This is a genomic window from Rhodoferax sp. ZS1R25, from assembly GCF_056521335.1.
In genome coordinates, this window is record NZ_JBWMAZ010000002.1 from 962991 (window position 1) to 1019787 (window position 56797).

Genomic DNA, 56797 nt, shown 5'->3' on the forward strand with positions numbered 1-56797 from the left:
CCGGCTGCGACCATGCGTTTGTGGATGTGCAAACCGGGGTGGGCAAGTACGTGCAGTGGCTGGCCAACCGCAGGGCCTGATTGCTATGTCCCGCGCACGCGCCCCGACCTTGCTGACCGCCGGCCTGCTGTTCAGCCTCTGTGGCTGGGCGCTGGACGTGAATGACGCCACCGAGGCGCAACTGGACGGCGTGCGGGGCCTGGGCCCCAGCCAGACCGCACGCATCCTGCAGGCACGCGAGGTCGGCCCCTTCAAGAGCTGGGCCGACTTCATGGCGCGCGTCAAAGGCATCAAGGCTCCAACGGCCACCAAGCTCTCCGCACAGGGGCTGACGGTGGGCGGCGCCCCCTATGCTGGAGCCACCCCCTAATGCTGGCCGTCTTCGCCATTTGTGTGGGTGCCTGCGCCGGCGCCTTGGCGCGCTGGCAGTTGGGCCTGTGGTTCAACCCGGTCGCTGATGCTGCAGGCACCACGCTGCCGCTGGGCACGCTGGCCGCCAACCTGATTGGTGGTTACCTGATTGGCGTGTGCGTGGCCGTGTTCCAGGCCCTGCCCCAGCTGGACCCCGCCTGGCGCCTCGCGCTGGTCACCGGCTTTCTGGGGGCGCTCACCACGTTCTCCAGCTTCTCCGCCGAAGTGGTGGGCATGCTGGGCCAGCAGCGCTATGCGCTGGCCCTGGGTACCTCGGCCGTGCACCTGCTGGGCTCGCTGCTGCTCACCGTGGCGGGCATTCGGTCCGCTACATATTTCATAGCTGCTCACGCATAGTTCATGAGGGCTAGCGGCCTATTTGGCAGAAAACCAGGGCCATCATCGAGCTGAAACACCTGCACCGCGGTGCGCAGGTGCTGGGTTTCCTGGGCCAGGCTCAGGGCGCCGGCAGCCGACTCCTCCACCATCGCCGCGTTTTGCTGGGTCGCTTGGTCAATCTGGTCCAGTGTGATGCGCAGTTGGCCAATTCCGGTGTGCTGCACCTGGGCGGCGCTGCGGATCGTTTCTATGGCCTGCGAGACCTGGCCCACGCTGCGCACAATGTCGTGCATAGTCCGCCCGGCACTGGCCACCAGCACCGTGCCTTGCTCCACCGCTTCCACGGATCGGCCAATGATGGCCTTGATCTCGCGTGCGGCTTCGGCCGAGCGGCCTGCCAGCCCCCGCACTTCGCTGGCCACGACGGCAAAGCCACGGCCCTGATCGCCGGCCCGCGCCGCCTCTACTGCGGCGTTCAGCGCCAGGATGTTCGTTTGAAAGGCAATACCGTCAATGACCTGGACGATGTCGGCAATCTTGCGCGAGGCGCCGTTGATGTCCTGCATGGTTTGCACCACCTGGGCCACCACCGCGCCGCCACGTTCGGCCACCTGGTGGGCCGCCACGGCCGAGTGCACCGCCTGCTGGGCCGATTCGGCCGTGTGCCGCACGGCGTCTGACAACTGGCCCACGGCCACCGTAGTGCGCTGCAGCGACACAGCGGCCTTCTCGGTGCGCTCCGACAGGTCGGTATTGGCCATGGCAATTTCATCGGTGTTGCTACTCACCACTTCCACGCCTGCGCGCACCTGCGTCACCAGGCCGGCCAACGCGGTGTGCATGCGGCCCAGGTCACGCTGCACGGCGGCCAGTTCGTCGTGGCCGTGCACCTGCAGCGGGGCGCGCAAATCACCCTGGCCCCAGGCATCCGCCGTGGTTTGCAGCTGGGCGATGGGTCGCAGGATGGACCGCACGATGGCCAACACCAGCACAGTGGCCAGTGCAGCCACCAGCAGCGTGGCCACGCCGACCAACCAAGGTGCCTGCGCCCCCGTGACCTCCAGCGCATCGCGCCGTTGTACGGCCCGGGCCGAGATGGAGGCCGTCAGCGTCTGCAACGCGGCCTCGGCCTGCTGGATCTGCGCCTTGTGCGGTGCCATGGCCCGGTTGCCCGCCCAGGGGTCGTTGAGCTCGCCACGGGCCATTTGCCCGAGGATGGATTTGAAGCCCGCCGCATAGCGGTCCAGCGCCCGCAGCATGTCCGCCAGCGCCACGGCATCCGCGGGCTGGGCCAGCGCCTGCGTGCGCGCAATGGCCTCGCGCGTGCGGGCTACTTCGGCCGACCACTGGGCGGTGAACTGCTCGGTCTCCTGCTCGTCGCCCATGGTCAGGAAAATGTCTTTCTCAAACCGGCGGGCGCTGCCCAGCGCGGTGCGCACATCGCCCAGGGTTTGCACGGCCTCAAACTCGGCGTCGATGAAGTCGGTGGCGCGCTGCGCCTCGCGGGTGATGGTGAAGGCAGCAAACGCCCCCACCAGTGTCAGAGCCCCTACAGAAAATGCCAACAGCAACAACAACCGCGAACGAATTCGCCAACGCACCAACCACGCCATGAGAACCTCCTTATGAGGCGCCATCGTCACCCGACGCCATGACGTCGTGATGACACCGCCTTACACTCCCCCGACCCGAGAAAGACCTGCATGCTGACTGCGCTGATTTGCATCTTCGTTCTGGCCTATGTCGCCATTGCCCTGGAGCATCCGCTAGGGGTCAACAAGTCGGCATCCGCGCTGCTGGGCGCGGGCCTGCTGTGGACGCTGTACGCACTGGGCCACAACGATGCCGCCCTGGTCAACACCCAGCTTGGCGAGTCGCTCCTGGGGACCGCGCAGATCGTGTTCTTCCTGATGGGTGCCATGGCGATTGTGGAAGTGGTAGACGCGCACAACGGCTTCGAGGTGATCACCTCGCGCATCAAGACCACGCGGCTGTCCACGCTGATGTGGCTGGTTGGTCTGGTGGCGTTCTTCCTGAGTTCGATTCTGGACAACCTGACCACCACCATCGTCATGGTCTCGCTGATGAAAAAACTGCTGCGAGAGCGCGATGACCGCCTGTTCTTCGCCGGCATCATCGTCATCGCGGCCAATGCCGGTGGTGCGTGGACACCGATTGGCGATGTCACCACCACCATGCTGTGGATCGGTGGCCAGATCACCGCGCTGGAGATCATGAAGGGGCTGCTTCTGCCCTCGCTGGTCAACCTGCTGGTGCCGCTGGCCGTGATCAGCCGGATGCTGGGTGCGCGGCCCGTACGCGCGCCTCAGCGCGATGCCGACGATGCTGGCCTGGAGACCAGCCCGTTTGAGCGCAACCTGATGTTCTTTCTGGGTCTGGCCATTCTGGTGCTGGTGCCGGTGTTCAAGACGCTGACGCACCTGCCTCCGTTCATGGGCATCCTGCTGGGCCTGGGCGTGCTCTGGCTGGTGGGCGATCTGGTGCACCGCCAGGAAGAAGACCTGCGCAAGCAGCGCCTGACACTGGCACGCGCGCTGACCCGCATCGACATGGGGTCTCTGGTGTTCTTCATCGGCATCCTGCTCAGCGTGGCGGTGCTGGAGCACACCCACGTGCTGTCTTCCATCGCCCAGTGGCTGGACCAGACCGTGGGGCGCCAAGACGCCATCGTGATGATCATTGGCCTGGTCAGCGCCGTGGTGGACAACGTACCCCTGGTGGCCGCCAGCATGGGCATGTACAGCCTGGCGCAGTACCCTGCCGACAGCTTTCTGTGGGAGTTCATGGCCTATTGCGCAGGTACCGGAGGCTCCATCCTCATCATCGGCTCGGCCGCCGGAGTGGCCGCCATGGGCCTGGAGAAGATCGATTTCCTCTGGTACGCCCGCAAAATCGGTGGGCTGGCGCTACTAGGTTACCTGGCCGGCGCGGTGGTGTACATCGGGCTGGAGCGCTGGCTGCACTAGCACCACAGGGCGCTTTACGAGGCTTGGCTTAAGGGTAAACACCAAGCGCATGCGTCAGGCTTTCTACAGGGGATTTAAGGCACTATCCAAGACTTGAAAGCACGGCCTGCGCCTGCGCGTGCCCCCGAACAAGACTACTGGAGACTCCCCTGTGATTGCACTACTGAAATTTGCTTTTGGCATTGACTGGGTCAGCGAAAAGCTGGGCACTTTCGCGTCGTGGACGGTGTTGCTGGCCGCCCTGATCAGCGCGGGCAATGCCTTTATCCGCTACGGCTTCGACCTGACCTCCAATGGTTGGATCGAGATCCAGTGGTACCTGTTTGCCTACACCGTCATGGTGGGGGCGCCCATCGTGCTCAAGCTCAACGAGCATGTGCGTGTGGACCTGATCTACGGCAAGCTCAAGGGCAACAAGCCGGTGTATGTCGACCTGTTCGGGCTGCTGTTTTTCCTGCTGCCCGTGATCACCCTGCTCACCTACCTGTCGGCCCATTATTTCTGGGGCATTTACGTGTCGCGCGAAATGTCGCAAAACGCCGGCGGCCTGATTCGCTGGCCCGCGGTGCTGGCCATGCCCGTAGGCTTTGCCATGGTGTGGCTGCAAGGGATAGCTGAAATCATCAAGCGTGTGGCGTATTTGCAAGGCAAATACCAGATGGACACCCATTACGAAAAACCCCTGCAGTAAGCACGGCCGCCCTCATACCTACAACGACAAGATACTCAGGAACCTCCTATGCAACTGGAACATTTCCCCCCGCTGATGTTCGCGGGCTTGGTCTTCATCATGCTGATCGGTTTTCCGGTCGCGTTCTCCCTGGCCGCGCTGGGCTTGGCCAGCGGCTTTTACGCCATCCAGATGGGCTGGTTTCCCGCCGCCTTCATGGGCAACCTGCCCATCTCGCTGTTCTCCATCCTGAACAATGAGCTGCTGTTGGCGATTCCCTTCTTCACCTTCATGGGCACCATCCTGGAGAAGTGCGGCCTGGCCGAAGACATGCTGGACTCCATGGGCCAGCTGTTTGGTCCGGTGCGCGGTGGTGTGGGCTACTCGGTCATCATCGTGGGCTTCATCCTGGGGGCCATCACCGGCACCGTGGCTGGCCAGGTGATCGCCATGGCGCTGATCTCGCTGCCCGTGATGATGAAGTACAACTACAACATGCGCTACGCCACCGGCGTGCTGGCGGCCTCGGGCACCATCACGCAGTTGGTGCCACCGTCGCTGGTGCTGGTGGTGTTGGCTGACCAGTTGGGCCAACCCGTGGGCGATATGTACAAGGGCGCCTGGGGCCCCTCCATCCTGCAAGTGCTGATGTTCGCGGCCTACACCTTTGCGCTCTCGCGCTTCAAGCCCGAGTACCTGCCCGGCATCCCGAAGAGCGAACGCACGCTGGACGGCTGGGCCCTGTGGTCCAAGTGCCTGCGCGGCATCATCCCCTCGGCCGTGCTGATTTTTGCGGTGCTGGGCTCCATGGGTGGCCTGCCCTTCCAGAACACGGCCATTGCCACACCAACCGAAGCCGGCGCCATGGGCGTGGTGGGCGCGTTGATCCTGGCCGCCATGTCCAAACGCCTGACACCAGCCCTGATCTGGGAAGCCATGAGCGGCACCATGCGCCTGACGGCCATGGTGGTGTTCATCCTGATCGGTTCGCGCGTGTTCAGCCAGGTGTTCCAGGGCGTGGACGGTGCCAAGTGGGTCGAGCACCTGCTGACCGGCCTGCCCGGCGGCCAAGTGGGCTTCCTGGTGGTGGTGAACGTGTTTGTGTTCTTCCTGGCCTTCTTTCTGGACTTCTTTGAGATCGCCTTCATCATCGTGCCCATGCTGGCCCCTGTGGCCGACAAGATGGGCATCGACCTGATCTGGTTCGGCGTGCTGTTGTGCGTGAACCTGCAAACCAGCTTTATGCACCCCCCGTTCGGCTTCGCGCTGTTCTACCTGCGCGGCATTGCCGACACGCTGTTCAAGGACAAGCGCATTCCCCGTCCCGTGCTGTCCAACGACATTTACCTCGGCGCCATCCCCTGGGTGCTGATGCAGATCATCCTGGTGGTGGTGGTGATTTTCCTGCCCCAGTCGGTCACCATGTTCCTGGACGAGAAGATCGTGGTGGACATCGACAAGGTGACCATTGAAATGCCCGCCGAAGAAGGCGCCCCCGCCACCATGGAACTCAAGCCCGGTGAAGTGGCACCCCCTGTGGACGCTGCGGCAGTCGACAAGGCCGCAGAAAAAGCAGCCGAGGACGAGCAAAAGAAAATCGACGAGCTGTTCAAAAAATAAGGCACCCGCCCCGGCCCCGCTGGGGCCTTGCCTGCCACGGCCCCGCCTCTACAGGGTGGGGCCTTTTTACTTTCAGGAACCCGCATGTCCCAAGACACCTCCGCCCCCCTGGCGCCCCCACCTCCCGCCGTGCTGAACTTCGCCCCCGAGGCTGGTGAGGTCACCTCGGCCGCCTATGGCACCGTGTTCAAGGGCATTGCCCTGGTGCTGCTGGTGCTGGCCGGCGCCTGGGCCTGGCAGATGCACCAATGGAACCTGCAGCAGTCCGCACCCCAACCCGGTTTCTGGCTGTGGGCACCCTGGGGGCTCATGGCCTATACCGTGTGGTTTGTGCTGACCGGCACCACGCGGCTCAACGGCCAGCTTCTGGAGCAATCGTGGATGTGGCGCAAGCGCGTGGAGCTGAACAACCTGGCCTATGCCAAGGTCATCCGCATTGGTGGGCTGGACTGGCTGATTGCCCCGCGGCTCTACACCAAGAGCTTTGGCGGCAAGCTGATCATCTTTTATGCAGCCGATGCGGCCATGCTGGCCGAATTCAAACGCCTGGAACTGGCCCTGACCGAGTTGCGTAACAACCCCTGAGCCGCGGCACAAGCGCCCATAAAAAAACCGCGCCGTAGCGCGGTTTTTTGTTGCCACTGACGTGGTGGTTTACAGCTTCTGCGATTGCATGAAGGTGTCGAACTTGGCTTCAGTGAAACGGAACCAGAGGTTGGATTCAGCGCGGAACTTGGAGTAGTCTGCGTAAATCTTCTTCCAGTCTTCGTTCTTGTCGTTCAGCTCGGCGTACAGGGCTTCAGCCGCCTTGAACGCAGCAGCCATCACGTCGTTGGGGAACGGACGCAGCTTGGTGCCACTGCCGACCAGCTGCTTGAGCGCAGCAGGGTTGCGGGCATCGTACTTGGCTTGCATGTCGGTGTGGGCGTAGGCCGCAGCGCACTCGACAATGGCCTTGTTTTCGGCCGACAGTGCGTCGTAGGCCTTCTGGTTGATGTACAGGTCCAGCTGAGGGCCGCCTTCCCACCATCCGGGGTAGTAGTAGTACGGTGCCACCTTGTTGAAGCCCAGCTTCTGGTCATCGTAAGGACCGACCCACTCCGCCGCATCGATCGTGCCTTTTTCCAGTGCGGTGTAGATTTCGCCGCCAGGAATGTTCTGGGGCACCACACCGATGCGTTCCATCACCTTGCCGGGGAAGCCACCGGTACGGAACTTCAGACCTTGCAGGTCCTTCACCGACTTGATTTCCTTGCGGTACCAGCCACCCATCTGGGCGCCTGTGTTGCCCATGGGGAAGCTGATCATGTTGTACTTGCTGTAGAACTCGCGCATCAGCTTCAGGCCGTTGCCTTCGTACATCCAGGCGGTCATCTGGCGGCTGTTCAGGCCGAAGGGAATCGCGCAGCCCAGGGCAAACGCCTCGTTCTTGCCGAAGAAGTAGTAAGGCGCTGTGTGTGCGCATTCCACCGCACCGTCTTTCACGGCATCGACCACACCGAACGGAGGCGTGATTTCGCCACCCGCGTGGGTGGAGATTTCAAACTTGCCGCCCGACATTTCTTTCACTTTGCGGGCGAACACTTCGGCAGCACCGAAGATGGTGTCCAGCGCCTTGGGGAAGCTGGAGGCCAGGCGCCAGCGCACTGCGGCTTGCGCATGCACAGCAGGTGCTGCACCTGCGGCCAAAACGCCGGCAATGCCTGCGTTTTTGATGATTGAACGACGATCCATTCGGTGTACTCCGGTAATTGTGTTGTAACCATCTCACGGCGAAGTGCTCCCTTGCCGCAAGGACTGTAGTAGTCAAGCGCGATTGTAGGAACGCGGTGCCCCCCTTTCGTGGGGGTTTTCCCTCGACACGGGCACGCTGGCGCACCGCATTCAGGATTCTGCAAGCCAGCGTATTGCGCGCTGGCTTTTTAACTGACTGGTGGCTTACGCAGCGCGCGCGGCAGGCGCCAACAATGCACCAAAACGCTGCGCAATCGCGGCCTGCATGCCCTTGGCATCCAGCCCCTGCAATTGCAGCAAATACGCGGGGTCCCCATGCTCGATGAACTCGTCGCTCAGGCCCAGTTGCAGCACCGGCAACTCGAGCCCCGCGGCCTGCAAGGCTTCGAGTACCGCACTGCCCGCACCGCCCATGGTGGCGCCTTCTTCCACCGTCACCAGCGCCTGGTGGCTGTTCGCCACTTGCAGTAGCAGCTCGGTGTCCAACGGCTTGGCCCAGCGCATGTTCACTACGGTGGCGCCCAGTGCTTCGGCGGCTACCAGCGCAGGCTGCAACAGCGTGCCAAAGGCGAGGATGGCGATCCCCTTGCCTTGGCGGCGGATCTCGCCCTTGCCAAAGGGCAAGCCTTCCAGGCTGCTCTGCACCGCCACACCGGCGCCGCTGCCACGCGGGTAGCGCACCGCCACCGGGTGGTTTTGCGCAAACGCAGTGCTCAGCAACTGGCGGCATTCGTTCTCGTCGGCCGGGCAGGCAATGCTCACATTGGGGATGCAGCGCAGAAACGGGATGTCGTAGGCACCGGCATGCGTGGCACCATCCGCGCCCACCAGGCCGGCGCGGTCCAGCGCAAACACCACGGGCAGGTTTTGCAACGCCACGTCGTGGATCAGCTGGTCATACGCGCGCTGCAGAAAGGTGGAATAAATCGCCACCACAGGCTTGAGCCCTTCGCAGGCCAAGCCACCGGCAAAGGTCACTGCGTGTTGCTCGGCAATGCCCACGTCAAAGTAGCGCGCCGGAAAGCGTTTTTCAAACTCCACCATGCCCGAGCCTTCGCGCATGGCCGGCGTGATGCCCACCAGGCGGGGGTCGGCGGCGGCCATGTCGCACAGCCACTGGCCAAACACCTGGGTGAAGGTGGGCTTGGCCACGGCGGTGGACTTGACCAGGCCCACGGCGGGGTCGAACTTGCCGGGGCCGTGGTAGGCCACGGGGTCGGCCTCGGCGAGCTTGTAGCCCTGGCCTTTTTTGGTCACCACATGCAAGAACTGCGGGCCCTTCAGGTGCTTGATGTTTTCCAGCGTGGGAATCAGCGAATCGAGGTCATGCCCGTCGATGGGGCCAATGTAGTTGAAGCCAAATTTCTCGAACAGCGTGGCGGGCACCACCATGCCCTTGGCCTGCTCTTCGATGCGCTTGGCCAGGGCAAACAGGGGCGGCGCGCCCTTCAGCACGGTCTTGCCGACGTTTTTGGCGGCGGCATAAAACTGGCCGCTCATCAGCTGGGCCAGGTAGCGGTTCAGCGCGCCCACGGGCGGGCTGATGCTCATGTCGTTGTCGTTCAGGATGACCAGCAGCTTGCAGTCTTCCACACCGGCGTTGTTGAGCGCCTCAAAGGCCATGCCGGCGGTCAGCGCGCCGTCACCAATCACCGCCACCGAGTAGCGGTCTTCGCCCTTGATGCGGGCGGCCAGCGCCATGCCCAGCGCGGCCGAGATGGAGGTGCTGGAGTGCGCGGTGCCAAAGGTGTCGTATTCGCTCTCATCGCGGCGGGGAAAGCCAGACAGGCCGCCAAACTGGCGCAGGCTGTGCATGCGGTCGCGCCGGCCGGTCAGAATTTTGTGGGGGTAGGTCTGGTGGCCCACATCCCAGACCACGCGGTCTTCGGGGGTGTTGAACACATAGTGCAGCGCCACGGTCAGCTCCACCGTGCCCAGGTTGGAGCTCAGGTGCCCGCCGGTCTTGGCCACGCTGTTGAGCAGGTAGGTGCGCAGCTCGTCGGCCAGGGTGCGCAGCTGCGCACGCGGGAGCTGGCGCAGGGCCGCGGGGTCCCCGATGGTGGAGAGCAAGGGCAATGGAATGATGTCGTTAGAGGGCATTTGCTATCTTTTTAGTAGCTGCTTGCGCATATTATTCGGGGGCTAGAGGCCTGTTTCTCTCTCAACACCTAGCTTGCGCGGTGCACCACCATGCCGGCCAGGGCCTGCAGGGCGCGGGTCTCGGCCAGGCCACTGGCCTGCAGCGCATCCAGCGCCTGCTGCAGCAGCTGGGCCGCATAGGCCTGGCTGGCGGCCAGCCCCATGAGCGACACATAGGTGGGCTTGTCATTGTCGGCGTCTTTGCCAGCGGTCTTGCCCAGCGTGGCCGAGTCGGCGGTCACATCCAGAATATCGTCCACCACCTGGAAGGCCAGGCCAATGGCCGCACCGTAGGCCTCCAGGCCCTTAAGCGCCTGGGCCGAGGGGGCGGCGCAGTGCGCGCCCATCACCACGCTGCCCTGCAGCAGGGCGCCGGTCTTGAGCTGGTGCATCTCGCGCAGCTGGCTTTCGGTCAGCGGCAGGCCCACGCTGGCCAGGTCAATCGCCTGGCCACCGGCCATACCGGCACTGCCCGCGGCGCGCGCCAGCAGGCCACACAGGCGCGCTTGCACGGTGCAGGGCACCGAATCGTCCTGGGGTGTCAAAAACTCAAACGCCAGGGCCTGCAGCGCGTCACCGGCCAGCAAGGCGCTGGCCTCGCCAAACTGCACGTGCACCGTGGGCTTGCCCCGGCGCAACACGTCGTTGTCCATGCAGGGCATGTCGTCGTGCACCAGCGAATACGCATGGATCAGCTCCACCGCACAGGCCGCGCGCAGGGCGGCGGCTGGGCAGCCATGGCCATCGGCTGCCACGGCTTCGTGCGCGGCCAGCACCAGCAGCGGGCGCAGGCGCTTGCCGCCGTCCAGCACGGAATAGCGCATGGCCTCCACCAGTGCGGCGGGGGCGCCATGGTCCACGCCCTGGGGCGCGTCAGCGGTGATCCAGGCTTCGAGGGCGCGTTCCACCTGGTTCAGGCGTTCACGGCTCCAGCTGTCCAAATCAAAGGCAGCCACGGGATGGGGGGCAACGGCGGCGTGCATCAGGCTTTCCAGGGTTTCAGGGCGCCGTCGTCCAGCACCTTGATTTGTTCTTCCACCGCCTGCAGCTTGTCGCGGCAGAACTGCAGCAGCGCCGCTCCGCGTTGGTAACCGCTCAGTAACTGGTCCAGCGGCATCTCACCCGACTCCAGCCGGGCGACCAGGCGCTCCAGTTCTTCCATGGCGGCCTCATAGCTGGCGGGCGGGGCCGCACTGCTGTCGGCAGCGGCGTTGGCAAGGGTAGGAGAGGGAGCACTGGCCTTGGGCATGGGAGACGTTCAAAAAGCAAACCGCGATTTTAGGCCCAAGCAGGTACAATCGCCCCTCCCGCCTCCGGCCTCCCGCTTCTGGGATGGACGGCTCCCTTTTACCGAGCTCCTTGTTGCGCACCTCCCTGCGCACCGTATGGCGCACCCCCCTGTGGGGAGTCTTCAGGTCAGGTCACCCATGTCTGATTTAAGTCTTCAACTGCAGCAGGCACACAGCCAACTACCAGTTTCAAGCTACTTTGACCCGGCGCTCTATGCGCTTGAGATGCAAAGTATCTTCCAGCAAGGGCCCTGCTATGTGGGGCACTCCCTGAGCGTTCCCAACGTGGGGGACTACTACGCCCTGCCCCAGGAAAAAGAGGGCCGCGCGCTGGTGCGCAATGCCGGCGGCATCGAGCTCATCTCCAACGTCTGCCGGCACCGCCAGGCCGTGATGCTCAAGGGCCGCGGTTCGCTGACCCACAACGCCCAGGGCAGCGCCAGTGGCAACATCGTCTGCCCGCTACACCGCTGGACCTACAGCGGCGCCCACGCAGGAAGCCATGGCACGCAAAGCGGCACGCTGATTGGCGCGCCCCACTTTGCCCAAGACCCCTGCCTGAACCTGAACAACTACAAGCTGCAGGAATGGAATGGCCTGCTGTTTGAAGCCAATGGCGTGGACGTGGCGAGCCAACTGGCCAATATGGGCCCGCGCGCCGACCTGAGCTTTGAGGGCTACGTGCTGGATCGCGTGGAGATGCACGAGTGCAACTACAACTGGAAGACCTTTATTGAGGTCTATCTGGAGGACTACCACGTCGGCCCCTTCCACCCGGGCCTGGGCCAGTTTGTGACGTGTGACGACCTGCGCTGGGAAATGCACGAGAACTATTCGGTGCAAACCGTGGGCGTGGCCAACCGCCTGGGCAAGGCCGACGCATCCGGCGGCTCCCCCGCCTACGAGCGCTGGCAAAACGCCCTGCTGAACTACCGCAACGGTGTGCCGCCCAAGTTTGGCGCCATCTGGCTGACCTACTACCCGCACATCATGGTGGAGTGGTACCCGCATGTGCTGACCGTGTCCACGCTGCACCCCATGGGGCCGAACAAAACCATGAACATGGTCGAGTTCTACTACCCTGAAGAAATCGCCGCGTTCGAGCGTGAGTTTGTCGAAGCCCAGCAGGCTGCCTATATGGAAACCTGCGTGGAAGACGACGAGATTGCCGAGCGCATGGACGCAGGCCGCGCGGCCCTACTGGCGCGTGGCGACAACGAGGTGGGCCCCTACCAGAGCCCCATGGAAGACGGCATGCAGCACTTCCACGAGTGGTACCGCGGCAAGGTCGATCTGTCAGAACACCTGGCCTGAGCGCCGCCATACTATCGATTTCATAGCTGCTCGCGAACGGTTGACGCGGGCTAGCGCCCTATTTGACGGATAAACACCATGCAAGCACTGTGGATGGTTCTGGCCTCGTTCTGGTTCGCGCTGATGGCGGTGGGCATCAAGTTCGCCTCCCACAGTTTTGGCACCTTTGAGCTGGTGTTTTACCGCGGCATCGTCAGCATCATCTTCATGGGCATCGTCGTGCGCGCGCGCGGCGCCACGCTGCGCACGCCGGTGCCCATGATGCATGTGTGGCGCAGCTTCATTGGCGTGGCCTCGCTGAGCTCCTGGTTCTACGCCATCGCCCACCTGCCGCTGGCCACGGCCATGACGCTGAACTACATGAGCGGCGTGTGGGTGGCGGCCTTTGTGGTGGGCGGCGCCCTGCTCTACGGCAAGAACCAGCCCCAGGGCGCGCTGCTGGGCACGGTGTTCATGGGCTTTGCTGGCGTGGTGATGACGCTGCGCCCCACCATCGACCAGAACCAGCTGTTTGGTGGCGTGGTGGGCCTGCTCTCGGGCATGGGTTCGGCCCTGGCCTATATGCAGGTCACCGCGCTGGGCAAAGTGGGCGAGCCCGAAGAGCGCACGGTGTTTTACTTCTCGGTGGGCAGTGCTGTGGTCGGCGGTGTGGGCACGTTTTTCACCGAACTCACCCCTTGGAGCGAAGTCACCCGGCAAGACGCAGCCTGGGTGATTCCGATTGGCATCCTGGCCTCACTGGGCCAGTGGTGCATGACCCGCGCCTACCGCAAGGGCGCCACGCTGGTGGTGGCCAGCATGCAGTATTCAGGCATTGTGTTTGCCGTGGTCTTCAGCCTGGTGCTGTTTGGCGACCACATCGCCCCCATGGGCTGGGCTGGCATTGCGGTCATCGTTACCAGTGGGGTGCTGGCTACCATACTGCGTTCACGGGCGTTGCCAGATACGCCAGCGGAAGAGCATTGAAAGCTTTAGGCTGAACGTGACCATTCTTGGTGTTCTACAACCTCCGAAACGACAAGAACACAACACACGCGGTGAAACGACGAGCCGTTTCACTTGCAACTTCAAAGTTGAATGACTTTAGTGCGCGCGAGTAAATCACCCAAACGTCGTCTCTGTTTGCCCGCGATGAAGGCCGCATCAATTACGCCAAGCACCATTGTGAAATTGCGCACGCAGGATTGCCAATACGTACAGGGCAACTCGGAGGCAACATGCACGACACTTGTTCTTGTGAATCGTTTTCCCATACTCTGGCCACCCGGAAGGCCATCGCAAAACAAAATGTACAAAATCCAGCCAACAAATATCCACTCATTTGGAAGTCCAAACGCATTCGCAATGAAATAGAAAACAACGCCAACAGCCATTGCCACTAAGCCGTCAACAAACTGCGACGTGAATCTTTGACCGATGCGGGCGAGGGGCTTGCTCATAATTTGAAGTGAGATGTAAAGCTACTGCGGATAAGGTTTGACATCAATCTGACCTAGCGCACAACGTGAGAAGCGTAGAGGCGTCTTGTTGTCATTCGTCAGTTTGGATTGAGATTTTAGGTTTCATGCAAGGCTCGCGGCAACCTCTGCGCCAATTCCTGAACGAGCAACCTAGCCTCGGACTCTTCGAGAGCAGGTGCAAATCTGATAGTCCGCGCGCCGTAGTCAAACGCGATAGGGCCATATCCAGATCCGCCAATCGGTGGGAACCAAGCCCTCTGATTCGTAAATAGATTGGTTGAATATTCTGTTGCGCGGAGACCCTTTATGTCAGTAGCTCGATAAGCTCGATTCCAGCCAAGACCAAAAATCTCTATTCGATGCACAAGTGCTGATGTACTGACGGTCAAGACTTCGCGACCCGCAAGCTGCCACAGTACGGTTCCAATGCAGAACAGTCCTCCCAAAGTCCATCCCAATAGCCAAATAGCCAAAAAGCTAAAAATGCGGATGGAGTGTTGTCGTTGGGGGTCAATAGTTCCCGTGCCGCACTTACCTCACCAAAAGACCACCCACCAAGCCAAACGACAAGAAACAGGAGGATGAACCAATTGCGCCTGGCGGGAATTGCAACACGCAGACCGTCGGTCGATGTTTCGATCACATAGCGAAAAGACTCTATTGGTACGTACATTTTTCTGCGCCCAATGAATGTTGAAAGGAAAATAGATAAGTACTATAGCCCGCTGGGCGATGTATTTCGAGGACCGTTGCAGTCTCGTGGCTAGGTCGACCTCAGACTGAAAGGAGTCAGTCGCCTCGCTCCATCGCGGTCTTGCAGTTGACATCAGGAATGTCCTTCGGACCATACACGTTCGCAACTACATGCCGCACATAACCGAGCCTGCGGAGTACGTAACGGTTTTCCACATGAATGGCAAGGTGGGCCGTACAAACTCAGGCGGTGGTGAAACAATGCATTTGCATTCGTCTCTCTAAAACCGGTGAGTCTTTCGTAAGCAACCAGAGCAGAACGACCGAAGCCCTTCGAAGTTGCCTCTGCTAAAGAACACCCGTGCAGCTCTCTATACGCCTTAATCTGCGCTATTCCGTCGCTGAGAAATGGGGAAACTGTCCGCCACTCTTCTTCCGTAAGCATTGGAAGTTCAGTTTTGCAGCGCCAACAATAGAGGATGCGTGACATAGGTAGCTTAGGCGCCTACAGACTGATTTCCGACATTCGCAGCGATCGACAGCAGTCGTTAGCTCTGGTGCTGTTCGCAACGCAACGAGCACCGTGAAGCAGCAACTTGCCAATGCGTATCCGCGATGAGCAAGCTGTTAAAGCTCATCGCCGTAATACTCAAAAGTCTCCTTGTGATGCCACCTCAATACAAGTGGACCACCTTCTATAAAGATGTCCACATCGTCACTTGATGGGTAGCAAAAATCGCTCCAATAAGTGACAAAGGTTTGCCATGGCAGAGACAGCGCAGTGGCCTTGTTCCAAACAGCGATCACGCGACTGCTCCGTAGTTGCAGGCTTGCCAGCCACTGACTGGTTTTGTCAGTATCCTCCGCCGCCAGATGCTGAACCACCGTCGGGTAAAGACGCTTGGTCTTCGAAAGGCCAAGTGCCTCAATTTGTGTTGTCGTTAGTGGTTGCAGCGCCCGCAAAACATCGACAGGCAGCACGGCATGTGATAGCTGCGTCCATCTCCATATCAGGGGGAAAGTGGCGACGTCCATATATAGCTGCTGTGCGCTCTACGTGACGTTACTCCGCCTTAGTTTTTCTGCGCTTGCGAATTGCATTGTCTGTTTTGATGATGACCTCGCATTCCTCTACTGATGGAATCGTTGTGTCTGTTTTGATGGTATGCCAGCCTCCACAGTTGGGGGCGGGGCAGCCACAAACGGTAAACCTGACAGGATGACCCGTTAGGCCGTCGCGCTTTTGAATAGCGTTTGTGCGTTCTTGGCTCTTGATGACATCAACGATGGCAGAACGGCTGAGAAATGGACGTGACATGTTGCTATTTTGATGGACGAAACAGAGCTTGCCTATCCCCAATTCGGGGGATTTTGAGGACGTCCGCTTCCGCCGCAGAGCAGACTGCTATTGCGGTGTCTCTCATTCCGCAAGAATACCAATCCCCAAGCCTGTGCGGCGTGTACCCGGTAGCCGATTTGCTGGCCGCGTAGCGGACTGATGAGGCCACCGGGTACACGCCACACAGGACAGCGAACGCAAGAATAGATAATCCCACCACCATGACCTACACCACCCTGATCTCCGTCGAACAACTCCACGCCTTGCAAGCCAACGGCGCACCGCTGATGGTGTTTGACTGCAGCTTTGACCTGACCAACCCCGCCGCGGGCTGCGCCATGTATGCGCAAGCCCACATTCCCGGCGCGGTGTATGCGCACCTGGACACGGCGCTCAGTGCCAAGGCCGACCCCACCGCCGCCTCCGGCGGACGCCACCCGCTGCCCGCGCGCGAAACCTTTGCCGCCTGGCTGGGCAGTGTGGGCTTTGCCAACGGCATGCAGGCCGTGGTGTACGACCGCCAGGGTGTGAACTACGCGGGCCGCCTGTGGTGGATGCTCAAGTGGTTGGGCCACGAGGCCGTGGCCGTGCTGGACGGTGGATTGCAAGCCTGGCAGGCCGCGGGCCACGCGGTGCAAACCGACACACCCGCTGCGCGCAGTGCCACGACCTTCGCAGTCGGCGCGCCACTTGCCACGCTGGTGACAGTGGACAACGTGTTGCAACGCCTGGGCAAGGACCAGCACATCGTGGACGCGCGCGCCCTGCCCCGCTTCAAGGGCGAGGTAGAGCCGCTGGACCCCGTGGCTGGCCACATCCCCGGCGCGCTGAACCGGCCCTTTGCCAGCAACATCGCGGCCGATGGCAAGTTCAAACCCGCGGCCCAATTGCGCCAGGAATTTGAAGCCCTGTTGGGCGCACGTGACCCGGCGCAGGTGGTGCACCACTGCGGCAGCGGCGTGAGTGCCATTCCCAACGTGCTGGCCATGGAGATTGCGGGCCTGGGCCGCCCTGCGCTGTTTGCTGGCAGCTGGAGCGAGTGGTGCAGCGACCCCAGCAGGCCGGTCGCCCAGGGCTGAGCCCTTTCGCGCAGCCCCCTTCCTCACCCCTCTAGCACGGCCGCGCACAGCGGCCTACACTGCACCACCATGGAGCCTCGTTCGCCCTCCACACCCCTGCCCGCTGCCCGGCGCCTGTCCGATGCGGCGGTGCTGAGTGCCGTGGTCGCGGTGGGGCTGCTGTGCAGCGCTGCGCTGTTCTACAACCTGCGCCAGACCGAGGCGCTGCGCATCCAGGAGATCCGCAACGCCAGCGCCCAAACCGTGATCGACGCGCTGGAGCTGGACATCACCCGCACCGTAGAAGCCACCCACAACGCCGGCCTGATGGTGGAAACCCAACCCCAGCTGCAGCGCCTGCAGTTCAACGCCTATATGCGCCGCGTGATGGCCGATTTGCACACCATCTCGGTGCTGCAATGGCAGCCGCTGGTAGAGGGCAGCGCGCTGCACGCGCTGGAAACCGCGGCCCGGGCCCAGGGGCTGGCGGGCTACCGCGTGCTGGAGCCCAACACCACCCCGCCCAAACCGGTGGCGCCACGCGACGCGTACCTGCCCGTGCTTTACGAATGGCCCGAAGACCACGGCGCGCTGGGGCGGGACCAGATTCCCGACCCACGCGCCATGCAGCCCAAGCAGCGTGCCCGCGTGATTGGCCGCCCCGCCGCCTCAGAGACCTTTCCGATTGCCAGCACGCCGCCCGACAACGGGCCCGCATCGGCCATCGCGGTGTCGTCCCCTGTGTACGAGCGCGACCCCTTGAGCGGTGGCACGCAGCGCCACTTGGGCTATGTGGTGGCCGAGGTGCCGCTCAAGGCACTGCTGCGCGAAGCCAGCTACCGCGCTGACCTGGCCGGCCTGGACCTGCTGGTGTTTGACCTGTCCGGCCTCGAAGAGCAGGCCAGCCAGCCGATCTACACTTGGTACGGTGGCGCGGCCGACACGCCCCAGTACTTCACCTTTTTTACCGACACCCAACCCACCGACTTTGGCCTGACGGTGGACATGGCCACCCGCCCCTGGGAAGTGGTGCTGCGCCCACGCGCGGCCTTTCAGCGCAGCCTGCCGGCCAGCCAGGCGTCCTACCTGCTGGCAGTGGCGCTGGCTGCCACCGCGCTGGTCACCTGGGCCGTGTGGCGCGCCCAGCGCTACCGCCGCCGCATTGAGGCCGCCAAACAGCGCGAGCAGGCGGCGCGTGAGCAACTGGCCATCGAGCAAAAGCGGCTGCAAAACATCATTGATGGCACGGGCGTTGCCACCTGGGAGTTTGACTACCAGACCCGCCAGCTGCACATCAGCGACCGCTGGGCGTCCCTGGCCGGCTATGCCAAACACGAGCTGGGCGATGACATCTACGGGCGCTGGCGCGAGCTGGTCCACCCCGATGACTTGGCGGCCTTCTTTGTGGCGCTGGGACAGCACTACGCGGGCAACAGCGAGCACCTGAATTTTGAATACCGGCTGCGCCACCAGAAAGGGCACTGGATCTGGATAGCCGCGCGCGCACGGCTGATGGAGCGCGCAGCCGACGGCACCCCGCTGCTGCTGGCCGGAACCCATCTGGAGATCACCGAGCGCAAGGAGGCCGAAGCCCGCATTCAGGAGCTGAACGCCACGCTGGAACTGCGCATGCAAGAAGCCCTGGCCCGCAGTGAAGCCCGCGCCACGCTGGGTACCCTGATTGCCAGCGTCTCGCACGAGATGGGCACACCCATGGGCAACAGCCTGATGACGGCCGGCACGCTGGTGGACCAGGCGCGCCACTTCCAGTCGCAGCTGGACGCGGGCACCCTGCGCAAATCCAACCTGGAGCAGTTTGTAGAGCAGGTGCGCGAGGGCAATGCCCTGCTGGTGCGCAACCTGGAGCGTGCCGTGGCCCTGCTCAAGAGCTTTCGCCAGGTGGCGGCCGACCAGGCCAGTGAGCAGCGCCGCAGCTTTGATGTGCGCCAGGTGCTGGACGAGGTAATGCTCACGCTGGCGCCCAGCCTGAAACGCCAGGCCCACACCGTGGCGCTGGAGGTGCCCGCAGACATTCGCATGGACAGCTACCCCGGCCCGCTGGGCCAGGTGGTGATCAACCTCGTCAACAACGCCTACTTGCACGCGTTTGAGGGCATGGAGCACGGCGTGGTGGAACTGCGTGTGCACGCCGACGAGAGCCACGTCACACTCATCTGCCGAGACAACGGCCGTGGCATTGCGCCGGACATTCTGGAGAAAATGTTCCAGCCATTTTTCAGCACACGCATTGGCAGCGGTGGCACCGGCCTGGGCATGTCCATCGTGGACAACCTGGTGAAGGCCACGCTGGGCGGTACCCTGGAAGTGCACAGCGCGCTGGGCCAGGGCACCACCATCACCATCACGCTGCCGCGCGTGGCACCCGAGCCCTTGCGCAGTGACGAGGTTTAGGCCGCTTTAGAAACCCAGGCTTGCGCCCGCGCCCAGCAAGGTAGCCAGCCCCAGCAGTGCAAAGATGGCAGCGGCAATGCCATGCACCAGCTTCATCGGGATTTTGGCGGCCAGTCGGTCGCCCACAAACACCGCAGGCACATCGGCAATCAGCATGCCCAGCGTGGTGCCGATGACAACGAGCAGGGGGTTGGCATAGTGCGCTGCCATGGCGATGGTGGCGATCTGTGTCTTGTCGCCCATCTCGGCCAAAAAGAAGGTGATGAAGGTAGCCCCGAACACGCCCAGCTTGCTGGCGATGCGGGTTTCTTCTTCCTCAATCTTGTCGGGAATCAGCGTCCACACCGCCATGCCCAGAAAGGACAACCCCAGCACCCAGCGCAGCACGCCAGGGCTCAGCACCGAGGTAATCCACGCGCCCAGCACACCGGCCAGGCCGTGGTTGAGCACCGTGGCGGCCAGAATGCCGGCAATGATGGGCAGGGGTTTCTTGAAGCGTGCGGCCAGGATGAAGGCCAACAGCTGGGTTTTGTCGCCGACTTCGGCAAGGGCGACAACACCGGTAGAGACGAGAAGAGCTTCCATGGGAGAGATGGGGTCCAGGGCCGGTAAAAAGACGAATGACCACCCTGCTTCCCCGGCCCATGCGGAGGCAAAGTGGTCAAAGGTCTTGCCAAGCTGTGAACTGCTTGCGCCAGGGTCGACGGACCCAGTGTGTTGACGCAAGCCTCTTCAAAACGAAGAGCGGCTACTCCCCAATGACAGGTGTGATTTTAACTCACTTGCCCACAGGGGCTGCCTCGCCCAATGGCGCTGCAGGCTGGCGCAGCACCTTCGCCTTGATGCGGCCGACAAAGTGCTCGATGTCGTCCACGATGGTGAAGAAGCTGGGCGTAACCAACAGGCTCAGGATGGTGGAGGTGATGAGGCCCCCAATCACCGCCGCGGCCATGGGCGCGCGGAAGCTGTTGTCGGCGTGGCCCAGGCCAATCACCAGCGGCAGCATGCCCGCCACCATGGCGATGGTCGTCATGATGATGGGGCGCGCCCGCTTGTGGCAGGCGTCAATCAGCGCATCGAAGCGCGACAGGCCGTGTTCACGCTGCGCCATGATGGCGTACTCCACCAGCAGAATCGAGTTTTTGGTGGACACACCAATCAGCATCACCAGCCCAATGAAGGACGGCATGGATAGCATCTTGCCCGTGACCAGCAGGCCGATGAAGGCGCCACCAAAAGACAAGATCACCGCGGGAATGATGGAGATGGGGTGCAGGAAGTCCTTGAACAGCAGCACCAGCACGATGTAGATACACAGCACGCCGGTCAGCATGGCCAGGCCAAAGCCCGCCACCATTTCGCCCTGCACTTCGGCGTCGCCCACTTCCAGCTGCTGCACACCAGCGGGCATGTTCACGATGCTGGGCAGCTTGGCCACGGCCTCGGTCACTTCGCCCAGCGGCACGCCCGACAGTTCCACTTCAAAGTTCACATTGCGCACGCGGTTCAAGCGGCTGATCACGGCGGGGCCACCCGACATTTCGAGCGCGGCCACCTGGCTCAACATCACCGGGCCCTTGACGCCGGGCACCATCAGGCGGCCCAGCAGTTCCAGATCCTGGCGCGCATCGGTGTCGAGCTTGACGACGATAGGCACCTGGCGCTGGCTCAGGTTCAGTTTGGACAGGGCCGACTCGTAGTCGCCCACGGTGGCAATGCGCAGGGTTTCGGCAATTGCACTGCTGGTCACGCCCATATCGGCGGCCTTGGCAAAGTCCGGGCGAATGGCGATCTCGGCACGCGTCAGGCTGGCACTAGAGCTGATGTTGCCCAGGCCCGGGATCTTGCGCAGGTCGCGCTCTACCGCAGCCGCAGCTTGCGCCAGGGCCACCGGGTCTTCGCCCTTCAGCGCCAGCTGGTACTTCTCGCCGGAACCACCCAGGCCCACCTTGAAGCGGGCGCCGGGCAACTCGGCCAGCGCGCTGCGCATCTGGCTTTCAATCACCTGCTTGACGGGGCGCTCGCCGCGCTCATCCAACAGCACGGTCAACGTGGCCTTGCGCACCTCGGCCGTGGCGCCGCCCTGGAACGGGTCGGAGCCCACGGCGCCGCCACCGATGGTGGTGTAGACGCTCTTCACATGCTCGACCTTGCCAATCAGGCTGCGCGCCTGCTCGGCCGCGGCATGGGTCTGGGTCAGCGTGCTGCCTGGTGGCAGCTCCACATACACCTGGGTTTGCGAGTTGTCGTCCGGCGGAATGAAGCCGCTGGGGATCAGGGGCACCAGGAACAGCGAGCCGATGAAGAAACCAATGGCGGCAAACATGGTGATCCAGCGGTGGCTCAGCGTCCAGCGCGTCATGCGCAGGTACAGCGGCATCCACACCGGCTCTTCGTGCACATGGGTGGAGGGCTTCATGATGTACGCCGCCATCATGGGCGTCAGCACCCGGGCCACCACGAGCGAGGCAAACACCGCAAACACGGCGGTCCAGCCAAACTGTTTGAAGAACTTGCCGACCACGCCGCTCATGAAGGCGGTGGGCAGAAACACGGCAATCAGCGCAAACGTGGTGGCGATCACGGCCAGGCCGATTTCATCCGCCGCTTCCATCGCGGCCTTGTACGGGGACTTGCCCATGCGCAGGTGGCGCTCGATGTTTTCCACTTCCACGATGGCATCGTCCACCAAAATCCCGATGACCAGCGAGAGCGCCAGCAGCGTCACGATGTTGGTCGTGAAGCCCATGTAGTTCATTCCGATGAAGGCCGGAATGGCCGACAGTGGCAGCGCCACGGCGGACACCAGCGTGGCACGCCAGCTGCGCAGGAAGAACCACACCACGATGACGGCCAGCACGGCGCCTTCGTACAGCATGGTCATGGAGGCGTCGAACTCCTCTTGCACCGGCGTTACAAAGTCAAAGGCCTGGGTCAGTTCCAGATCGGGGTGTTGCACCTTCAGGTCGGCCAGCGCTTTTTGCACGGCGGCGCCCACTTCCACTTCACTGGCGCCCTTGCTGCGCGTGATCTCAAAGCCCACCACGGGCTTGCCGTTCAACAAGGCCAGGCTGCGCTGCTCGGCCACGGTGTCCTTGACACTGGCAACCTCGTCCAGACGCACGCGCTTGCCGCTGGACAAGCTCAGCTCCAGTTTGGACAGCTCTTCCACCGTGGCCACGGTGGCCAGGGTGCGCATGGGCTGCTCGGAGCCACCCAGGTCCGCACGGCCGCCTGCACTCTCGGTTTGCACCTGCTTGAGCTGGCGCGAGATGTCGGCCGCGGTGGCGCCCAGCGCCTGCAGCTTCAGCGGGTCCAGTGCCACCTGCACTTCACGCGTCACGCCGCCCACGCGGGCGACCGAGCCTACGCCGCGCACACCCAGCAGGGCGCGCGAGATGGTGTTGTCCACAAACCAGCTTAGGCCCTCATCGTCCATATTGCTGGAGCGGATGGTGAACGCCAGAATGGGCGCACCCGACAGGTTCATCTTGCTGACGATGGGGTCGCGCACATCGCTGGGCAGGTCGCTGCGCACGCTTTGCACGGCGCTGCGCACATCGTCCACCGCTTCCTGCGTGGCTTTTTCCAGGCGGAACTCGGCGGTCACCGCCACGTTGCCGTCGTACACGCGGGTGTAGATGTTCTTCAGGCCCTGCAGCGGCGCAATCGCGTTTTCCAGCTTGCGCGCCACTTCGGTTTCCAACTGCGCCGGTGCGGCACCGGGCAAGGTGGCGGACACGGTGACGGTAGGCAGTTCCAGATCGGGGAACTGCTGCACCTTCATGGCCTTGAAGGACATCAGGCCGGCCAGGGTCAGCAGCACAAACAGCATGACCGCCGGTATGGGGTTTTTAATTGACCACGAGGAGACATTCATCTCAAGTGCTCCTTATTTTGTAGCTGCTTGCGCAGTCTTTTCGGGGGCTGCAGCGGCTTTTTGCTTGGAATCTGCCTTGGGGGCCTCCACCACCTTGACCAGGTCACCTTCGCTCAGGAAGCTGCCACCCACAGCCACCAGCTTGTCCTCGGGCTTCACGCCGCTCTGCACTTCGATCTGGTCACCCACCACACGGCCAGTCTGCACCTTGAGTTGGGCAATGCGGTTGTCCGCGCCCACACGGTAAACATAGCTAAAGCCATCGCGCACGACCACCGCGGTCTGCGGCACTGTCAGTGCGCCGGAGCTGCCGAGTTCGAACTCGCCGCGTGCGTACATGCCGGGCTTGAACGCGCCGGGCACGGCCTTGCCGCCCGCCACCGCACCTGCCAGGTCCACATAGACCGTGCCGTTGCGCGTGGCCGCGTCTACCGTGGGGGCCAGCATGCGCACGCGGCCCTTGAGCTGCGCGCCGCTGGGCGAGGTGACCACCACATTGGTACCCACAGTAATGCGGCCCAGCTCGGCCGAGGTGACTTCACCCCGCCACTCCAGGCGACTCTGGCGGATCAGCTTGAACAACTCGGTACCTGCACCCACCACGGAACCCACCGATGCGGTGCGCGACGAGATGGTGCCGCTGTCGGGCGACAGCAACTGGGTGTGCTTGAGGCGCAGCAGCTGCGAATCGAGCTGGGCCTTGGCCGACTCGACCCGCGCCTTGGCGGTGAGTTCAGCGGTGAGGTACTGGTTAACCTGCTGGGCGCTCAGGGCACCCGTGCCCTGCACGGCGCGGGCACGGTCGGCGTTGGCCAGCGCCTCGGCGGCATTGGCCTGGGCTTCGGACACGGCGGCGCGGGCCAGGGCCACATCGGCCTGCACGCTTTCGGCCGCAAAGGTGGCCAGCACCTGGCCGCGTTGCACATAGTCGCCCACGGCGGCGTGCAGCTCTTGCACGCGCAGGCCGCTCACCTCCGTACCCACACTGGCCTCTTGCCAGGCGGCCACGCTGCCGTTGGCGGCCAGCTTGATCGGCAGCATGCCGCTCTGGGCCTGGGTGGTCGTGACGGTGAGCGAAGGCTTGGTAGCAGTAGCGGCGCCGGGCTTGGCAGTATCGGCCGCCTGGCTGCGCGTGGCGAACAGGCCCAGACCGGCCAGCGTGAGCAGGCCAGCGGCGATCAGGCCCAGTGTCAGGGGTTGAACAGAGAGGCGGTTCATAAGACGGTTCATGGTGAGGTCTCGCTAAAAATCAATCAGGAAAAAGTGGAATTCAGTTGGCAGGCTCAAAGCCGCCGCCGAGAGCGCGGTACAGCGCCACCCAGGCGCGGTTGCGCTCCAATGCCAAAGACAGTTGGGCCGACTGCGATGCCAGCGCCGAGCGGCGGGCGTCTTCCAGCTCCACCAGGTTGGCCAGGCCCTGGCCGTAGCGCGACTGCGTGGCCGCCAACGATTCAGCGTAGCCTTGGGTGGACACCTCGGCGTCTTGCTTGCGCGCATCGGTGCTTTGCAGGTTCACCAGGGCCTCTTCCACTTCGCGCACGGCCTGGCGCACCTTGCCGCGGTACACAGCCACGGCCTGGGTGTAGTTGGCCTCGGCGGCCACCACATTGGCTTTGCGCTGGCCACCGTCAAAGATGGGCAGCGTCAGCGCCAAGGGACCGAACGACCAGGTGTCCAAATTGGTTTCGGTGCCCATGCTGCTGTAGCGCAGTGCGCCCACATTGCCGCTGAGAGTCAGGCGCGGGTAGCGCTGGGCCTTGGCGCTGCCCACCTGGGCACTGGCCACCACCACATCGCGCTCGGCGGCAAACACATCGGGGCGCTGGGTCAGCGTTTGGGCTGGCACGCTTGCTATAGAAACAGGAGCTGCTTGTGCAGGTTTGGCGAGGGCTAGCGCCAGTTTTGTTCTTAAATCAGCTTCTGCCAGACCGGTCAGCGCCACCAAGGCCTTGGTGTCAATGTCGCACGCGGCGGACTGCTGGGTCACGCGGCTGCTGCCGTCGGCCGCGCTGGCGCGGGCCAGGGCCGCCACCGATGGTGCGGTGAAGCCAGCCTTGGCACTCACATCGGCCAGGCGCGCGGTCTCTTGGCGCGAGGCGGCGTCCTTGCGCGCCACGTCCAGCAGCTGGTAGCAGGTGGACAGGCTGTAGTAGGTGCTGGCCACTTCGGCCGCCACCGACACGCGGGCGTCGTGCCACTGGGCTTGGGTGCCCTGAAACTGGGCGTCGGCCGCGTTGCTCACGGCACGGTTGGCACCCACCAGGTCCAGCTCCCAGGTGGCTTGCAGGCCAATGGTCTGGGTGGTGGCTACGGGCACACCCGGCTGGCTCACGCCGCGGCTGGCGGCGATGGAGCCGTCCACCTTGGGCAAGAGCGCCGCATTGGCTGTGGTGCGCTGGGCGCGCGAGGACTCGACCCGTGCCACGGCCTGCGCCACCGAGGGGCTGACGGCCTGCGCGGCCTCAATCAGCTCCACCAACAGAGGATCGCCCTGCTGCTGCCACCATTGGCTGAGTGCACCCACGGTGCCCTGGTGGGGCAAAGGGGCCTGCCACTGCGGGGCCACCGCGGCGTCCACCTTGGTGGCGGGCATGGTGATGGCGCAACCGCTGAGCGCGAGCACGCAGGCCGACAGGGCCAGCACAGAGAGGTGGCGGGGCGTGCCGCGCAAAGCAGGTGGTTTCATAGAGGTGCGTGGATGCAATGAAAGTGCCATGGGATGGAAAGGGTCGGGTTACGGGGTAGCCGGGGCAGACGACAGGGCTTGGCGGCGGCGCACATCGCCCTCCACCATGGACAGAGCGGCCCCCAGCATGTGTTCGGCATAGGCATCGATGGCGGCAGGCGAGCCGATCAGCTCAGGGCGGATGGCCTGGATCACGTCGCTGCCCACATGCAGGATCATGCCCAGCCCGACGATGGAAAAGGCCAGACGGTGCACATCGTCGTCGGGCTGTGTGACACCCAGATGGCGGCACAGCATCTGCACCAGCGCCATGTGGGCGGGCTTGATGTTGTCGTCAATCTCGGCCTGCCACAGGCCCGTGGGCTCCAGCATTTCGCGGATATGCAGCTTCATGCAGTTCTGCATGGCCACGCCGTTCTTCATGGGCTCGGTGAAGGTGTTCAGCATGGCGCGCAGGGAGTCGGCCAGGCTTTGCTCGGGGTGGTCGATGCTCGATGGCTCGACACTGGGGTTGCTGCGCGGGTCGGTGAAGACGGCGCGGTAGAGACCCGCCTTGTCGCCAAAGTAGTAGCTGATGGAGGCGACGTTGACGTTGGCGGCTAGCGCTATCTCACGGGTGGAGGTTTTGGCAAAACCCCGGTCGGCAAACAGCACCAGCGCGGCGTCCAGCAGGCGGGTGCGGGCTTCTTGGCCATCGCTGCGCAGGTGCTTGGCGGCCGCGGGGGCAAGAGGCTGAGGGAGCGAAGCGGCAGGCGTAGACATAGCGGCCGATTCTAGCGAGTTAAATCAAACGATTGATTTAACTATACGAAATGTAGGGGCTTTCCCTTAGCAGGCCAGCGACTCCTGAAAGTCCCAGCCCGGCTGCAGCGTGCAGACCAGTTGCGTACCTTGCCAGCGCAATGCAGCGCCCTGGGCAAAGTCCAGCTCCAGCACCAAGGGCCCTTGCCAGGTGCCGGGGATGTTCAGCTGCGTGAGCACGGCGCTTGTGGAGGCCAGCAGCACACGCCCATCGCGCAAGCGGCCCATGGCATCCACCGCCACCGCTTCGGACGCGCCGCTGAGCTGCAGCTGCAAACCCCGTACGTAGCCCGTCAGGGGTATGGCGCCTGCCTCAGGGCGCTCTACCCAGGCCGCTGAAAAATGCACGGTCAGTGTGTCGCTGGCAAATGCCAGGCGCAACACCTCAGAGTCGGAAAAGCTGAACCGCAGCCCGGCTGTGTCAGTGGCCATGGCCCAGGCCGCTGACCAGCGCCACCAGCACAATGCCCGCCGCCAACCATGCAATTTGCGCCGCCGTCTGGCGCGCGGTCAGCCGCTTTTGCAGCTGCGGGATCAGGTCGGCCAGCGCCACGTAAATAAAGCTGCTGGAGGCCACGACTAAGAAGTAGGGCAAATAGTCCTGCATCTGGTCTACCAGCCAGTAGCCGGCCAGGCCGCCCAGCGCGGTCACCGCACCCGCCAGCGTGACCTTGATCAGGGCAGCGCGCTTGTTGCTGGAGCCCGCGCGCAACACCATCAGGTCGCCCATGTGGTGGGGCACCTCGTGGGCCAGCACCGCCAGCGAGGCAATCGCACCCAGGCGCATATCGGCCATGAAGGCCGAGGCAATCAGCACGCCGTCGCCAAAGCAATGCACGCTGTCGCCCGTAAGCACGGCCCAGGAGCCCGAACCCGACGGAGCGGCATGGCTGTGGCCATGGCTGTGGTCGTGGCCCGCGTGCTCGCCACCATGGTGGTCGTGGTGGTGCTCATGGCCGTGGTGCCAGAGCTCGGCTTTGTCCAGCAGAAAGAAAAACACCACGCCGATCAACAGCGTGAGGAAGAGGTCGTGGGCACCGGCCTGGCTCTCAAAGGCCTCGGGCAGCAGGTGCATGAAGGCCGTGGCCATCAACGCACCGGCCGCCAGGCTCAGCATGTGCTGGGTGTAACGCCCCAGCGCGCCAAAACTCAGGGCGGCGGCCAGCCAGACACTGCCAATGCCGGCCGCCAGGGTACCTGCCAATATCGCAATCAGCGTCAAGCCACGCCCTTCGCTTTGAACCACGCGAGTGCGCGCTGAAAGCCATCTTCGGCCGCGGCCTTGTTGTAGCTGGAGCGGTAGTCCGCATGGAAGGCATGGCCCACACCGGGGTAGACCACAAATTCCGAGGCCTTGGCCGCGGCATTGCCCTTGGCACCGGCGGCGGCCAGCGCGTCCTTCATTTCATTGACCGTGGTGAGCGGAATGCCACCGTCGGCCCCGCCATACAGGCCCAACACTGGCGCCTTTAGCGAAGTGACCAGCTCCACGGGCTGCTTGGGATTGACCGGATTGGGCGCGCCCACCAGGCGGCCATACCAGGCCACACCGGCCTTGACCTTCTTGCTGTACTCGGCATACAGCCAGGTGATGCGACCACCCCAGCAAAAACCGGTGATACCGATTTTGTGCGGGTTGCCGCCGTTGTGGATGGCCCAATCGACCGCACCGTCCAGATCCGCCAGCACCTGTGCATCCGGCACCTTGGACACGACTTCGGCGATGAGCTTGCCGATGTCGGTGTAGCTGGCGGCATCGCCCTGGCGGGCGTACAGGTCGGGCGCAATGGCCAGGTAGCCGGCCTTGGCGAAGCGGCGGCAGGTGTCGGCGATGTACTCATGCACACCAAAAATTTCCTGCACCACGATCACCACGGGCAGATTTTTCTTGCCAGCGGGTGCGGCAAAATAAAACGGCACGGGGTAGCTCTCCACCTCATACACCGGGGTGCCAGTGACCAGGCCAGCGTCGGAGGTCTTGATGGCCGTCTGCGCCATGATGGGCATGGCCGTCGCCGCGTAGCCCACACCCAAAGCGGCTTTCAGCGCGGTGCGACGGGTCGCGCCGTCCTCGGTCGATTTGCCGGGCAGCAGGGAAATGATTCCGTTTTTCAGATCATCAAGCACAACAGTCTCCTTGGTTGAAATAGAAACAGCAGGAAGTGTATTCACAACACATTCCTGCTGTGGTTTGCGGGACTTTGACAGACCCGCGCTGGCTTAGAAAGTTTCCCAGTCGTCGTCACCGCCCGCAGGCGTCACGCGGGTGGAGGTGTGAACCGCAGGCTTGGGCGCTGCCGCAGCAGCAGGCGCTTTAGGTGTGGGGGTGTGCGCAGGGGCCTTGGCCGCCACTGTGGCAGCCGGTTTGGCGGCTGCAGGACGGGGCGCAGGCTTGGGCGCCACATCACCCCGGCGCTCGGGGCCTTTGAAAGGCTTGGCCGGTGGCACGCTGGAGCGCACCTTGGCCACGGGCATGCCAGCCGCATGCTCCTGCCCGCTCAGCTTGAAGGTAGCCACCACCTGCACCAGGTCCTGCGCCTGACTCTTGAGGCTGCTGGCAGCAGCGGCCATCTGCTCCACCAAGGCAGCGTTCTGCTGCGTGGCCTGGTCCATCTGCGTGACGGCCTCGCCCACCTGCGAGACGCCCGAACTTTGTTCAGCGCTGGCCGCGCTGATCTCTCCCATGATGTCGGTCACACGGCGGATGCTGGTCACCACTTCGGTCATGGTGGTTCCGGCCTTGTCAACCAGGGCAGAGCCCTGCTCCACCCGCTCCACGCTGGCACCGATCAGGCTCTTGATTTCCTTGGCCGCTTCGGCACTGCGGCCCGCCAGGCTGCGCACCTCTGAGGCGACCACCGCAAAGCCACGGCCTTGTTCGCCAGCGCGCGCCGCTTCCACCGCCGCGTTCAGCGCGAGGATATTGGTCTGGAACGCGATGCCGTCAATCACGCTGATGATGTCGGCGATCTTGCGGCTGCTCTCGTTGATGCCCTTCATGGTCTCGACCACCTGGCCCACCACCTCACCGCCCTGAATGGCCACAGTGGATGCGGTCATGGCCAGCTGGTTGGCCTGGCGCGCGTTGTCCGCGTTTTGCTTGACGGTGGAGCCCAGCTCTTCCATGGAGGCAGCGGTTTCCTCCAGCGCACTGGCTTGCTGCTCGGTGCGCGCGCTCAGGTCGTGGTTGCCTTGTGCAATTTCTGAGCTGGCCGTGGCCACCGACTCGGAGCCGCTGCGCACATTGCTCACCACGTTGACCAGGTTGAGCTGCATGGCGTGCAGCGTGGACAGCAACTGCCCCACCTCATCTGTGCGGCCGTGGTTGATGTGGCCGCTCAAGTCACCGTCGGCCACCTTGCGGGCCACATCGGTGGCCTCGGCCAGCGGACGGGTGATAGAGCCAGACAACAACCAGGCCAGCAGCGCGCTGAAGAGCACGCTCACCGTGCCCAGCGCAATCAGCAGTCGCCGGCTGCTGGTGTGGTTGTCCTGGATTTCCTTGGCCAGTTGGTCGATGGATTCGCGCTGGTTTTGCAGCAGGGCTTCCATCTTGCCCATGTAGATCTTGGAGGCCGGCGTGAACTTTTCGTCCAGCATCTTGTTGGCCTCTTCCGCCTTGCCGTCCTTCTTCATGGCCACGATTTCGTCGCGTGCGGCAATGTAGATCTTGCGCTGCTCGCCGATTTCCTTGTACAGCGTCTTCTCCACGTCGGAGGTCATCAAGGGCTCCAGGGCTTTCTGGAACTCGCCGGAGGTTTTGCTCGACGCCGCCTGGTCTTCCGCAAAGTACTCGGCCAGCGCGGGATCGCTGCTGCGCGCGATGGCCGCAGTGCGGCGCACACCAGTGTGGATGTTGCGGTACCAGTCGCTGACCAGGCGCTCGGTCTTGATGGGGTCGGACACCATCATTTCGGTGGCATCGGCGACCGAATTCAGCCGCGCGATGCTGACCAAAATGACGGCCAGCAACAAAGCCAGGATAAGTGCAAAGGCCAGTCCCAAGCGCTTGCGAATGGAGAGGTTGTTGAGGAATGAACCCATGATGGCTCCTGTGAGTAAATCGTTCGAAAAAAATATGCGCCGGGACTAAAACGTTTCCCAGTCTTCGTCGCCACCGGCAGGGGTGGCGCGGGTGCTGGTGTGCGCGGTGGGCTTGGGTGCAGCCGACGCCTTGGAGGTAGCGGCAGGTTTGATCGGCGCCGTAGTTGCCTTGGCAGTAGGTTTGCGCGCCGTGGGTGCGGCAGCATTGGCACGGGCGGCCGGGCCGTTGTCCTGGCCGCCGCGGCGCTCGGGTCCTTTGAACGGCGTGGCCTTGGGCTGGCTGGAGCGCACGGGGGCCACAGCCAAGGTCGGCCCATGGTCGGTCATGGTGCCCAGGTTGAACACGGCCACGGCCTGCTTCATGCGTTCGGCCTGATCGCGCAGACTCTCGGCGGCGGCGGCACTTTCTTCCACCAGCGCAGCGTTTTGCTGCGTCATCTGGTCCAGGGTGCCAATCGCCTGGTTGACGCCGGCAATGCCCGCACTCTGCTCTTGCGCGGCAGCCGTGATCTCCCCGATCACATCGGCCACGCGGCGCACGCTTTGCACAATCTCCTGCATGGTGGCGCCCGCGTCGGTTACCAGCTTGGTACCAGATTCGACCCGGTCCACCGAGGTGCCAATCAGGCCTTTGATCTCCTTGGCAGCCTCTGCACTGCGGCCAGCCAGGCTGCGCACTTCACTTGCCACCACCGCAAACCCACGGCCTTGCTCGCCCGCACGTGCAGCTTCCACCGCCGCATTCAGCGCCAAGATGTTGGTCTGGAATGCAATGCCATCGATCACGCTGATGATGTCGGCAATCTTCTTGCTGCTGGCGTCAATCTCTTGCATGGTGCTGACCACCTGGGTGACTACCTCGCCACCGCGCTGGGCCACACTGGACGCGCTGGCCGCCAGTGCGCTGGCCTGGCGTGCGTTGTCCGAGCTATGTTGCACCGTGGTAGTCAGCCCGTCCATGCTGGAGGCCGTGGCCTGCAGGTTGCTGGAGGTCTGTTCGGTGCGCTGGGCCAGGTCGTTGTTGCCCATGGCGATCTCGGCGCTGGCAATGGCGATGCTGTCGGTGCTGCTGCGCACCTGAGACACCATGCGCGCCAGCGACTCATTCATGCTGCGCAGCGACACCAGCAAGGAACCAAATTCGTCCTCCCGGTTGGTGTGGATGACCGAGCTCAGGTCACCCTGCGCAATGCGGGCTGCCAGCTCGTTGGCCTGCACCAATGGCTCGCGGATGGAGCGTACCAGCCAGGCCGTGCCTGCAAAAATGGCGGCAACGATGACCGCCAGCCCCACCAGAATGCCCACGGAGTTTGCTGCGCGACGGCGTTCGGTTTCAGCCACCACCTCGGTCACACGGCGCTTCTGCATCCCCACCATCTCTTTTTGGGCCGCAATGTAGTTGCCCATAGCGGGCAGGTACTGCGACTCCATAATTTGCAGGGCCTCGGGCTCGCTACCGGCAGCCTTGAGTTCACGTGCCTTGTCGCGCAGAGCAATCACCGACTTGCGCAGCTCGCCAATCTTCTGCATTTGCGCCTTGTCCGTGTCGGTCAGCGGCATGGCTTCGATCTTCTTCTGCAACTCGCCAATCTGGGCGCTGGTGGCGTTCACCGGTTCCTTGAAGGCCTCGGCCACCGCAGGGCCCTGGCTCAGCAAAATCGCCTGGTTGCGCGCCGCGTTGGTCATGGTCAGTCCATTCCACTCGGTGGCAATTTGCACCAGGTCCACGGCATTGGCCTGCGAGGCACGGCCCTCACCCAAGATGCTGGCACTGCGAATCAGGCCCACCACCGCTACAGCGCAAATCGCTCCAATGACCAGCAAAATGAACGCCCACAGTTTGGTGGCAATCTTCATGCGATGGAGCCCCATAGGTCGTCCTCTTCTTTCTTATGCGTTACCGACGTTCCAACCGTTGACCGGATTACCGACCAACCCATCGTCCACCTTAATGGGCTTTGTCCCAATTAGGGCCAACCCCAACCTCGGCCAGCAGGGGCACCTTCAGGGCCGCCACCCCGGCCATCAGGCGCGGAATCTCGGTTTTGAGCCAGTCCACCTCGGCCTCAGGCACCTCAAACACCAGTTCGTCATGCACCTGCATGATCATTTTGGTCGCTCTGTGCTCAGCGTCAAGCACTTGCTGCACCTGCACCATGCTGAGTTTGATGAGATCGGCCGCCGTACCCTGCATGGGCGCGTTGATGGCAGCACGCTCCAGCCCCGCCAGCAACGCGCCCTTGGCCGACTGGATACCCGCAAGCTGCAGGCGCCGGCCAAACACGGTTTCCACATAGCCCTGCTCTTTGGCCAGCGCGCGGGTGGACTCCATGTAGAGCTTCACACCGGGGTAGCGCTCAAAGTAGCGCGCGATGTAGTTTTTGGCCGCCGTGTTGTCGATGCCTAAATTGCGCGCCAGGCCAAAGGCGCTCATGCCGTAGATCAGGCCGAAGTTGATCACCTTGGCGTAGCGGCGCTGCTCGCTGCTCACCTGGTCCACCGCCACGCCAAACACCTCGGCTGCGGTGGCCCGGTGCACGTCCAGCCCGTCGGTGAACGCGCGCAGCAGCGCCTCGTCGCCACTGATGTGCGCCATGATGCGCAGCTCGATCTGGCTGTAATCGGCGCTCGCTATCACACAGCCCGGTGCGGCCACGAAGGCCTCGCGCACGCGCCGGCCCTCTGCAGTGCGGATGGGGATGTTCTGCAGGTTGGGGTCGTTGCTGGAGAGGCGTCCGGTCACGGCCACCGCCTGCGCGTAGTGCGTGTGCACGCGGCCCGTGCGCGGCAGCGCCAGCAGGGCCAGCTTGTCGGTGTAGGTGCCCTTGAGCTTGGACAGGCTGCGGTGCTCCAGCAGCTTGGCCGGCAGCGGGTAGTCCTCAGCCAGTTTCTCCAGCACCTCTTCGTCGGTGCTGCGCGCGCCGGTGGCGGTCTTCTTGACCACGGGCATGCCCAGCTTGTCGAAGAAGATTTCACCCAGCTGCTTGGGGCTGCTGAGGTTGAATGGCTGGCCAGCAATCTCGTAGGCCTCGGTCTCCAGCTGCAGGATGCGCTGGCCCAACTCATGGCTTTGGGCGGCCAGTGTGGGCGCGTCGATCAGCACGCCATTGCGCTCGATGCGGTACAGGGCTTCGCTGCTGGCGATTTCCAGTTCGTAGACGAACTTCAGCTTATCGTCTGCGTCGAGCTGCGGCCACAGTGCCCCGTGCACGTCCAGCGTCTGGTCCGAGTCTTCGCACGAGTACTCGGAGGCCTTGGCAATATCCACCTGGTCAAAGCTGATCTGGTTCGCGCCCTTGCCACACAGGTCTTCAAAGCTGATGCCGCTGCGGCCCAGGTGGCGCTCGGCCAGGCTGCTCAGGCCGTGGGGCTTGTGCACTTCCAGCACATAGCTTTGCAACATGGTGTCGTGGGCGTAGCCCTGCACCTCAATGCCGTGGTTGGCAAACACATGGCGGTCGTACTTGATGTGCTGGCCCAGCTTTTTGGCCTGCGGGTTTTCCAGCCAGGACTTGAGTTTGGCCAGCACCTCTTCGCGGTTGAGCTGGTCGGGCGCGTCGGGGTAGCGGTGGGCGACCGGGATGTAGGCGGCTTGCCCCACGGCCACGCTGAAGCTGATGCCCACAATCTCGGCGCGCATTTCGTCCAGCGAGGTGGTTTCGGTATCCAGCGCCACCAACTCCGCTGCCTGCAGCTTGGCCAGCCAGGCGTCCAAGGAATCCCAGGTCAGCACGGTGTCGTAATTCAGGTTGCTGGCGCGGGGCGCGGATTCGGCAACGGGTTCAGCCGGTTCATCAAACAGGCCAGGTGCTGCGGCCGACGTTTTGCCGACCTTGGGCGCCTTGGCAGCGGGCGCAGGGGTCGAGTCGCTACTGGCGGCACCGGCTGCTTTGGCCAGGCCCTTGAAGCCATATTTTTCATAAAAAGCGACCAGAGCCCCCGTATTCTCTGCGCCAACGGCTACAGAATCCATAGCGGGCAGGCTCGGCAGCCAGTCCTTCAAATCGCAGTCGGTCTTGATGGTCAGCAGCGAGCGGCCCGTGGGCAGCCAGTCCAGCGTCTTGCGCAGGTTCTCGCCCACCACGCCGCCAATCTTGTCCGCGTTCTCGACCACGGCCTGCAACGAGCCGTATTCCAGCAGCCACTTCACCGCGGTCTTGGGGCCCACCTTGGGCACGCCGGGCACGTTGTCCACGGTGTCGCCCACCAGGTTCTGGTAGTCCAGCATCAGGCTGGCGGGGATGCCGAATTCGGCCTGCACGCCGGCCAGGTCGCGGCGCTTGCCGTTCATGGTGTCGATGATGGTGATGCGCTCGGTCACCAGCTGGGCCAGGTCCTTGTCGCCGCTGCTCACCACCACATCAAAATCCTGCTGCGCGGCCAGCACAGCCAGCGTGCCAATCACGTCATCGGCCTCCACACCGGGTACGTCCAGCACCGTCCAGCCCAGGTGGCGCACCACCTCGTGGATGGGCGCAATCTGGCTGCGCAGGTCGTCGGGCATGGGGTCGCGGTGGGCCTTGTACTCAGGGTAGATGGCGTCGCGGAAGGTCGGGCCCTTGGCATCGAACACACAGGCGACGTAATCGGCCGGCACTTCCTTGCGCAGGCTGTTCATCATGTTGATCATGATGCGAATGGCGCCGGTCTTTTGCACCGTGCCATCGGGCAGCGTGATGCTCATGGTCTCGCCACCGGCAAAGAAGGCGCGGTACAGGTAGCTGGAACCATCGACCAGCAGCAGGGTTTTACGGGGTTCGCTCATCTTGGCATTGTGCCTGCGCCAGACCGCGATTTGGCCGGGCTGACCCCTACAATTGCCCCATGGCGGTTTACACAGAGGTCTCGCTCGACGAGGCCAGCACTTTCCTCACATCCCTCAAGCTGGGCAACCTTCAAACCCTGGAGGGCTGCTCCGGGGGTATTGAAAACACGAACTACTTCGTCACCACCGACCAGGCGCCCTATGTGCTGACCCTGTTCGAACGGCTGAGTGCGGAGCAGTTGCCGTTTTACCTGCGGCTGATGAAGCACCTGGCCTTCCACGGCATTCCGGTGCCCGACCCCGCGGCCAACCGCGATGGCGATGTGCTGCACAGCCTGAATGGCAAGCCCGCAGCCGTAGTGAACCGCCTGAAGGGCAAAAGCGAACTGGCCCCGGGCGTGGACCACTGCCGCCAGGTGGGCGCCACGCTGGCGCGCATGCACTTGGCCGGGCGCGACTTCAGCATGCAACAGCCCAACCTGCGCGGCCTGTCCTGGTGGAACGAGACCGTGCCCGTGGTGCTACCGCACCTGGAACCCGCCCAGGCCCAACTGCTGCAGGCCGAGCTGGCCTACCAAAACCACGTGGCCAGCCAAAGCGCCTACACCGCCCTGCCGCGTGGGGCCATCCACGCCGACCTGTTTCGCGACAACGTGATGTTTGACACCGTGGACGGCGTGCCCACACTGAGCGGCTTCTTTGACTTTTACTTTGCCGGCACCGATGCCTGGCTATTCGACCTGGCCGTGTGCCTGAACGACTGGTGCATCGACCTGCCCACGGGTGCGGCCGACCTGGAGCGGTCCGCCGCGTTTGTGGATGCCTATGCCGGCGTGCGCCCGCTCACACCACAGGAGCGCGATCTGCTGCCTGCCATGCTGCGCGCCGGGGCCCTGCGGTTCTGGATTTCCCGCCTGTGGGACTGGCACCTGCCCCGCGAAGCCTCCATGCTCCAAGCCCACGACCCCACCCACTTTGAACGCGTGCTGCGCCAGCGCGTGGCCCACCCGCTCACTCTGCAACAGTTGCAAACCGCCGACGCCCTTACCGCATGAAACTCCAACTCGTTCCAGCCGGCCGCGGGGTGCAATGGGTGCGCCAGGGCATACGCACCTTCTTCCGCCAGCCACTTGCATTGACGGGCCTGTTCTTTCTGTTCATGGCGGCCATGTCGGTGCTGAGCCTGGTGCCCTTGCTGGGCAATGCGATTGCGCTGGCCCTGCTGCCCGCCGCCACGCTGGGCCTGATGGCCGCCACCGAAGAAACCACCAAGGGCAAGTTCCCCATGCCCACGGTGCTGGTCAGCGCGTTTCGCGCCGGGCGCCAGCAACTGCGCGCCATGCTGGTGCTGGGCGTGTTGTATGCGCTGGGCTTCTTGGTGGTGATGGGCCTGTCGGCCCTGGTGGACGGCGGCAAATTTGCCAGCCTGTACCTGCTGGGCGGCGAGCTCAACGCCGAGGTGCTGCAGCAAAGCGATTTTCAGACCGCGGCTCTGGTCGCCATGGTGCTGTACCTGCCGCTGTCGCTGCTGTTCTGGCACGCACCGGCGCTGGTGCACTGGCATGGCATCTCGCCTGTCAAAAGCCTGTTTTTCAGCATGGTGGCGTGTTTGCGGAACTTCTGGGCCTTCACGCTGTTCGGACTGGTGTGGATGGCGGTCTTCCTCTCCATGGGCCTGACAGTCGCCATTGTGGCGGCTATTTTGGGCAGCCCGGAGCTGATCACGGCTATCCTCTTTCCTGCGGGCATGGCCATGGCGGCCATGTTTTTCACGTCGATTTATTTCACCTTCCAAGACTCGTTTGAAGTCACTCCAGGAGCATCCGAATGACGCAGCACACCCTTCAAGGCCGTAGCGAATCCGAGGTGTCGTGGTTCCAGCGCCGCAGCTTCTTGCAAGCTGCCGCGGGCTGGACCGCCATGGGCGGCTATGCCGCAGCGCAGGCCCAGTCGCGCAGCAATATCGTGGAACTGGTGGGCGACGCCACGCTGAATGGTGACCGCCTGCGTGCGCAGCAACCGATCCAGACCGGGGACGAAATCGTCACCGGCCCGGGCTCCAGCCTGATCTTTGTGGTGGGTAGCTCGTCATTCCATGTGCGGCAAAACTCACGCATCACCGTAGAGCGTGGTGCCACCCTGAATGCGGTGAGCGTGCTGCGCATGATCACTGGCGCCGTCATCAGCGTCTGGGGCAAGGGCACCAGCCGCCAGATCATCACCCCCACGCTGACCGCGGGCATCCGCGGCACCGGCGTGTACACCGAGATTTTTGCCAACCAGGACAACCGCAGCTACTTCTGCAACTGCTACGGCACGGTGGAAATGGCCGCGGGCGGTGACAAGACCGTGAGCCGCTCCAGCTACCACCAGGCCTTCTGGGGCGAAGTGCAGCCCAAGGAGGGCCGCATGCTGACGCCTGCCAAGGCCATCAACCACACCGACGAAGAGCTGGAGTACCTGGCCAAGCTGGTGAACCAGCAAACCGCCTGGCAAGTCCTGGGCAAAAAAGGCGTGAAGGACGGCAAGGGCTATATGGAAGAGAAAGAAGGCCAGATGCATCCGGCAGACATGCTGGGGCGCTGAAAACTACTTTCTCCATCAAAAAAGCCGGGCACTGCCCGGCTTTTTTTGGTTCATGGGGTTGCCGCTCAGCCCAGCTTGATCGCTGCAGGCGCGCCAGTCAGGTAGCCCACCGCAGCGCCAAAGCGGTTTTTGTAGTTGGCACGCACCAGCGGGTCCAGCGTGGCCTGCACCTTGCCGTGCAGCGCTGGCAGCCAGTCACCAGGGTGCTGGAAGTTGGTGGTGATGTAGGTCCAGCCATTCAGGTCGTCCACCACCCCCAGGCCCGTGGCTTCGGCACCCGAGGGCATGGACATCAGGCGGCTGAGCTGCTTGGTGTCCACGTTGTAGGCCCAGACAAAGTTGTTCACGTGCGTGCTGCTGTCCTCACCAATGAACAGCGTGCGCAGCTTCTCGGAGAACTTCAGGTTGTCGGGGTTGGAGACCAGGTCGGGATTGGCACGGTTGCCCAGTGCATCGGGCGCGATGTCTTCACCCACCAGCAGCGCGCGGGTCAGTGAGGGCACCCAGTCGCTCTTGATGGCTGTGCCAGTTTGGTCGTTCTGACCAGCACTGAGCGTATGGGCCATCACGCCTCCGGCAATCAGTGGCTTGTCCAGCGCAATACCGCTGGCTGCGTTCCAGCCCTTGCCGGTCTTCACCATGGAGTCCTGCATGTTCTGCAGGGCAGAGTAGGCAATCTTGTCCTTCGCGTTGACCGTGGTGCCCTCCATCTTGGTGAAGCCCATGCTGCCACCCATGAGGTAGGCATAGCGCTGGGTTTCCAGGAAGGCGGCGGCCTTTTCCATGCCGGGTTTGACCTTGACCCAATTGGCCGCGCCGTTGTAAAAAATCTTGGTGAAGCTGGCGTCATTCGGGTCGGTCTTGCGCACGTCCATGATGTCCGTCGGCTTGAGCTTGTTGGCCAGTTTTTCAATCTCGTCACTGGTTGCATGGCCCAGCTTGATCCAGCTGAGCTTGGCGCCAGGTGCGGCAGGGTCAATGGAGAAACCTTCGCCCAGCTTGGCCACATACAAGGTACCTGCGGACAGGGTCTTTTCCTTGTCGGCCACGAACATGAACAGGCCGCTATTGGTCGCGTCGTTGCCCATCAGCGCGGTGCGGTTGTCTGGCATGACCTGGATCAGCTCGTGCGAGAGGCGACCCATGCAGTAGTGCTTGACCAAGGTGCCCGTTCCGTCGGGGTTCACCGTCACTTCCGGCTGGTGGCCATAGTGGTAAGGGTTGGCAATGCTTTCTTCCCCAAACAGGTTTTTGCTGAAGGACTTGAACACTTTGTTCTCGGCCACGAAGAAGGCATCGGGTTCGTACTCTTCGCTGGACAAATGCGTGCCCCAGGGCGACAGGCTGGAGCCGCAGGTGATCCACAGGCCCTGCGCCTGTGAGGTGTCCACGTTGTGGTATTTCACCAGCGTGAGCTTGCCGGTGGCGGGGTCCTGGTCCAGCGTCAGCACGGCGATGGGGGATGGCAGCGTGCCATAAGCATCGGCACCGCTCTGGTCGGCATTGGTGTATTCAAACTGCACCACGGCAAACACGGCCTTGCCCTTGATGCCCTTGACGGTGGTGGTCGGCAGCTGCAACAGCGAGGTGCCGTCCGGACAGTCGGAGAAGAACTGGCGCTCTTTGCCGGGCACCGAGGTGTCGATGATGGGCTTGTTCAGAATGTCCACGTAGCCGCCGGCCAGCATGGTGCCGCCATTGCCATCGGGCACGCGGTCACCAGTGATGAAAAAGGTCTCGTAGGCCAGTTTGTAGGCGCGGGTGCTTCCGTCTTGCAGGGTCACTTGCAGACTGGACGCTACGGTAGTGGTGGCCATGGCCGCAGGGTTAGCCAACGAGGGTGCTGCCATGGCGGTGAAAGCCGCAGAAGCAAATGGCGCACTGGAGCTGGCAGTACCGGTGGTGGCGCAGCCACCCAACAGGGTGCTGGAGGCCAAGGTGCCCAGCGGCAGCATGGGGGCCGTGGCCAGGAATTTGAGCGCCGAGCGGCGGGTGGTCAAAGGGGTGTGCGACATGGAAGGCTTCCGTTCGAAGGTGGACAAACAGAGCGCATCCTAGAAACGCAATATGACAGTTTGGTGAACAAACCGTGGCAACCCTCAACCCGATCGCTAGACCATCGGTTTGAGTTTGAGGCAGCTGCTTTCGCTCACGCGCTTGGCGCCAGCTTTCTCGCGTGCTTCACCTGTGGCCTCGCACATGAAGATCAGACCGTAGTACATGCGGCGCCAGTACACATCGTCGCCCGGCGCATCCTTTTGCAGGTTGGCAATGAACAGGGTTTCGATCTGACGCAGCACGTCCTTGCGCTGGGCCAAGGTCCAGTCCTGCTGCAGAGGTTGCTCCATGAACAGGCGCTCCAGCTCGGGCACGGTGTGGCTGTGGCCCCATAACGCGGGCGTTGAGGCCATCACCACTTTTTCGTTCAGCACCATGCCGATCAGCATGGAGCGGTACAGGCATTCCCGCGAATCGGGATGAAAACTATCGGCACGGGTCTTGATCGACAGCATCTGGTTGGCAATGACCGAAGGCGCCATGTACTTTACGTTGCGGGCCAGCTGCTCCAACTGGGCCACGGTCATACGCGTCATTGGGCTGTCATAGACACCCAACTGCGCGCACTCGGGCATCTCGCCTATGGTGGTGGCCACGCCGGGGACGGCTGGTGTGGCGGTAGCAGCTGGGGGAGTAGCCGCTACTTTGCCAGGGGGAAGCATTGGCGTTTTTACGGATGGCATCACGGGGGCCGGGGCCACGGCCACCGCTGCAGGCGCAGCGGTTGGCGACGACGCGGGGGCCGCCACCGGCGCAGCAGCCACGGCCACTGCGGCCTGCTGCAACGTGGGCGCTGGTGCCCGTGCGCTGCGCTGGTCCAGCGCCACCCACAGCGCGGCACTGGCCAGCCCCACCGCCAACACGCCCACCGCAATCGCCGCCCAGGCGCTGGCGCGAATCTGCAAAAAGGTCTTGCGCCCCGGGCGCGGCAGTTGCACGGGCTCGCGGGCGGATACGTCCGATCCGCTGAACACGGCACGCGGCCGCCGTGGCACGGCGACCGGCACACCCCACCACAGTGGGGATTGCAGAGCCCGCAGCGCCGCCACCAAGGCTTGCATGCTGGCAAAGCGCTGCTCCGGCGCCTTGGCGCATGCCTGGGCAATCACGGCGTCCAGGGCGGGGTAGTCGCGCAGCGGCTGCACGTCCATCAAAGGCGGCACCGGATCGTGGAGCTGCGCCCACAGCAGCTGCGAGGTGCTATCGCGGGTAAAGGCCTCGCGCCCGCTCAGCGCTTCAAACAGCACCAGGCCCAGCGCATAGACATCGGTGCGGGCATCGATGGTGCCTGCAGAAATTTGTTCCGGCGCCATGTAGCGCGGCGTACCGGCCACACTGCCATCGGCCGTAAGCTGGGTGCCCACCCCGTCCATCAGGCGGGCAATGCCAAAGTCCAGTACCTTCACATGCAGACCCGCCAGATCGCGCCGCACACGGATGTTCTCTGGCTTGATATCCCGGTGCACCACGCCCTTGGCATGGGCAAAGGCCAGCACCTCGGCTACCTTGCAGGTCAGTGTGATGGCGTCGTCAAACGACAACGCGCCTTCCCGGTCCAGCAGGGTGGAGAGGTCATCGCCCTCCACATACTCAAAAGCCAGGTAGAGCTGGCCATCCGCATCGGTGCCCGTGTCCAGCAACTGGGCAGCGCCGGGGTGGTTCACCTCCAGGTTCAGCGCAGCCTCGCGCTCAAAGCGCCTGCGCAGTTGCGGGTCGTCTGACAGATGGGCCGGCAAAAACTTCAGCGCAACCTGATTGCCCACGCCGATCTGCTTGGCCAAGTACACCGCCCCCATGCCACCGTTGCCAATCTTGCGCAGCAACTGGTAACGCCCCGCCACTACCTGCAAGGAGGGGCGGGAGGGTGAACGGGCAGGTTTCTGGGCTTCGTGGGTCATGGACAGGCCGCACTATAGAGGAGAGACGGCACTGAGAAGCACCCTGGACGGTCCGGGCCTAGTCCGGATGGACTATGGCGAACATCGGGTAAACCCCAGACAATTCGTTACAACTGTAAGGCGTGTCACGTCTTGCCTTTTCACCATAGGGATCGTCATGAAAATTTCCAAGCAGTGGTTGGCCGGTATGGCCTTGGTGGCACTTTCGCCCTTTGCCTCCGCCTCCTCCAACCTGATCGTCAACGGCGGCTTCGAATCCTCCACTTTCAGTGGCGCCTTCACCACCTATGGTGCGGGCTCCAGCAGCCTGACCGGTTGGACCATCAATGACGGTAGCGTGGACCTGATCAACAGTTACTGGGCGCCCTCCTCCGGCGCTTACAGCCTGGACCTGAGCGGCAACCAGGACGGCACGATTTCTCAAACCTTCGCCACCGTGGTCGGTCAAAAGTACCTGATCTCGTTTGACATGGCGGGCAACCCTGACGACGCGGGCGACACACTCAAGTATTTGCAAGTGGGCCTGAGCCAACAGCCGCAGTACACCTTTGACACGGCTGATCACAGCCATAGCGCCATGGGTTGGACCAAGCAGAGCTTCTTCTTCCAGGCCGTCAGCACCAGCAGCACCTTGCACTTCGCTGGTATGCAAGACTCACCCTACGGCGTGGCACTGGACAACATCTCGGTAACCGCTGTGCCAGAACCAGAAACCTACGCGATGCTCTTGGCCGGTCTGGGCCTCATTGGCGCCGCGGTGCGCCGTCGCCGCACGACCTGCAAATGATCTGAGCAAGGAAAACACTATTATGAAAAAAATCAATGCAATTGCTCTCGCCGTCGCCTTGTTGGCCGGCGCCACTCAAGCGAGCGCCGCTAACCTAGTCGCGAACGGTGGCTTTGAAGCCCAAACCGTGCAAAGCGGCGCGGGATTCGACACCTTTAGCAGCCTCTCCCAAGGATTGATGGGCTGGACCGTTTTTGGACCGCGCAATGTGGATCTGGTGAGCAGTTCGTTCTGGACTCCAGCTGGCGGCAACAATAGCCTGGACCTGAACGGCACAGGCAAAGGCTCCATTTACCAAGTGCTCAGCACCGTGATTGGTCAGGTCTATACCTTGTCGTTTGACTTGGCTGGCAACCCTTTTGCGGGTCCAGCAATCAAAGGACTGTCAGTTAATCTCGGCCCTGTTGGCCTGTATGACTTTAATACCACTGGTCACAACGCCAACAACATGGGCTGGACCCACTACACCGCAACATTTGCTGCGGTAAGCACCAGCACCACCCTGAGCTTTGCCAGCCGAACCTCCGGCAATGCAGGCCCCGCGCTGGACAACATCTCGGTGAGCGCTGTGCCCGAACCCGAAACCTACGCCTTGCTGCTGGCGGGCCTGGGCCTGATGGGCACCATGGCACGTCGTCGCAAACAGAGCAAGTCAGTCTAAACAGACTACTGTCTCCCCCCAAAAAGGCCTGTCATTGACAGGCCTTTTTTTATGGTCGGCTCACAGGCTGTAGTCCCGCTCCACGCGCGCAATGCGGGTCTTGAACGCGGCATACCATTTCTCATGGCCGAGCTTCTGCGCCACCTGGTGCTCGGCGTTGGCCTTCCAGGCGCGGATGGACTCCAGGTCGGTCCAGTAAGACACGGTGATACCCACGCCGTCGCGCGCGGACTCCACCCCCAGAAAGCCCGGCTGCTGCGCAGCCAGCGCCACCATCTTCTCGGCCATATCGCCATAGCCCTCGTCCACGGCGGTGCGCAGGCTGGTGAAGATGACCGCGTAATACGGCGCGGGCGGGGTGTTGGCAATGTCCAGGCTCATGGGGTGCTTTCGGAAAGTTCAGGCATTCAAGGAACCGGTGTGAGTTTGGCCACGCTGAGCGCCAGCCATTTGGTGCCGTGGCGCGGGAAGTTGATCTGCGCGCGCGCATCGTCGCCTGCGCCTTCCAGCATCAGCACCGTACCCTCGCCAAATTTGGTGTGAAACACTTTCTGGCCTTTTTGCAGGCCGGTGGGGTCTTCCTTGCGCGCGACTTCCTTCGGTGGCGCTGCATAAGTGCCAAATGGACCTGCAGCCCCCGTGGAATATGCGCGACCAGCTCCTGAATTTGTAGCATAGCCTCCACCACCCCAACTGTTGCCAAAACCACCCACGCCGCCTCCGGCGGGCATGGGCTGCTGCTTGGGCGTGAGGTACTTGAGGCACTCCTCCGGCAACTCGTCAAAGAAGCGGCTCTTGAGGTTGAAGCGCGTCTGGCCGTGCAGCATGCGGGTTTGCGAATGGCTCAGGTACAGACGTTTGCGTGCGCGCGTGATCGCCACATAGGCCAGGCGGCGCTCCTCTTCCAGACCGTCGTGGTCGCTCATGGAGTTCTCGTGCGGGAACAGGCCCTCTTCCATGCCGGTGATGAACACGCAGTCAAACTCCAGGCCCTTAGAGCTGTGCACCGTCATGAGCTGGATTGCATCTTGTCCTGCGGCGGCCATGTTGTCACCGGCTTCCAGCGCCGCATGGGTCAGGAAGGCCTGCAGGGGCGAGAGGGTTTCGCCGGTGTCGCCAAACTCATCCGGCACCGCATCCAGCGCCGCACCGCTGAGGCCCTGGCTGGCGGGGCTCTGGCTCAGTGCATCGGGTGAACTCACCAGTGCGGTCATGCCCGGCGCCTCCCGGCCAAAGCCTTCCTGCATCACAAAGCTCTCGGCGGCATTGACCAGTTCGTCCAAGTTCTCCAGCCGGTCTTCGCCTTCACGCTCTTTTTCGTAATGCTCACGCAGGCCACTGTTGTCCAGCATGAGTTGGATGATGTCCTTGAGGTTCAGGCCCACGGTTTGCTCGCGCAGCACGTCCAGTTTGGCCACAAAGCCTGCAATCACCGCGCCAGGCCGGCCGCTCAGTGTGCTCACCGCATCGTGCAGCGAGCAACCCGTGGCCTTGGCCAGATCCTGCAACTGCTCGATGCTGCGCGCGCCAATGCCACGCGCGGGAAAGTTCACGACGCGCAAAAAGCTGGTGTCATCGTTGGGGTTCTCCAGCAGGCGCAAATAGGACAGCGCGTGCTTGATTTCGGCGCGCTCGAAGAAGCGCAGGCCACCGTACACGCGGTACGGAATAGCCGCGTTGAACAGCGCGGTTTCAATCACCCGGCTTTGTGCGTTGCTGCGGTAGAGCACCGCAATCTCCTTGCGCTCCACATCGTCGCGGATGAGCTGCTTCATCTCGTCCACCATCCACTGCGCCTCGGCAAAGTCGCTGGGTGCCTCGTACACCCGCACCGGTTCCCCCACACCCTGCTCGGTGCGCAGGTTCTTGCCCAGGCGGCGGCTGTTGTGGCTGATGAGCGCGTTGGCGCTGTCCAGGATGTTGCTGTAGCTGCGGTAGTTCTGCTCCAACTTGATCTGCTGGCGCACCTGGAACTCGCGCACAAAGTCCGTCATATTGCCCACGCGCGCACCGCGGAAGGCGTAGATGCTCTGGTCGTCATCGCCCACGGCCAGCACAGCGCCACCCGCGCCGTTCAGCAGTCCATCACTGCCCTGCCCCGCAATCATCTTGATCCAGGCGTACTGCAGCTTGTTGGTGTCCTGAAACTCATCGATCAGGATGTGGCGAAAGCGCCGCTGGTAGTGCTCACGGATAGGTGTGTTGTCGCGCAGCAGCTCGTAGCTGCGCAGCATGAGCTCACCAAAATCCACCACGCCTTCGCGCTGGCACTGGTCCTCGTAGAGCTGGTAGACCTCGACCTTCTTGCGTGTGTCGGGGTCGCTGGCCACCACATCCTTGGGGCGCAGGCCTTCTTCCTTGCAGTTGCCAATGAACCAGCCCAGCTGCTTGGGCGGAAAGCGTTCGGTGTCAATGTCGTACTGCTTGCACAGGCGCTTGATGGCGCTGAGCTGGTCCTGCGTGTCCAGAATCTGAAACGCCTGCGGCAGGCCGGCATTCTTGTAATGTGCACGCAGGAAGCGGTTGCACAGGCCATGAAAGGTGCCAATCCACATACCGCGCACATTCACCGGCAGCATGGCGGAGAGCCGCGTCATCATCTCCTTGGCCGCCTTGTTGGTAAAGGTGACCGCCAGAATGCCGCCGGGCGAGACATAGCCGTTCTGCAGCAGCCAGGCAATGCGCGTGGTCAGCACCCGGGTTTTGCCAGAACCGGCCCCCGCCAGGATCAGCGCGTGCTCGGCTGGCAGGGTGACAGCGGCCAGTTGCTCGGGGTTGAGGTTGTGTAACAGGGGGGAGGTGTTGCCAGGGGCGGCGAGGGAATGCATGCCCCGATTGTAGAAAGGCGCGGCGCACCGCCTGTTTGGCACCCATATAAAAAACCATATACCGCCCTGCCCCCAACCCGCCTAGAATCAAGCACCGGGCCCAAGCAATTGGCACCCGGTTTTTTTATGGCCGGTGTCAGTCCAAGCGCCCAGTGTTTTTGAACCTGAAAACTTTGGATAGGAGCTTGGGCCATGGAAATTTTTGACTACGACAACATCCTCTTGCTGCCCCGCAAATGCCGGGTGGAGAGCCGTTCCGAATGCGATGCCAGCGTTGAGCTGGGCAGCCGCAAATTCCGCATCCCTGCCGTACCCGCCAACATGAAGACCGTGGTGGACGAGTCCATCTGCGAATGGCTGGCACAAAACGGCTATTTCTACGTGATGCACCGCTTTGACCTGGACAACGTGGAGTTCACCCAGGCCATGCACGCCAAGGGCCTGTTTGCGTCCATCTCGCTGGGCGTCAAAAAACCCGACTACGCCACGGTAGACCAGCTGGTGGCGCTGGGCGTCACCCCCGAGTACATCACCATCGACATCGCCCACGGCCACGCCGACAGCGTGCGCGACATGATCATTTACCTGAAGAAGCACCTGCCCGGCAGCTTCGTCATCGCCGGCAATGTGGCTACCCCCGAGGCCGTCATCGACCTGGAAAACTGGGGGGCTGACGCGACCAAGGTGGGCGTAGGCCCGGGCAAGGTCTGCATCACCAAGCTCAAAACCGGCTTTGGCACCGGCGGCTGGCAGCTGTCTGCGCTGAAATGGTGTGCCCGCGTGGCCACCAAGCCCATCATTGCCGATGGCGGCATCCGCAGCCATGGTGACATCGCCAAGAGCATCCGCTTTGGTGCCAGCATGGTGATGATTGGTTCGCTGTTTGCAGGCCACGAAGAATCGCCCGGCAAAACCGTTGAAGTGGACGGCGCCCTGTTCAAGGAGTACTACGGCTCGGCCTCTGACTTCAACAAGGGCGAGTACAAGCACGTGGAAGGCAAGCGCATCCTGGAGCCCATCAAGGGCAAGCTGGCCGAAACGCTAGTCGAGATGGAGCAGGACGTGCAAAGCTCCATCAGCTACGCCGGTGGCAAAAAGCTCATGGACATCCGCAAGGTGAACTACGTGACGCTGGGCGGCGACAACGCGGGCGAACACCTGCTGATGTAAGGCGCCGGGCACAGGCTGTCAGCGTTTCGACAGCCTTTGTTGACCCCCTGACACCCGCCTTGCATCGGGTAGCGCTATTCTTGTGCCGAGGAGCACAAGAGTCACCATGAAAATAGCATTACTCGGCATTGGCCTCATGGGCCTGCCCATGGGGCGCCGCCTGTGTGAAGCCGGGCATTCGGTTCACGTCTGGAACCGAACCCGGCACAAGGCCGAACAGCTCATGTCCCTGGGCGCCACGGTACACAACACCCCGGCGCAAGTGGTCAAGGACGCCGAGCTAATCATTCTCATGCTGGACCACGGCGGTGTGGTCGGCCATGTGCTGTTCGAGCTGGGCGCCGCTGGCGCCATCCAGCCCGGTACGCTCTTGGTCGACATGTCCTCCATCAAACCCATTGAAGCCCGCGACCACGCCGCCCGCCTGAGCGAGCTGGGCGTGGAGTATCTGGATGCCCCCGTTTCGGGCGGTACCGTAGGTGCGGAACAGGGCACGCTGGCGATCATGGTGGGCGGAAAGCCCAGCAATTTTGAACGCGCGGTGCCGGTGCTCAAGGTATTCGGCCGCCCCACCCACGTGGGGCCCATAGGCTCCGGCCAGCTCACCAAGCTGGCCAACCAGATGATCGTAGGCGCCACCATTGGCGTGATTGCGGAGGCCCTGCTGCTGTGCGAGCGCGGCGGTGCCGACATGGGCAAGGTAAAAGAAGCCATCACCGGTGGCTTTGCGGACAGCCGCATCCTGCAGGTGCACGGCCAGCGCATGGTGGACCGCGACTTTGCGCCCCGCGCCCGCATGACGGTGCAGATCAAGGACCTGCGCAACGCCCTGGCCACGGCCAGCGAGGTGGGGTTTGACGCGCCGATCACGGCGCTGTTCGAGCGGCTCTACGCCCAGGGCATAGACCACGGGCTGGCCGATCTGGACCACGCGGGCCTGTTTGTGGAGCTGGCCAGCCGCAACGGGATGGCCTGACGAGCCCCCCCATCGTTCAGACGAAAAAAAGGCCTCTTGCGAGGCCTTTTTTATTGCACTGAGCAGGTGCGATCAGTCGGTGTTGCGAGCGGGACGCTTCTTGGCGTCACGGGGCACAAACACCTTGCCGCCGTTGCCGGGCTTGGCAAAGCCAGCAGGCTTGCCGAAGGCAGGCTTGCGGGCCGCAAAGTCACCGCGAGGGGCACCGAAATCGCCACGGGGGGCTTGGAAGTCACCACGCGGCTGGAAGTCGCCGCGGGGAGGACGTGCATCACCGCGGGGAGCGCCCTGGCCGGCAAAGCGGTCGTTGAAACCGCCCTTGCGTTCGTAGCTGAAACCTTCGCGGGATGCGCCACCGAAGTCACGTGCGCTGTGGCCGAAATCACGGGGAGCACCAGCGGGTGGGCGTCCGCCGAAGCCGCCGCCATTGCCGCGGTTGCCACCAAAGCCACCTTCGCGGGGGCCATTGCTGAACTTGCGATCACGGTCGCCGCCGAAGCCGCCACCGTTGCCACGGCCGGCAAAGGCTGGGCGGGATTCAGGCGCGCGCTGTTGAGGCTCCAGGCCAGGAATCGTTTCAGCCTTGATGGGCTGGCGTGTGTAGGCTTCGATGTCGAAAATCTTGCGACGGTCGCGCATTTCAGCAAAGGTGATGGCCAAACCATCGCGACCAGCACGGCCGGTACGGCCAATGCGGTGGGTGTAGTCCTCGGCCTTCATGGGCAGGCCAAAGTTGAACACGTGGGTGATGGTGGGCACGTCGATACCACGGGCTGCAACATCGGTTGCCACCAGAATCTGCACCTGGCCTTGGCGCAGGGCCATCAGGCGGCGGTTGCGCAGACCCTGGCTCAGGGCACCGTGCAGGGCAACAGCGTCAAAGCCGTCTTGCTGCAGGTCGTTGGCCAAGCCGTCGCACTCGATCTGGGTGCTGGCAAACACGATGGCCTGGTTGATACCAGTATCGCGCAACCAGTGGTCAAGCAGCTTGCGCTTGTGCTGGGCGTTGTCGGCCCAATGCAGCACTTGCTTGATGTTGACGTGTTTTTCTTGTGGGTTGTCGATGGTCACGCGCTGAGGTTCGCGCATCACGCGGGCAGCGAGCTGCTGAATGCGGGGTGCGAAGGTCGCGCTGAACATCATGGTTTGCTTGCGGCCAATGGTCAGCTGGTTGATTTCAGCCAGGTCATCGGAGAAGCCCAGGTCCAACATACGGTCGGCTTCGTCCACCACCAGGAACTGGACTTGGTCCAGCTTGATTTGCATGGAGCGTTGCAGGTCCAGCAGACGGCCAGGAGTAGCCACCACCAGATTGGCGTTCTGCAGCTTGGCGATTTGCAACTGGTAAGGCATGCCGCCCACAATGTTGGCGACGCGCAGGCCACGGCAATGTTGCACCAGGTCGATGGCATCGTGCGCTACTTGCTGGGCCAGTTCGCGGGTGGGGCAAACGATCAGGGCACCAGGAGTAGGAGCCTTGAAGTTGCGGACATTGGTGGGGTCCTTGCGCTTGGCGCGCTTGGGGGCTGGCTCACCTTTCTCCAGGGCTTCAGCGGTCAAACGCTCGAATTCGGCGCGTTCGTCGGCTTCGGCCTGGGCCATTTGGGTCAGCAGGGTGTGCAGCACGGGCAGCAGGAAGGCGGCAGTCTTGCCGGAACCGGTCTGGCTGGACACCATCAGGTCGATGAACTTGGCAGCCTGGTCTTTGGTAGCACCGGAGCCCATGGCCAAAGGAATGGCCTTGTTTTGCACCACGGTGGGTTGGGTGTAACCCAGGTCTTTACAGGCTTGTACCAGCTCAGGGGCCAGGCCCAATTCGACGAAGCCGTTAGGGGCTTCAATGGTTTCCACAGCGTCAGCAGCATCCAGCTCGGCGGTTTCGCCCAGGGATTCCACAGTGTTGGAAGGCATGGAAATGTTTTCGGCAGGCGCGAATTCGCCTGTCACTTCAAAAGCGTCAGTCATATTTTTTCTCACACGCGAGCGCCGCAGGTTGTGCGACTGCTCCGTCAATGGTTAAAAAACATCAACCATCAAACGGAACCTGCTCTGCCCCGCCGTGGGGGTCTCAGTGCTGGGGGCGTATATCGCTTGGAAAAGCGAGCCCGGTGAATGAAGGGAGATGTGCAAAATTCGCTGGCCGCCACATGCGTTACCTGCGAAGCCCTCGATTATGACATGAATTCGGGTTTCTACCTAATCCAATTTTAAAAAATGCGTCCGGTAGTGCGCCAGCTCATCAATCGACTCGTGCACATCCGCTAGCGCCGTGTGTTTTTGCTGCTTCTTGAACGACTCAGCCACACCAGGCTTCCAGCGCTTGGCCAGCTCTTTGAGCGTGCTCACGTCCAGGTTGCGGTAGTGGAAGAAGGCCTCCAGCTTGGGCATGTACTTCACCAGGAAGCGGCGGTCCTGCCCAATGCTGTTGCCGCACATGGGGGAACCGTTGGCGGGCACGTACTGGCCCAGGAAGGCGATCAACGCCGCTTCGGCTTCGGCTTCCGTGGTCGTGGATGCCTTCACCTTGTCGATCAGCCCGCTCTTGCCATGGGTGCCCTTGTTCCAGGCATCCATGGTGTCCAGTTGCGCATCGGTCTGGTGGATCACATACACCGGGCCTTCCACCCGATTGCCCAGGTGGGGATCGGTCACGATAACGGCGATCTCGATGATGCGGTCCACCTCGGGCTCCAAGCCGGTCATTTCGCAGTCCAGCCAGACGAGGTTTTTGTCGGATTTTGCCAATACGGCGCTTGTGGGGGTGTTGGATTCAGCCATGCCGGCATTGTCGCCGATGGCCTAAACTCTGGCGCCATGACCGATGCTTCTCCTGCTGCCTCTTCCTCCATCCTGATGACGGTGGTCTTCGCCGTGGCCCTGCTGGCCAGCGTGCTGCTCAAATTCTGGCTGGCCACACGCCAGATGCGCCATGTGGCCCAGCACCGTGACGCCGTGCCCGTCGCCTTTAGCGCGCAAATCAGCCTGGAAGCCCACCACAAAGCCGCCGACTACACCATCGCCCAAGGGCGCCTGGGCCTCTTGGAACTGGCGTTTGGCACGGCCATCACGCTGGGCTGGACGCTATTGGGTGGCTTATCCTGGCTGAACCAGACACTGCTGCAATGGATAGCACCCGGTGTGCTGCAGCAGGTGGCGCTGCTGGCCGCTTTCATGGTGGTCGGCTCGCTGCTGGACCTGCCTTTCACGTTGTACCGCACCTTTGTGCTGGAACAGCGCTTTGGCTTCAACAAGACTACGCCCAAGCTCTGGCTGCAGGACCTGCTCAAGTCCACCTTGGTCGGCGCGGTAATTGGCCTGCCCATAGCAGCCCTGGTCGTGTGGATGATGGGTGCCACCGGTGCCTACTGGTGGGTCTGGACCTGGGGCGTGTGGATGGGATTCATCCTGCTGATGCAACTAATCATCCCCACCTGGATTTCGCCGCTGTTCAACCAGTTCAAACCACTGGACGACGTGGCGCTGAAAGACCGTGTGACCGCCCTCATGGCGCGCTGTGGCTTTACCTCCAAAGGTTTTTACGTGATGGACGGCAGCAAGCGCAGTGCGCATGCCAATGCCTACTTCACCGGTTTTGGCGCCTCCAAGCGCGTGGTGTTTTACGACACCCTGCTGGCGCAGCTCAGCCCGGCCGAGGTGGACGCGGTGCTGGCGCATGAGCTGGGGCACTTCAAACACAAGCACATCGTCAAACGCATGGTGTCGCTGTTCGGCCTGAGCCTACTGGGCTTTGCCCTTTTGGGCTGGGTCAGCCAGCAGGTCTGGTTCTACACCGGCCTGGGCGTGGTGCCCAGCATGACGGGCGCCAACGACGCGCTGGCCCTGCTGCTGTTCATGATGGTGCTGCCGCTGTTGGGCAGCTTTATCGGCCCGGTGTTTGCGCAGCTGTCGCGCAAGCATGAGTTCGAGGCCGATGCTTACGCCGTGGCCCATACCAGCGGTGCCGACCTGTCCTCGGCCCTGCTCAAGCTCTACAAGGACAACGCGTCCACGCTCACGCCCGATCCGGTGTACGTGAAGTTCTATTACTCGCACCCACCGGCCTCCGAGCGCCTGGGCCGCATGCTCTCCCCTGCTGCAGGAACCTGATATGACCCAAGACACAGAACAAAAAGCGCCGCCAGCCCCCGTCCGCACTGCGCTAACAGCTACACAAATCATAGCAAACCTGGCTAAGGTTGAAGGCTGGAAACTGCATGGCGATGGCGCTGAAGTGGCCATCGAGAAGACCTACCGCTTCGACAACTTTCTCAAGACCCTGTCTTTTGTGAACGCGCTGGCCTTTGTTGCCGAGCAGCAGGACCACCATCCCGAACTGCTGGTGACCTACGGCAGTTGCAGCGTGCGTTTCAACACCCACGACGTGCACGGCGTGTCGCGTTCCGACTTTGAATGCGCCGCGCTGGTTGACGCGCTGCTGGCGTCCTAGGCCCCGCTTTGGCTGCGCCCCAACTGGAACCCGGAATCGTCGTCGCAGGCCATGGCCGCCACGTGTGGGTGGAAACGCCCGATGGCCGCCGCCTGATCTGCCACCCACGTGGCAAAAAAAGCCAGACCGTGGTCGGCGACCAAGTGCTGTGGCAGGCCACGCAGGACGAAGGAACGATCGAGAAGGTACTGTCCCGCCGCAACCTGTTTTACCGCCAGGACGAGATCCGCACCAAGTCCTTTGCCGCCAACCTGGACCAGGTGCTGATCCTCATCGCGGCCGAACCCGAATTTTCCGAGAGCCAGCTCTCCCGCGCACTGATTGCGGCTGAGGCCGAAAAGATCCGCCCCATCATCGCGCTGAACAAAAGTGATTTGACCGAGCCCTTTGGCCGCGCCTGGGAGCGCATGGGCGCCTACCGCGAGATGGGTTACCAGGTGGTCCCCCTCGCCCTCAAACCCAAGGCCGATGGCATCAGCGCCACCGAGCTTGATGCGCTGATGCCGCTGATGCAGGGCAAGACGACGCTGGTGCTTGGCCCCTCGGGCTCGGGCAAGAGCACGCTGATCAACCGCCTGATCCCCCACGCGCAGGTGCTGACCAACGAAATCTCCACCGCGCTGAACTCCGGCAAACACACCACGACCAGCACCAACCTCTATTGGGTGGACGCCGCCAGGACCACGGCCGTGATCGACTCACCGGGCTTTCAGGAGTTTGGACTGAACCACATCGATCCCATGCACCTGGCCAGCCTGATGCCCGACATCAAGGCGCACGCGCAGGAGTGCAAGTTCTACAACTGCAGCCACCTGCATGAGCCGGGGTGCGGGGTGATAACGAAGCTAAAAGAGGGGCCTGCCCCCCATGGAATCGGCGCACACCGCTACAAAATTTATAGCGATCTGTTTGCCGAACTGTCGCAAACGCGGTACTGATCAGCCCAGCAGACGGGCCAGCGACAGCAGGGCCAAGAACACCATCCACATCACCACGGTGCGCCACACCAGGCCCACCACGGCCCGCAGGTGGGCAGACTCGGGTACCTGGCCGCTGGCTGCAGGGTCGTCTTGACCCAGCCGCACATTCACGGCCCCGGCAGTGGCTGCCAGCACCACGCCGTCGTTGTCCAGCGGATGCACGGCTTCGTGGCGGCGCCAGCTGTCCACAGCCTCTTCAAAGCTGCCTACAAAAGCGAAGCTCAGTGCGGTCACGCGTGAGGGTAACCAGTCCACCAGCGCCCAGGCGCGCGCTGCCTGGTCACGCACGGCATCGCTGACCGGGGGCAGCTCTGGCCGCGTGGGCCGCTTGGCAAACACCGAGATGTATTCGCTGACGCGGTAAAACACCGCGCCCGCAGGGCCCAGGCCCAGGGCAGCGAACAGCGAATACCAGGCAAACACCCCAAACACATGGCGGTGCGCGCTGAGCACCGAGTACTCGATCACATGGCGCACGATTTCGCTGCGGGGCAGCGCGCTGGCGTCGATGCGCATCCAGCGTGCCAGCGCTTCGCGCGCTGCGGCTTCGTCACCGGCATCCAGCGCATCGCGGATCTGGGTGAAATGGTGGCTGAATTGCCGGAACCCCAGGGTGGCGTAAAGAATGGCCACGTTCCAGACCACCGCAAATGCCCAGCCCAGTTGCCAGACCAGCAGCCAGTGCACGCCCAGCACCAACAGCGAAGGCCCGGCCACCGCCAACGACCATGCCAACCAGCCATGCTGGGGCTTGCCAGCGTCGAAATTGCGCATCACCCAACGTACCCAATTGCGCACGCTGTTGTGCACCGGGTTGATCTGAGGCAAGGGCTTGGCCTGTTCCAACAACAAGGCCAGCAAAATGGAGATGAAACTCATGCGGCAATCATAGCGACCTGCCCGCTGTGGCACGCCGCTCTGCCCCGTACCAGCACTGCTAAATCAGCAAAAACTGGTACAGATTGCGCAACATGCCGGCCGTCGCACCCCAGATAAAGCGCTGCTGCGCACCGTCCTGATACGGCATGGAGATCCATTCGCGGCGCGCGCCTTCCCACTCCACCACGTGGTGCCGGTGGTGGGCAGGGTTCATCAGGTACTGCAGCGGCACTTCAAACGCATCCGCCACCTCATCGGAATTCAGCGTCAAGGCCATGCCCGGTTGCACCAGGGCCACCACTGGCGTGACCACATAGGCGCTGCCCGTGGTGTAGGTGGGCATGCTGCCGATCACCTCTACATGGCTAGGGTCGAGACCAATCTCCTCCTGTGCCTCGCGCAAAGCCGTGGCTACCGCGTCGGCATCCTCCGGATCCGCCTTGCCCCCGGGAAACGCCACCTGCCCCGAATGGCTGGACAAATGCGCCGTGCGCTGGGTGAGCAGCACGGTGAGTTGCTCACCACGCATCACCAGCGGAATCAACACCGAGGCATGGGCAGGCGCCCGGCTGGAAAATTTGGGCTCGGTGTGGAATTGGGGAGACCAGGCAGGCGGATGGGCGAAGCGCAGCCGCAATGCAGCGCTCTGCAAGGCGTGCGCAGGTACTGCTGGCAAGTGGTGGTCCGTGCTGACGACAGGCACCAAACTGGGATCAAACATGGGAGGGACGGCCACGGGAAATCATACCCATCACATGGAAAGGAAAAACCGAAAGGGCCATGAAAAAAGCCGCCGCAGACAATGCTGGGGCGGCTTATCTGCCAAAAAACAGTGCGTTAGATTACGCGGCTGTCTTCTTTGCTGGCAGCTTTTCCTTGATACGCGCCGACTTGCCGCTGCGGTCACGCAGGTAGTACAGCTTGGCACGGCGCACGTCACCACGGCGCTTGACTTCGATGCTGGCGATCAGGGGGCTGTAGGTTTGGAATGTACGTTCCACGCCTTCGCCGCTAGAGATCTTGCGCACGATGAAGCCGCTGTTCAGGCCGCGATTGCGCTTGGCAATCACAACACCTTCGTAAGCCTGCACGCGCTTGCGGGTGCCTTCAACGACGTTCACGCTCACCACCACGGTGTCGCCGGGGGCGAATTCTGGGATGGTTTTACCCAGGCGAGCAATTTCTTCTTGCTCAAGAGTTTGGATCAGGTTCATGATTTCCTTCGTGATCTTGCAAGCGCCGGCACCGGAATTGGTACCAACCACAGCCTTCCCGAGGAAGCGTGGCCTGGCCGAGCAGAGGATCGGTTAGCCCGCAATTATAGCAAGCTCAGGGCTTGCCAGCCAAATACTGCTCGTCGCGCTTGTCCAGCAGCCCCTGCTGGCGTGCGGCGTCCAGCAAATCAGGGCGGTGTTGTGCCGTCAGCGCCAGGCGCTGTTCACGCCGCCAGCGCTCGATTTGCTCATGGTGGCCCGACATCAGCACAGCAGGCACGGGCTGCTCTGACCAGGTTTCGGGGCGGGTGTAGTGGGGGCAGTCCAGCAGACCGTCCAGCGCGGGGTTGAAGCTGTCCTGGTGGTGGCTGTCGGCATCACTGAGCACGCCGGGCTGCAGGCGTGCAATGGCATCCAGCATGGCCATGGCCGCCAACTCGCCACCCGATAGCACAAAATCGCCCAAGCTGATTTGTCCATCGACGTAGCGGTCGATAAAGCGCTGGTCCAGACCCTCGTAACGGCCACAGACCAAGATGGCGCCCTCGCTGGCGGACCAGCGTTCCACGGCATCATGGTTCAGGGTCTGGCCAATCGGCGAGAACAGCAACACGGGCGCGTTGTCATTGCGGCTGGCACGAATGGCCAGCACGGCTTTTTCCAGCGGCTCCG

General features: G+C 62.8%; 50 protein-coding genes and 1 riboswitch (2 of these 51 only partly in view). Of the genes, 21 read left to right on the forward strand and 29 right to left on the reverse strand.

Annotated features, from left to right (window positions below; all coding sequences use genetic code 11):
* The 3 genes in view from rfaD to crcB are tightly spaced (at most 5 nt apart) and all read left to right on the forward strand, a layout consistent with a single transcriptional unit that may run on beyond the window.
* A protein-coding gene (gene rfaD, locus AC097R_RS15315; RefSeq protein WP_479598990.1) for an ADP-glyceromanno-heptose 6-epimerase crosses the window boundary here: on the forward strand, window positions 1-80 show its end. Its footprint begins 943 nt before the window's first position; the window shows 80 of its 1023 coding nt (coding positions 944-1023); its start codon lies off the left edge, out of view; the stop codon is at window positions 78-80.
* Between the two features lie 5 nt (window positions 81-85).
* A complete protein-coding gene (locus tag AC097R_RS15320; RefSeq protein ID WP_479598991.1) occupies window positions 86-370 on the forward strand; it encodes a ComEA family DNA-binding protein in 285 nt (94 codons plus the stop codon).
* A complete protein-coding gene (crcB, locus tag AC097R_RS15325; protein WP_479598992.1) occupies window positions 370-768 on the forward strand; it encodes a fluoride efflux transporter CrcB in 399 nt (132 codons plus the stop codon). Before AC097R_RS15320 ends, crcB begins: the two co-directional genes overlap by 1 nt.
* Here the strand turns inward: crcB and AC097R_RS15330 are convergent.
* Window positions 759-2363 (reverse strand): methyl-accepting chemotaxis protein, encoded by a 1605-nt coding sequence (locus AC097R_RS15330; protein WP_479598993.1) that lies wholly within the window; start codon window positions 2361-2363, stop codon window positions 759-761. The two genes, crcB and AC097R_RS15330, sit on opposite strands and share 10 nt — an antisense overlap.
* 90 nt (window positions 2364-2453) lie before the next feature.
* Between AC097R_RS15330 and nhaD the strand changes: the two genes are divergently transcribed.
* The 4 genes from nhaD (at window position 2454) to AC097R_RS15350 (ending at window position 6612) form a co-directional block, all read left to right on the forward strand.
* Complete coding sequence (nhaD, locus tag AC097R_RS15335; RefSeq protein WP_479598994.1) at window positions 2454-3737, forward strand: sodium:proton antiporter NhaD; 1284 nt, start codon at window positions 2454-2456, stop codon at window positions 3735-3737.
* Between the two features lie 151 nt (window positions 3738-3888).
* Window positions 3889-4428 (forward strand): TRAP transporter small permease subunit, encoded by a 540-nt coding sequence (locus AC097R_RS15340; protein ID WP_479598996.1) that lies wholly within the window; start codon window positions 3889-3891, stop codon window positions 4426-4428.
* Between the two features lie 48 nt (window positions 4429-4476).
* Window positions 4477-6027: a TRAP transporter large permease gene (locus AC097R_RS15345; RefSeq protein WP_479598997.1), complete on the forward strand. Its 1551-nt coding sequence runs from the start codon at window positions 4477-4479 to the stop codon at window positions 6025-6027.
* Between the two features lie 84 nt (window positions 6028-6111).
* A complete protein-coding gene (locus tag AC097R_RS15350) occupies window positions 6112-6612 on the forward strand; it encodes a hypothetical protein (RefSeq protein WP_479598998.1) in 501 nt (166 codons plus the stop codon).
* Window positions 6613-6681: 69 nt separating this feature from the next.
* Here the strand turns inward: AC097R_RS15350 and AC097R_RS15355 are convergent, their stop codons facing one another.
* From AC097R_RS15355 to AC097R_RS15370, 4 genes are all read right to left on the reverse strand, one after another.
* A complete protein-coding gene (locus AC097R_RS15355) occupies window positions 6682-7761 on the reverse strand; it encodes a TRAP transporter substrate-binding protein (protein WP_479598999.1) in 1080 nt (359 codons plus the stop codon).
* A 204-nt stretch (window positions 7762-7965) separates the two neighbouring features.
* On the reverse strand, window positions 7966-9861 hold the full coding sequence (gene dxs / locus AC097R_RS15360; RefSeq protein WP_479599000.1) for a 1-deoxy-D-xylulose-5-phosphate synthase: 1896 nt from the start codon (window positions 9859-9861) through the stop codon (window positions 7966-7968).
* Between the two features lie 68 nt (window positions 9862-9929).
* Window positions 9930-10883, reverse strand: a complete 954-nt coding sequence (locus AC097R_RS15365) for a polyprenyl synthetase family protein (RefSeq protein ID WP_479599001.1) — start codon at window positions 10881-10883, stop codon at window positions 9930-9932.
* Window positions 10883-11149, reverse strand: a complete 267-nt coding sequence (locus tag AC097R_RS15370; protein WP_479599002.1) for an exodeoxyribonuclease VII small subunit — start codon at window positions 11147-11149, stop codon at window positions 10883-10885. Before AC097R_RS15370 ends, AC097R_RS15365 begins: the two co-directional genes overlap by 1 nt.
* Window positions 11150-11327: 178 nt before the next feature.
* Between AC097R_RS15370 and AC097R_RS15375 the strand changes: the two genes are divergently transcribed.
* Window positions 11328-12503, forward strand: a complete 1176-nt coding sequence (locus AC097R_RS15375) for an aromatic ring-hydroxylating oxygenase subunit alpha (RefSeq protein WP_479599003.1) — start codon at window positions 11328-11330, stop codon at window positions 12501-12503.
* Window positions 12504-12581: 78 nt separating this feature from the next.
* The gene (locus tag AC097R_RS15380) at window positions 12582-13469 is read left to right on the forward strand and encodes a DMT family transporter (protein ID WP_479599004.1); all 888 of its coding nucleotides are present in this window, start codon (window positions 12582-12584) and stop codon (window positions 13467-13469) included.
* Between the two features lie 101 nt (window positions 13470-13570).
* Here the strand turns inward: AC097R_RS15380 and AC097R_RS15385 are convergent, their stop codons facing one another.
* The 3 genes from AC097R_RS15385 to AC097R_RS15395 all read right to left on the reverse strand — a co-directional run bounded on the left by AC097R_RS15385 (window position 13571) and on the right by AC097R_RS15395 (window position 15974).
* Complete coding sequence (locus tag AC097R_RS15385) at window positions 13571-13942, reverse strand: RDD family protein (protein WP_479599005.1); 372 nt, start codon at window positions 13940-13942, stop codon at window positions 13571-13573.
* Between the two features lie 1341 nt (window positions 13943-15283).
* On the reverse strand, window positions 15284-15691 hold the full coding sequence (locus tag AC097R_RS15390; protein ID WP_479599006.1) for a hypothetical protein: 408 nt from the start codon (window positions 15689-15691) through the stop codon (window positions 15284-15286).
* 28 nt (window positions 15692-15719) lie between these two features.
* Entirely contained in the window at window positions 15720-15974 is a 255-nt protein-coding gene (locus tag AC097R_RS15395; RefSeq protein ID WP_479599007.1) for a hypothetical protein, read from the reverse strand.
* A 242-nt stretch (window positions 15975-16216) separates the two neighbouring features.
* Here AC097R_RS15395 and AC097R_RS15400 point away from each other — a divergent pair, with 242 nt between their 5' ends.
* Complete coding sequence (locus AC097R_RS15400) at window positions 16217-17074, forward strand: sulfurtransferase (protein ID WP_479599008.1); 858 nt, start codon at window positions 16217-16219, stop codon at window positions 17072-17074.
* 69 nt (window positions 17075-17143) lie between these two features.
* A complete protein-coding gene (locus AC097R_RS15405; protein ID WP_479599009.1) occupies window positions 17144-19465 on the forward strand; it encodes an ATP-binding protein in 2322 nt (773 codons plus the stop codon).
* Between the two features lie 6 nt (window positions 19466-19471).
* Here the strand turns inward: AC097R_RS15405 and AC097R_RS15410 are convergent, their stop codons facing one another.
* The 11 genes from AC097R_RS15410 to polA all read right to left on the reverse strand — a co-directional run bounded on the left by AC097R_RS15410 (window position 19472) and on the right by polA (window position 35641).
* The gene (locus AC097R_RS15410; protein ID WP_479599010.1) at window positions 19472-20050 is read right to left on the reverse strand and encodes a TMEM165/GDT1 family protein; all 579 of its coding nucleotides are present in this window, start codon (window positions 20048-20050) and stop codon (window positions 19472-19474) included.
* A 10-nt stretch (window positions 20051-20060) separates the two neighbouring features.
* Window positions 20061-20234: riboswitch (yybP-ykoY riboswitch) on the reverse strand.
* A 9-nt stretch (window positions 20235-20243) separates the two neighbouring features.
* On the reverse strand, window positions 20244-23345 hold the full coding sequence (locus tag AC097R_RS15415) for an efflux RND transporter permease subunit (protein WP_479599011.1): 3102 nt from the start codon (window positions 23343-23345) through the stop codon (window positions 20244-20246).
* A gap of 12 nt (window positions 23346-23357) precedes the next feature.
* Window positions 23358-24575: an efflux RND transporter periplasmic adaptor subunit gene (locus AC097R_RS15420; RefSeq protein WP_479599012.1), complete on the reverse strand. Its 1218-nt coding sequence runs from the start codon at window positions 24573-24575 to the stop codon at window positions 23358-23360.
* A 40-nt stretch (window positions 24576-24615) separates the two neighbouring features.
* Window positions 24616-26031, reverse strand: a complete 1416-nt coding sequence (locus AC097R_RS15425; RefSeq protein WP_479599013.1) for an efflux transporter outer membrane subunit — start codon at window positions 26029-26031, stop codon at window positions 24616-24618.
* A 48-nt stretch (window positions 26032-26079) separates the two neighbouring features.
* Window positions 26080-26793 (reverse strand): CerR family C-terminal domain-containing protein, encoded by a 714-nt coding sequence (locus tag AC097R_RS15430; protein WP_479599014.1) that lies wholly within the window; start codon window positions 26791-26793, stop codon window positions 26080-26082.
* Between the two features lie 66 nt (window positions 26794-26859).
* Window positions 26860-27264 carry a hypothetical protein gene (locus AC097R_RS15435; RefSeq protein ID WP_479599015.1) on the reverse strand — a complete coding sequence of 135 codons (405 nt, stop codon included), beginning with the start codon at window positions 27262-27264 and terminating at the stop codon, window positions 26860-26862.
* Window positions 27254-28054: a ZIP family metal transporter gene (locus tag AC097R_RS15440; RefSeq protein ID WP_479599016.1), complete on the reverse strand. Its 801-nt coding sequence runs from the start codon at window positions 28052-28054 to the stop codon at window positions 27254-27256. The genes AC097R_RS15435 and AC097R_RS15440 overlap by 11 nt, the downstream gene beginning before the upstream one ends.
* Complete coding sequence (locus tag AC097R_RS15445) at window positions 28051-28959, reverse strand: dienelactone hydrolase family protein (RefSeq protein WP_479599017.1); 909 nt, start codon at window positions 28957-28959, stop codon at window positions 28051-28053. Before AC097R_RS15445 ends, AC097R_RS15440 begins: the two co-directional genes overlap by 4 nt.
* A 93-nt stretch (window positions 28960-29052) precedes the next feature.
* Window positions 29053-30876: a methyl-accepting chemotaxis protein gene (locus tag AC097R_RS15450; RefSeq protein ID WP_479599018.1), complete on the reverse strand. Its 1824-nt coding sequence runs from the start codon at window positions 30874-30876 to the stop codon at window positions 29053-29055.
* A gap of 45 nt (window positions 30877-30921) precedes the next feature.
* A complete protein-coding gene (locus tag AC097R_RS15455) occupies window positions 30922-32748 on the reverse strand; it encodes a methyl-accepting chemotaxis protein (RefSeq protein WP_479599020.1) in 1827 nt (608 codons plus the stop codon).
* Between the two features lie 76 nt (window positions 32749-32824).
* Window positions 32825-35641 carry a DNA polymerase I gene (gene polA / locus AC097R_RS15460; protein WP_479599021.1) on the reverse strand — a complete coding sequence of 939 codons (2817 nt, stop codon included), beginning with the start codon at window positions 35639-35641 and terminating at the stop codon, window positions 32825-32827.
* A gap of 59 nt (window positions 35642-35700) precedes the next feature.
* On the opposite strand from polA, the gene AC097R_RS15465 reads away from it, so the two are divergent.
* Genes AC097R_RS15465 through AC097R_RS15475 form a run of 3 tightly spaced genes read left to right on the forward strand, consistent with a single transcriptional unit; the run spans window position 35701 to window position 38227 of the window.
* The gene (locus tag AC097R_RS15465) at window positions 35701-36696 is read left to right on the forward strand and encodes a homoserine kinase (protein WP_479599022.1); all 996 of its coding nucleotides are present in this window, start codon (window positions 35701-35703) and stop codon (window positions 36694-36696) included.
* A complete protein-coding gene (locus AC097R_RS15470; RefSeq protein WP_479599023.1) occupies window positions 36693-37472 on the forward strand; it encodes a BPSS1780 family membrane protein in 780 nt (259 codons plus the stop codon). The genes AC097R_RS15465 and AC097R_RS15470 overlap by 4 nt, the downstream gene beginning before the upstream one ends.
* A complete protein-coding gene (locus tag AC097R_RS15475) occupies window positions 37469-38227 on the forward strand; it encodes a FecR family protein (RefSeq protein WP_479599024.1) in 759 nt (252 codons plus the stop codon). The genes AC097R_RS15470 and AC097R_RS15475 overlap by 4 nt, the downstream gene beginning before the upstream one ends.
* Window positions 38228-38292: 65 nt before the next feature.
* Here the strand turns inward: AC097R_RS15475 and AC097R_RS15480 are convergent, their stop codons facing one another.
* Together AC097R_RS15480 and AC097R_RS15485 are read right to left on the reverse strand one after the other, a co-directional pair.
* Window positions 38293-40242 carry a PhoX family protein gene (locus tag AC097R_RS15480; RefSeq protein ID WP_479599025.1) on the reverse strand — a complete coding sequence of 650 codons (1950 nt, stop codon included), beginning with the start codon at window positions 40240-40242 and terminating at the stop codon, window positions 38293-38295.
* Window positions 40243-40338: 96 nt separating this feature from the next.
* Complete coding sequence (locus AC097R_RS15485; protein WP_479599026.1) at window positions 40339-42183, reverse strand: serine/threonine protein kinase; 1845 nt, start codon at window positions 42181-42183, stop codon at window positions 40339-40341.
* 157 nt (window positions 42184-42340) lie between these two features.
* Between AC097R_RS15485 and AC097R_RS15490 the strand changes: the two genes are divergently transcribed.
* Together AC097R_RS15490 and AC097R_RS15495 are read left to right on the forward strand one after the other, a co-directional pair.
* On the forward strand, window positions 42341-42970 hold the full coding sequence (locus tag AC097R_RS15490) for a choice-of-anchor C family protein (protein ID WP_479599027.1): 630 nt from the start codon (window positions 42341-42343) through the stop codon (window positions 42968-42970).
* A 22-nt stretch (window positions 42971-42992) separates the two neighbouring features.
* Window positions 42993-43631, forward strand: coding sequence for a choice-of-anchor C family protein (locus AC097R_RS15495; RefSeq protein WP_479599028.1), 639 nt, complete (start codon window positions 42993-42995; stop codon window positions 43629-43631).
* 60 nt (window positions 43632-43691) lie between these two features.
* Here the strand turns inward: AC097R_RS15495 and AC097R_RS15500 are convergent, their stop codons facing one another.
* Together AC097R_RS15500 and AC097R_RS15505 are read right to left on the reverse strand one after the other, a co-directional pair.
* Window positions 43692-44006, reverse strand: a complete 315-nt coding sequence (locus AC097R_RS15500) for an antibiotic biosynthesis monooxygenase family protein (RefSeq protein ID WP_479599559.1) — start codon at window positions 44004-44006, stop codon at window positions 43692-43694.
* Window positions 44007-44038: 32 nt separating this feature from the next.
* Window positions 44039-46459: a UvrD-helicase domain-containing protein gene (locus AC097R_RS15505; protein WP_479599029.1), complete on the reverse strand. Its 2421-nt coding sequence runs from the start codon at window positions 46457-46459 to the stop codon at window positions 44039-44041.
* Window positions 46460-46651: 192 nt separating this feature from the next.
* On the opposite strand from AC097R_RS15505, the gene AC097R_RS15510 reads away from it, so the two are divergent.
* Complete coding sequence (locus AC097R_RS15510) at window positions 46652-47629, forward strand: GMP reductase (RefSeq protein WP_479599030.1); 978 nt, start codon at window positions 46652-46654, stop codon at window positions 47627-47629.
* A gap of 106 nt (window positions 47630-47735) precedes the next feature.
* Window positions 47736-48605, forward strand: coding sequence for an NAD(P)-dependent oxidoreductase (locus AC097R_RS15515; RefSeq protein WP_479599031.1), 870 nt, complete (start codon window positions 47736-47738; stop codon window positions 48603-48605).
* Between the two features lie 72 nt (window positions 48606-48677).
* On the opposite strand, the gene AC097R_RS15520 is transcribed toward AC097R_RS15515, so the two are convergent.
* Window positions 48678-50570 (reverse strand): DEAD/DEAH box helicase, encoded by a 1893-nt coding sequence (locus tag AC097R_RS15520; RefSeq protein WP_479599032.1) that lies wholly within the window; start codon window positions 50568-50570, stop codon window positions 48678-48680.
* Window positions 50571-50801: 231 nt separating this feature from the next.
* The gene (gene orn, locus AC097R_RS15525) at window positions 50802-51383 is read right to left on the reverse strand and encodes an oligoribonuclease (protein ID WP_479599033.1); all 582 of its coding nucleotides are present in this window, start codon (window positions 51381-51383) and stop codon (window positions 50802-50804) included.
* Window positions 51384-51419: 36 nt separating this feature from the next.
* On the opposite strand from orn, the gene AC097R_RS15530 reads away from it, so the two are divergent.
* The 3 genes from AC097R_RS15530 to rsgA are packed head-to-tail and all read left to right on the forward strand — an operon-like array spanning window position 51420 to window position 53990.
* Window positions 51420-52712: a M48 family metallopeptidase gene (locus AC097R_RS15530; protein WP_479599034.1), complete on the forward strand. Its 1293-nt coding sequence runs from the start codon at window positions 51420-51422 to the stop codon at window positions 52710-52712.
* A 1-nt stretch (window position 52713) separates the two neighbouring features.
* Window positions 52714-53052 carry a 4a-hydroxytetrahydrobiopterin dehydratase gene (locus AC097R_RS15535; RefSeq protein ID WP_479599035.1) on the forward strand — a complete coding sequence of 113 codons (339 nt, stop codon included), beginning with the start codon at window positions 52714-52716 and terminating at the stop codon, window positions 53050-53052.
* Window positions 53053-53060: 8 nt separating this feature from the next.
* Complete coding sequence (gene rsgA, locus AC097R_RS15540; protein ID WP_479599036.1) at window positions 53061-53990, forward strand: ribosome small subunit-dependent GTPase A; 930 nt, start codon at window positions 53061-53063, stop codon at window positions 53988-53990.
* On the opposite strand, the gene AC097R_RS15545 is transcribed toward rsgA, so the two are convergent.
* From AC097R_RS15545 to trmD, 4 genes are all read right to left on the reverse strand, one after another.
* Window positions 53991-54911 (reverse strand): cobalamin biosynthesis protein, encoded by a 921-nt coding sequence (locus AC097R_RS15545; RefSeq protein ID WP_479599037.1) that lies wholly within the window; start codon window positions 54909-54911, stop codon window positions 53991-53993.
* A gap of 58 nt (window positions 54912-54969) precedes the next feature.
* Window positions 54970-55632: a CoA pyrophosphatase gene (locus AC097R_RS15550; protein WP_479599038.1), complete on the reverse strand. Its 663-nt coding sequence runs from the start codon at window positions 55630-55632 to the stop codon at window positions 54970-54972.
* A 121-nt stretch (window positions 55633-55753) separates the two neighbouring features.
* Window positions 55754-56125: a 50S ribosomal protein L19 gene (rplS, locus tag AC097R_RS15555; RefSeq protein WP_105260385.1), complete on the reverse strand. Its 372-nt coding sequence runs from the start codon at window positions 56123-56125 to the stop codon at window positions 55754-55756.
* Between the two features lie 115 nt (window positions 56126-56240).
* Window positions 56241-56797: the 3' portion of a tRNA (guanosine(37)-N1)-methyltransferase TrmD gene (gene trmD, locus AC097R_RS15560; RefSeq protein ID WP_479599039.1), read on the reverse strand. It continues 190 nt past the right edge of the window; the window shows 557 of its 747 coding nt (coding positions 191-747); the start codon falls outside the window, past its right edge — the gene reads right to left on this strand; it ends in the stop codon at window positions 56241-56243.

Coding starts and splice junctions, on each gene's coding strand:
- AC097R_RS15370 (WP_479599002.1), bottom strand. CDS start 11,149: ATGCCCAAGGCCAGTGCTCCCTCTCCTACCCTTGCCAACGCCGCTGCC.
- AC097R_RS15375 (WP_479599003.1), top strand. CDS start 11,328: ATGTCTGATTTAAGTCTTCAACTGCAGCAGGCACACAGCCAACTACCA.
- AC097R_RS15330 (WP_479598993.1), bottom strand. CDS start 2,363: ATGGCGTGGTTGGTGCGTTGGCGAATTCGTTCGCGGTTGTTGTTGCTG.
- dxs (WP_479599000.1), bottom strand. CDS start 9,861: ATGCCCTCTAACGACATCATTCCATTGCCCTTGCTCTCCACCATCGGG.
- AC097R_RS15365 (WP_479599001.1), bottom strand. CDS start 10,883: ATGCACGCCGCCGTTGCCCCCCATCCCGTGGCTGCCTTTGATTTGGAC.
- AC097R_RS15410 (WP_479599010.1), bottom strand. CDS start 20,050: ATGGAAGCTCTTCTCGTCTCTACCGGTGTTGTCGCCCTTGCCGAAGTC.
- rplS (WP_105260385.1), bottom strand. CDS start 56,125: ATGAACCTGATCCAAACTCTTGAGCAAGAAGAAATTGCTCGCCTGGGT.
- AC097R_RS15435 (WP_479599015.1), bottom strand. CDS start 27,264: ATGGCCACTGACACAGCCGGGCTGCGGTTCAGCTTTTCCGACTCTGAG.
- AC097R_RS15515 (WP_479599031.1), top strand. CDS start 47,736: ATGAAAATAGCATTACTCGGCATTGGCCTCATGGGCCTGCCCATGGGG.
- AC097R_RS15350 (WP_479598998.1), top strand. CDS start 6,112: ATGTCCCAAGACACCTCCGCCCCCCTGGCGCCCCCACCTCCCGCCGTG.
- AC097R_RS15455 (WP_479599020.1), bottom strand. CDS start 32,748: ATGGGGCTCCATCGCATGAAGATTGCCACCAAACTGTGGGCGTTCATT.
- AC097R_RS15535 (WP_479599035.1), top strand. CDS start 52,714: ATGACCCAAGACACAGAACAAAAAGCGCCGCCAGCCCCCGTCCGCACT.
- AC097R_RS15485 (WP_479599026.1), bottom strand. CDS start 42,183: ATGACCCACGAAGCCCAGAAACCTGCCCGTTCACCCTCCCGCCCCTCC.
- AC097R_RS15400 (WP_479599008.1), top strand. CDS start 16,217: ATGACCTACACCACCCTGATCTCCGTCGAACAACTCCACGCCTTGCAA.
- AC097R_RS15495 (WP_479599028.1), top strand. CDS start 42,993: ATGAAAAAAATCAATGCAATTGCTCTCGCCGTCGCCTTGTTGGCCGGC.
- AC097R_RS15395 (WP_479599007.1), bottom strand. CDS start 15,974: ATGTCACGTCCATTTCTCAGCCGTTCTGCCATCGTTGATGTCATCAAG.
- AC097R_RS15470 (WP_479599023.1), top strand. CDS start 36,693: ATGAAACTCCAACTCGTTCCAGCCGGCCGCGGGGTGCAATGGGTGCGC.
- AC097R_RS15320 (WP_479598991.1), top strand. CDS start 86: ATGTCCCGCGCACGCGCCCCGACCTTGCTGACCGCCGGCCTGCTGTTC.
- AC097R_RS15545 (WP_479599037.1), bottom strand. CDS start 54,911: ATGAGTTTCATCTCCATTTTGCTGGCCTTGTTGTTGGAACAGGCCAAG.
- crcB (WP_479598992.1), top strand. CDS start 370: ATGCTGGCCGTCTTCGCCATTTGTGTGGGTGCCTGCGCCGGCGCCTTG.
- AC097R_RS15475 (WP_479599024.1), top strand. CDS start 37,469: ATGACGCAGCACACCCTTCAAGGCCGTAGCGAATCCGAGGTGTCGTGG.
- AC097R_RS15425 (WP_479599013.1), bottom strand. CDS start 26,031: ATGAAACCACCTGCTTTGCGCGGCACGCCCCGCCACCTCTCTGTGCTG.
- AC097R_RS15430 (WP_479599014.1), bottom strand. CDS start 26,793: ATGTCTACGCCTGCCGCTTCGCTCCCTCAGCCTCTTGCCCCCGCGGCC.
- polA (WP_479599021.1), bottom strand. CDS start 35,641: ATGAGCGAACCCCGTAAAACCCTGCTGCTGGTCGATGGTTCCAGCTAC.
- AC097R_RS15465 (WP_479599022.1), top strand. CDS start 35,701: ATGGCGGTTTACACAGAGGTCTCGCTCGACGAGGCCAGCACTTTCCTC.
- AC097R_RS15480 (WP_479599025.1), bottom strand. CDS start 40,242: ATGTCGCACACCCCTTTGACCACCCGCCGCTCGGCGCTCAAATTCCTG.
- AC097R_RS15530 (WP_479599034.1), top strand. CDS start 51,420: ATGACCGATGCTTCTCCTGCTGCCTCTTCCTCCATCCTGATGACGGTG.
- AC097R_RS15505 (WP_479599029.1), bottom strand. CDS start 46,459: ATGCATTCCCTCGCCGCCCCTGGCAACACCTCCCCCCTGTTACACAAC.
- orn (WP_479599033.1), bottom strand. CDS start 51,383: ATGGCTGAATCCAACACCCCCACAAGCGCCGTATTGGCAAAATCCGAC.
- AC097R_RS15385 (WP_479599005.1), bottom strand. CDS start 13,942: ATGAGCAAGCCCCTCGCCCGCATCGGTCAAAGATTCACGTCGCAGTTT.
- AC097R_RS15390 (WP_479599006.1), bottom strand. CDS start 15,691: ATGGACGTCGCCACTTTCCCCCTGATATGGAGATGGACGCAGCTATCA.
- AC097R_RS15345 (WP_479598997.1), top strand. CDS start 4,477: ATGCAACTGGAACATTTCCCCCCGCTGATGTTCGCGGGCTTGGTCTTC.
- AC097R_RS15380 (WP_479599004.1), top strand. CDS start 12,582: ATGCAAGCACTGTGGATGGTTCTGGCCTCGTTCTGGTTCGCGCTGATG.
- AC097R_RS15355 (WP_479598999.1), bottom strand. CDS start 7,761: ATGGATCGTCGTTCAATCATCAAAAACGCAGGCATTGCCGGCGTTTTG.
- AC097R_RS15510 (WP_479599030.1), top strand. CDS start 46,652: ATGGAAATTTTTGACTACGACAACATCCTCTTGCTGCCCCGCAAATGC.
- AC097R_RS15520 (WP_479599032.1), bottom strand. CDS start 50,570: ATGACTGACGCTTTTGAAGTGACAGGCGAATTCGCGCCTGCCGAAAAC.
- AC097R_RS15415 (WP_479599011.1), bottom strand. CDS start 23,345: ATGAATGTCTCCTCGTGGTCAATTAAAAACCCCATACCGGCGGTCATG.
- AC097R_RS15490 (WP_479599027.1), top strand. CDS start 42,341: ATGAAAATTTCCAAGCAGTGGTTGGCCGGTATGGCCTTGGTGGCACTT.
- AC097R_RS15420 (WP_479599012.1), bottom strand. CDS start 24,575: ATGAACCGTCTTATGAACCGCCTCTCTGTTCAACCCCTGACACTGGGC.
- nhaD (WP_479598994.1), top strand. CDS start 2,454: ATGCTGACTGCGCTGATTTGCATCTTCGTTCTGGCCTATGTCGCCATT.
- AC097R_RS15405 (WP_479599009.1), top strand. CDS start 17,144: ATGGAGCCTCGTTCGCCCTCCACACCCCTGCCCGCTGCCCGGCGCCTG.
- AC097R_RS15550 (WP_479599038.1), bottom strand. CDS start 55,632: ATGTTTGATCCCAGTTTGGTGCCTGTCGTCAGCACGGACCACCACTTG.
- AC097R_RS15450 (WP_479599018.1), bottom strand. CDS start 30,876: ATGGGTTCATTCCTCAACAACCTCTCCATTCGCAAGCGCTTGGGACTG.